At 66.1% G+C, this 56,833-nt stretch carries 45 protein-coding genes and 1 tRNA gene (1 of these 46 running past the window's edge); 14 read left to right on the top strand and 32 right to left on the bottom strand.

Annotated features, from left to right (window positions below; all coding sequences use genetic code 11):
- On the bottom strand, positions 1–5,531 hold a 5,531-nt coding region (locus AU198_RS08985), incomplete at its 3' end, for a non-ribosomal peptide synthetase (protein ID WP_064347705.1).
- 944 nt (positions 5,532–6,475) lie between these two features.
- Here AU198_RS08985 and AU198_RS08975 point away from each other — a divergent pair.
- The 3 genes from AU198_RS08975 (at position 6,476) to AU198_RS08960 (ending at position 10,844) form a co-directional block, all read left to right on the top strand.
- The gene (locus AU198_RS08975; protein WP_231744613.1) at positions 6,476–7,288 is read left to right on the top strand and encodes an ABC transporter ATP-binding protein; all 813 of its coding nucleotides are present in this window, start codon (positions 6,476–6,478) and stop codon (positions 7,286–7,288) included.
- A gap of 56 nt (positions 7,289–7,344) precedes the next feature.
- Positions 7,345–8,910, top strand: coding sequence for an efflux permease Rv1217c-related protein (locus AU198_RS08970; RefSeq protein WP_197416068.1), 1,566 nt, complete (start codon positions 7,345–7,347; stop codon positions 8,908–8,910).
- A 686-nt stretch (positions 8,911–9,596) separates the two neighbouring features.
- Entirely contained in the window at positions 9,597–10,844 is a 1,248-nt protein-coding gene (locus tag AU198_RS08960; RefSeq protein ID WP_064347696.1) for a cytochrome P450, read from the top strand.
- A gap of 56 nt (positions 10,845–10,900) precedes the next feature.
- On the opposite strand, the gene AU198_RS08955 is transcribed toward AU198_RS08960, so the two are convergent.
- The 8 genes from AU198_RS08955 to AU198_RS08920 all read right to left on the bottom strand — a co-directional run bounded on the left by AU198_RS08955 (position 10,901) and on the right by AU198_RS08920 (position 20,953).
- A complete protein-coding gene (locus AU198_RS08955) occupies positions 10,901–12,109 on the bottom strand; it encodes a M48 family metalloprotease (protein WP_156431533.1) in 1,209 nt (402 codons plus the stop codon).
- A 389-nt stretch (positions 12,110–12,498) separates the two neighbouring features.
- Entirely contained in the window at positions 12,499–13,170 is a 672-nt protein-coding gene (locus AU198_RS08950) for a glycine-rich domain-containing protein (RefSeq protein ID WP_064347693.1), read from the bottom strand.
- A gap of 922 nt (positions 13,171–14,092) precedes the next feature.
- A tRNA-Ile gene (locus AU198_RS08945) sits at positions 14,093–14,166 on the bottom strand.
- 121 nt (positions 14,167–14,287) lie between these two features.
- Positions 14,288–15,139: a carboxymuconolactone decarboxylase family protein gene (locus AU198_RS08940; RefSeq protein ID WP_064347692.1), complete on the bottom strand. Its 852-nt coding sequence runs from the start codon at positions 15,137–15,139 to the stop codon at positions 14,288–14,290.
- Between the two features lie 7 nt (positions 15,140–15,146).
- Positions 15,147–16,520 carry a metallopeptidase TldD-related protein gene (locus AU198_RS08935; protein ID WP_064347690.1) on the bottom strand — a complete coding sequence of 458 codons (1,374 nt, stop codon included), beginning with the start codon at positions 16,518–16,520 and terminating at the stop codon, positions 15,147–15,149.
- On the bottom strand, positions 16,517–18,037 hold the full coding sequence (locus AU198_RS08930; RefSeq protein WP_064347688.1) for a TldD/PmbA family protein: 1,521 nt from the start codon (positions 18,035–18,037) through the stop codon (positions 16,517–16,519). The genes AU198_RS08935 and AU198_RS08930 overlap by 4 nt, the downstream gene beginning before the upstream one ends.
- A 34-nt stretch (positions 18,038–18,071) precedes the next feature.
- Positions 18,072–18,917 (bottom strand): CbiQ family ECF transporter T component, encoded by an 846-nt coding sequence (locus AU198_RS08925; RefSeq protein ID WP_064347686.1) that lies wholly within the window; start codon positions 18,915–18,917, stop codon positions 18,072–18,074.
- On the bottom strand, positions 18,914–20,953 hold the full coding sequence (locus AU198_RS08920) for an ABC transporter ATP-binding protein (protein WP_064347735.1): 2,040 nt from the start codon (positions 20,951–20,953) through the stop codon (positions 18,914–18,916). The genes AU198_RS08925 and AU198_RS08920 overlap by 4 nt, the downstream gene beginning before the upstream one ends.
- Positions 20,954–21,045: 92 nt before the next feature.
- Here AU198_RS08920 and AU198_RS08915 point away from each other — a divergent pair, with 92 nt between their 5' ends.
- Positions 21,046–21,483, top strand: a complete 438-nt coding sequence (locus tag AU198_RS08915) for a MarR family winged helix-turn-helix transcriptional regulator (protein WP_064347685.1) — start codon at positions 21,046–21,048, stop codon at positions 21,481–21,483.
- Here the strand turns inward: AU198_RS08915 and AU198_RS08910 are convergent.
- Complete coding sequence (locus AU198_RS08910; protein WP_064347683.1) at positions 21,476–22,669, bottom strand: amidohydrolase family protein; 1,194 nt, start codon at positions 22,667–22,669, stop codon at positions 21,476–21,478. The two genes, AU198_RS08915 and AU198_RS08910, sit on opposite strands and share 8 nt — an antisense overlap.
- A 35-nt stretch (positions 22,670–22,704) precedes the next feature.
- Here AU198_RS08910 and AU198_RS08905 point away from each other — a divergent pair, with 35 nt between their 5' ends.
- The gene (locus AU198_RS08905) at positions 22,705–23,007 is read left to right on the top strand and encodes a hypothetical protein (protein WP_064347681.1); all 303 of its coding nucleotides are present in this window, start codon (positions 22,705–22,707) and stop codon (positions 23,005–23,007) included.
- A gap of 31 nt (positions 23,008–23,038) precedes the next feature.
- Here AU198_RS08905 and AU198_RS08900 read toward each other — a convergent pair whose 3' ends face one another.
- Genes AU198_RS08900 through AU198_RS08880 form a run of 5 tightly spaced genes read right to left on the bottom strand, consistent with a single transcriptional unit; the run spans position 23,039 to position 28,704 of the window.
- Positions 23,039–24,064, bottom strand: coding sequence for a spirocyclase AveC family protein (locus AU198_RS08900; protein ID WP_156431532.1), 1,026 nt, complete (start codon positions 24,062–24,064; stop codon positions 23,039–23,041).
- A complete protein-coding gene (locus AU198_RS08895; RefSeq protein ID WP_064347732.1) occupies positions 24,061–25,065 on the bottom strand; it encodes an LLM class flavin-dependent oxidoreductase in 1,005 nt (334 codons plus the stop codon). Before AU198_RS08895 ends, AU198_RS08900 begins: the two co-directional genes overlap by 4 nt.
- A gap of 20 nt (positions 25,066–25,085) precedes the next feature.
- The gene (locus AU198_RS08890; RefSeq protein ID WP_064347679.1) at positions 25,086–25,940 is read right to left on the bottom strand and encodes a mycofactocin-coupled SDR family oxidoreductase; all 855 of its coding nucleotides are present in this window, start codon (positions 25,938–25,940) and stop codon (positions 25,086–25,088) included.
- 23 nt (positions 25,941–25,963) lie between these two features.
- A complete protein-coding gene (locus AU198_RS08885; protein ID WP_231744612.1) occupies positions 25,964–27,541 on the bottom strand; it encodes a class I adenylate-forming enzyme family protein in 1,578 nt (525 codons plus the stop codon).
- The gene (locus tag AU198_RS08880) at positions 27,535–28,704 is read right to left on the bottom strand and encodes a thiolase family protein (RefSeq protein ID WP_064347676.1); all 1,170 of its coding nucleotides are present in this window, start codon (positions 28,702–28,704) and stop codon (positions 27,535–27,537) included. The genes AU198_RS08885 and AU198_RS08880 overlap by 7 nt, the downstream gene beginning before the upstream one ends.
- A 44-nt stretch (positions 28,705–28,748) precedes the next feature.
- Here AU198_RS08880 and AU198_RS08875 point away from each other — a divergent pair, with 44 nt between their 5' ends.
- Positions 28,749–29,180, top strand: coding sequence for a Zn-ribbon domain-containing OB-fold protein (locus AU198_RS08875; protein ID WP_064347729.1), 432 nt, complete (start codon positions 28,749–28,751; stop codon positions 29,178–29,180).
- Here the strand turns inward: AU198_RS08875 and AU198_RS08870 are convergent.
- The 5 genes from AU198_RS08870 to AU198_RS08850 are packed head-to-tail and all read right to left on the bottom strand — an operon-like array spanning position 29,173 to position 36,094.
- The gene (locus AU198_RS08870) at positions 29,173–31,338 is read right to left on the bottom strand and encodes an acyl-CoA dehydrogenase family protein (RefSeq protein WP_064347675.1); all 2,166 of its coding nucleotides are present in this window, start codon (positions 31,336–31,338) and stop codon (positions 29,173–29,175) included. The genes AU198_RS08875 and AU198_RS08870 overlap by 8 nt on opposite strands.
- Entirely contained in the window at positions 31,302–32,735 is a 1,434-nt protein-coding gene (locus AU198_RS08865) for a phosphotransferase family protein (protein WP_064347673.1), read from the bottom strand. The genes AU198_RS08870 and AU198_RS08865 overlap by 37 nt, the downstream gene beginning before the upstream one ends.
- Positions 32,732–33,583, bottom strand: a complete 852-nt coding sequence (locus tag AU198_RS08860; protein ID WP_082690935.1) for an enoyl-CoA hydratase/isomerase family protein — start codon at positions 33,581–33,583, stop codon at positions 32,732–32,734. The genes AU198_RS08865 and AU198_RS08860 overlap by 4 nt, the downstream gene beginning before the upstream one ends.
- Positions 33,580–34,848, bottom strand: a complete 1,269-nt coding sequence (locus AU198_RS08855) for an FAS1-like dehydratase domain-containing protein (RefSeq protein ID WP_064347670.1) — start codon at positions 34,846–34,848, stop codon at positions 33,580–33,582. The genes AU198_RS08860 and AU198_RS08855 overlap by 4 nt, the downstream gene beginning before the upstream one ends.
- Position 34,849: 1 nt before the next feature.
- On the bottom strand, positions 34,850–36,094 hold the full coding sequence (locus tag AU198_RS08850; protein WP_064347669.1) for a cytochrome P450 family protein: 1,245 nt from the start codon (positions 36,092–36,094) through the stop codon (positions 34,850–34,852).
- 53 nt (positions 36,095–36,147) lie between these two features.
- Here AU198_RS08850 and AU198_RS08845 point away from each other — a divergent pair, with 53 nt between their 5' ends.
- The 6 genes from AU198_RS08845 to AU198_RS08820 all read left to right on the top strand — a co-directional run bounded on the left by AU198_RS08845 (position 36,148) and on the right by AU198_RS08820 (position 43,436).
- Positions 36,148–36,981, top strand: a complete 834-nt coding sequence (locus AU198_RS08845) for an enoyl-CoA hydratase/isomerase family protein (protein ID WP_082690934.1) — start codon at positions 36,148–36,150, stop codon at positions 36,979–36,981.
- A gap of 4 nt (positions 36,982–36,985) precedes the next feature.
- Positions 36,986–38,416, top strand: a complete 1,431-nt coding sequence (locus AU198_RS08840; protein ID WP_064347668.1) for a FadR/GntR family transcriptional regulator — start codon at positions 36,986–36,988, stop codon at positions 38,414–38,416.
- Between the two features lie 82 nt (positions 38,417–38,498).
- Positions 38,499–40,073, top strand: a complete 1,575-nt coding sequence (locus AU198_RS08835) for an AMP-binding protein (RefSeq protein ID WP_064347666.1) — start codon at positions 38,499–38,501, stop codon at positions 40,071–40,073.
- A gap of 22 nt (positions 40,074–40,095) precedes the next feature.
- The gene (locus AU198_RS08830) at positions 40,096–40,956 is read left to right on the top strand and encodes an acyl-CoA thioesterase (protein ID WP_064347665.1); all 861 of its coding nucleotides are present in this window, start codon (positions 40,096–40,098) and stop codon (positions 40,954–40,956) included.
- Between the two features lie 91 nt (positions 40,957–41,047).
- Positions 41,048–42,181 carry a DUF7064 domain-containing protein gene (locus AU198_RS08825; protein WP_064347663.1) on the top strand — a complete coding sequence of 378 codons (1,134 nt, stop codon included), beginning with the start codon at positions 41,048–41,050 and terminating at the stop codon, positions 42,179–42,181.
- Between the two features lie 46 nt (positions 42,182–42,227).
- Positions 42,228–43,436 carry a CaiB/BaiF CoA transferase family protein gene (locus AU198_RS08820; protein ID WP_064347661.1) on the top strand — a complete coding sequence of 403 codons (1,209 nt, stop codon included), beginning with the start codon at positions 42,228–42,230 and terminating at the stop codon, positions 43,434–43,436.
- 4 nt (positions 43,437–43,440) lie between these two features.
- On the opposite strand, the gene AU198_RS08815 is transcribed toward AU198_RS08820, so the two are convergent.
- Complete coding sequence (locus AU198_RS08815; RefSeq protein ID WP_064347660.1) at positions 43,441–44,235, bottom strand: FadR/GntR family transcriptional regulator; 795 nt, start codon at positions 44,233–44,235, stop codon at positions 43,441–43,443.
- Positions 44,236–44,317: 82 nt separating this feature from the next.
- On the opposite strand from AU198_RS08815, the gene AU198_RS08810 reads away from it, so the two are divergent.
- Positions 44,318–45,793 (top strand): aldehyde dehydrogenase family protein, encoded by a 1,476-nt coding sequence (locus AU198_RS08810; RefSeq protein WP_064347657.1) that lies wholly within the window; start codon positions 44,318–44,320, stop codon positions 45,791–45,793.
- Between the two features lie 14 nt (positions 45,794–45,807).
- Entirely contained in the window at positions 45,808–46,245 is a 438-nt protein-coding gene (locus tag AU198_RS08805) for a DUF2599 domain-containing protein (protein WP_231744611.1), read from the top strand.
- Here the strand turns inward: AU198_RS08805 and AU198_RS08800 are convergent.
- The 11 genes in view from AU198_RS08800 to AU198_RS08750 are tightly spaced (at most 57 nt apart) and all read right to left on the bottom strand, a layout consistent with a single transcriptional unit that may run on beyond the window.
- Positions 46,235–46,972: a DUF3298 domain-containing protein gene (locus AU198_RS08800; protein WP_231744610.1), complete on the bottom strand. Its 738-nt coding sequence runs from the start codon at positions 46,970–46,972 to the stop codon at positions 46,235–46,237. The genes AU198_RS08805 and AU198_RS08800 overlap by 11 nt on opposite strands.
- On the bottom strand, positions 46,969–47,619 hold the full coding sequence (locus tag AU198_RS08795) for an Rv1363c family protein (protein WP_064347656.1): 651 nt from the start codon (positions 47,617–47,619) through the stop codon (positions 46,969–46,971). Before AU198_RS08795 ends, AU198_RS08800 begins: the two co-directional genes overlap by 4 nt.
- A gap of 57 nt (positions 47,620–47,676) precedes the next feature.
- Positions 47,677–48,927: an MlaD family protein gene (locus tag AU198_RS08790; RefSeq protein ID WP_064347654.1), complete on the bottom strand. Its 1,251-nt coding sequence runs from the start codon at positions 48,925–48,927 to the stop codon at positions 47,677–47,679.
- Positions 48,924–50,216: an MCE family protein gene (locus AU198_RS08785; protein WP_064347653.1), complete on the bottom strand. Its 1,293-nt coding sequence runs from the start codon at positions 50,214–50,216 to the stop codon at positions 48,924–48,926. Before AU198_RS08785 ends, AU198_RS08790 begins: the two co-directional genes overlap by 4 nt.
- Entirely contained in the window at positions 50,216–51,313 is a 1,098-nt protein-coding gene (locus tag AU198_RS08780) for an MCE family protein (RefSeq protein ID WP_064347651.1), read from the bottom strand. Before AU198_RS08780 ends, AU198_RS08785 begins: the two co-directional genes overlap by 1 nt.
- Positions 51,310–52,365: an MCE family protein gene (locus AU198_RS08775; protein ID WP_064347650.1), complete on the bottom strand. Its 1,056-nt coding sequence runs from the start codon at positions 52,363–52,365 to the stop codon at positions 51,310–51,312. The genes AU198_RS08780 and AU198_RS08775 overlap by 4 nt, the downstream gene beginning before the upstream one ends.
- A 4-nt stretch (positions 52,366–52,369) precedes the next feature.
- A complete protein-coding gene (locus AU198_RS08770) occupies positions 52,370–53,443 on the bottom strand; it encodes an MlaD family protein (protein ID WP_082690933.1) in 1,074 nt (357 codons plus the stop codon).
- Entirely contained in the window at positions 53,440–54,855 is a 1,416-nt protein-coding gene (locus tag AU198_RS08765; protein WP_353612083.1) for an MlaD family protein, read from the bottom strand. The genes AU198_RS08770 and AU198_RS08765 overlap by 4 nt, the downstream gene beginning before the upstream one ends.
- Positions 54,819–55,673, bottom strand: a complete 855-nt coding sequence (locus tag AU198_RS08760) for an ABC transporter permease (protein ID WP_064347644.1) — start codon at positions 55,671–55,673, stop codon at positions 54,819–54,821. The genes AU198_RS08765 and AU198_RS08760 overlap by 37 nt, the downstream gene beginning before the upstream one ends.
- Positions 55,673–56,524, bottom strand: a complete 852-nt coding sequence (locus tag AU198_RS08755; RefSeq protein ID WP_064347642.1) for an MlaE family ABC transporter permease — start codon at positions 56,522–56,524, stop codon at positions 55,673–55,675. Before AU198_RS08755 ends, AU198_RS08760 begins: the two co-directional genes overlap by 1 nt.
- Before the next feature lie 17 nt (positions 56,525–56,541).
- Positions 56,542–56,833, bottom strand: the 3' portion of a protein-coding gene (locus AU198_RS08750) for an acyl-CoA dehydrogenase family protein (protein WP_064347641.1). Its footprint extends 911 nt past the window's final position; the window shows 292 of its 1,203 coding nt (coding positions 912–1,203); the start codon falls outside the window, past its right edge; its stop codon occupies positions 56,542–56,544.

The raw sequence follows: 56,833 nt of genomic DNA, 5'->3' as shown, positions 1-56,833 counted from the left end.
GGCACATACAACTCACCCACCACACCCACCGGCACCAAACCCAACCACCCATCAAGAACAAAAAACGCCGCCCCCACCACCGGCCCACCAATCGGCGGCACCCCCGAACCAGCCCGCAACGGCGCACTTTTGGCCGCCCACATCGTCGTCTCCGTCGGGCCATAAACATTGAGCATCACCCGGCCCGGCGCCCACCGATCAACCACATCCGGCGGACAAGGCTCAGCCCCGATCAACAACGTTGCCGAGCCCAAACCCTCAGGCGAAAGCATCCCCACCGCAGAGGGTGTCTGGGCCAGCACACTGACGTGCTCAGTCACCAACAATGTGTGAAAGTCCTCGGGTGAACGGGCCACCGAGTCGGGCACCACCACGAGCCGACCACCGAACAACAGCGCGGCCCAGATCTCCCACACCGAGAAATCAAAGGAATAGGAGTGGAATTGCGTCCACACCTGATCGGGCGCCAATTCCACACCAATATCCAGAGAGTCGAACAGCTGCAAGACGTTTTGGTGGGTGACCGTCACGCCTTTGGGAGCGCCCGTGGTACCCGAGGTGTAGATGATGTGCGCCAGATCATCTGGCGCTGGAGCTGGTAGAGCGTCAACAGGCTGGTCGTCGATCCGCGGGTCGTCGAATTCGATGATCACCACGTGGCATCGGTCGAACCGTTCGCGCAGAGCTCGCGTCGTGACCGCTGCGATCGGCGCAGCATCAGTCATCATGAACTCAATTCGCGCCGCTGGCAGCGTCGGGTCGATCGGCACGTACGCCGCCCCGGTTTTGAGTACGGACAATATCGACACAATGGCATCGGCCGAATGCGGAAACAGCAGCGCCACAAATTGTCCCGGCCCAGCTCCATGGTTGGCGAGTAGATGCGCCAAGCGGTTCGCCCGCTGATCCAACTCCAGGTAGGTGATCGATCGGTCCTTGAATGTGATGGCAATCGCATCGGGCGCGCGGACCACCTGCTCGGTGAACGATTCCGGAATCGAAACGGGGGTGGTCGACCTGCTCAATGCTTGACGATTACCCATCTCATCGAGCCAGGCGCGCTCCTCTTCGTCGAGCAGATCAATCGATGAGAACCGCCGAGTCGGGTCAGCGGTCAACGCCGTCAACACTCGCCGGAAACGCTCGATCAGCGACTCGATACTGGCCGCGTCGAACACATCCGTACGAAACTCCACCGTTCCACCGATGCCCGCCGGCGAACCGTCCGCGCTGAACGACTCTCCCAGGGCAAACGCCAAATCCATTCGAGCAGTGTGTGTCTCGACGGGCATCGACGTGACCTGCAGGCCCTCCAGCGCCAGCTCCGCGGCGGGGTCGCTGTTACCGGCGAACTGCCAACCCACCATCACTTGAATAAGGGGATGATGCGCCAACGACCTAGTCGGATTCAGCCGTTCTACGAGTACTTCGAACGGCACATCCTGATGCTCAAAGGCCGCCAAGCTGCGCTGACGGATTTGTGCCAACAACTCGGCCACCGTGGGATCGCCGGTCAGATCGACGCGCAGCACCAGGGTGTTGACGAAGAAACCGACCAGCTCGGCCAGTGCGGGATCGCGCCGTCCAGCGATCGGAAACCCGAAGGCGACCTCGGCATTGGCACCCACCTTCGAGAGCAGCACCGCTAGAGCGGCCTGAACCATCATGAAGTTGGTGACATTGTGCTCGCGCGCTGCGCGCGCAACTTCCTCGTGCAACTCGGCAGGCCAATCCACCACCAGGCTCGCGCCGCGCTGATCCGCCACCGGCGGATAGGGCCGATCGGCTGGTAGTTGCAACCGCTCGGGCAAACCGGCCAGCGCCTCCTCCCAATAGGCCACCTGCGCGGTGATCGGACTCTCGGCGTCTTCGAGATCACCCAACAAACTGCGCTGCCACAACGTGTAATCGACATACTGCACCGGTAATGGCTCCCAGTCGGGAGCGACTCCGGCCATCCTGCTGGCATAGGCGATGCCGAGATCCCTGATGAGGGGAACGATCGACCATCCGTCGGCAGCGATATGGTGCACCACGGTCACCAGGACGTGGTCATCATCCGTGAGACGGAAAAGCACCGCCCGCAACGGAATCTCAGACCTCAGGTCAAATCCCTCGCGCACTGTCGCGCCGATGGTCTCGCTGATGCGACGTGCCGGCCAATCACCGGCGTCAACGACTTCCCATCCGAAGTCGGCCCGCTCAGGCGGAAGCACCAACTGCCGAGGAATTCCGTCTGCCGCCGGAAGCAGGGTACGCAGGCTCTCATGTCGCGCTACCACATCGGCCAACGCCTTCCCCAGCGCGCGCGCATTCAGCCGCCCGCGTAGTCGCAGCGCCGCCCCCATGTTGTACATCGGCGAGGGTCCCTGCAGCTGGTCTATGAACCACAACCGTTGCTGGGCATACGAAAGCGGCACGACAGCAGGCCGCTTCATCGGCATCAGGGGTTGAACCCGACGTGATCCCACGCTGATGCTGCCCGCCAGCTGAGCAACCGTGGGCGTGTCGAAGACCATGGGGACAGAGACGTCGGCATCCAGTGCGGTGTTGACCGCCGCGGACAGGCGCATCGCCAGCAACGAGTCCCCGCCCAGATCGAAGAACGAGTCATCGACGCCGACCCGCTCTACGCTCAGCACGTCTGCAAAGATGCCGACCAGGATCTCCTCGACCGCATCGGCCGGGCTCCGATAGCGACCGACATTCTGAGATTCCGGCGCGGGTAAGGCGCGGGAGTCAAGTTTGCCGTTGGCCGTCAGCGGCAAGGCTTCCAACGTCACCACCGCGGCCGGCACCATGTAGGGCGGCAACCGCTCAGCCGATGCGGTACGAATCTCACCCGGGTCCGCGGAGCCGGTTATGTAACCGACAAGGCGTTTGTCGCCGGGGCGATCCTCGCGTGCGATCACCGCCGCCTGCTCGACCCCATCCAATGCCGCCAGAGCCGCCTGGACCTCACCCAGCTCGATGCGATACCCGCGGATCTTGACCTGATCATCGGCACGCCCCAGATAATCCAACTGCCCATCGGGGCGCCATCGCACCAAATCCCCTGTGCGATACATCCTTTCGCCAGGCGCCCGAGCACCGCCAAACGGGCACGGCACAAACCGCGAACCGGTCAACCCCGGACGTCCCAGATAGCCGACCCCCACCCCAGCGCCGGCCACATACAACTCCCCGACCACACCAGTTGGCACCGGGCGCAACCACCCATCGAGAACAAACAACGCCGCACCCGGAACGGGGGAGCCGATCGGGACGGCTGTCAAGCCTGCCTTCAGCGGCGCGCTGATAGCGACACACATCGTGGTCTCGGTCGGACCGTAGGCGTTGATCATGACCCGGCTCGACGCCCACCTATTCAGCACCTCGATCGGGCAGGCCTCGCCCACCGTCACCAAAGCCGCCGACTCCAACCCCTCGGTCGACAAGTTCGCCACCGCTGATGGGGTCTGGGTCAGCACGCTGGCCCGTTCGGTGACCAACACGTGTCGGAAATCTTCGGGTGAGCGCACCACCGCATCGGGCACCACCAACAAACGCCCACCGCCGAGCAGCGCACCGAAGATTTCCCACACCGAAACATCGAACGCCAACGAGTGACTGTGCGCCCACACTCCCCGGGCCGGCAGGCCCTCATCCAGGGAAGCGAGCAACTGGGTCACGTTGTGGTGGGTGATGGCAACCCCTTTGGGCACACCGGTCGTCCCGGAGGTGTATATGAGGTAGGCGATTTCGTCAGCAGCTGGCGGCGACAGCGGAGCGCCGGACTGGACCTCCAGATCGGCAACGTCCAGATCGATCACGCGTAGACCGCTTGCGCCGAGTCTGTCGGCCAGGGATGCCGTGGTGAGCGCGACCATCGGCGCGGCATCGGCCACCAGGAAGTCGATGCGCTCCACCGGCGATGCGGGATCGATCGGCAGATACGCCGCTCCCGTCTTGAGCACACCCATGATCGCCGCGATCGCCTCGGCCGATCGCGGGATGAGCAGCGCTACGCACCGACCCGGGCCAACGCCCTGAGCGACCAATAGATTCGCCAACCGATTCGTGGCCTCGTCGAGCTGCCGGTAGGTCCACGAACGGGTGTTGAAAGTCATTGCGACCGCGTCCGGGCTTTGCCTCACCCGCGAGGCGAACAGCGCGGGGATCGACAGCGGGGCGGTCTCCGGCTGAGCCAAGACCCCACGGTTACCGAATTTGAACAACCGGGCCTCGTCGGGGTCGTTGAGTACACTCACCGAACACAACCGTCGTTCCGGGTCAGCGGCCATCGCCGCCATCACGCGCTCCAAGCGCTCAACTAGATCCCGGACGTCGCAATCCGGAAAGAACTGTCCGGCACCCACCGTGCTGAGGAAAAGCTCATCGTCATCTTTGAAGAAGACCAACCCGAACTCGACCGGGCCGGCGTGAGTCAATGTTCCCGTCGCGGCAACGCCCGCAAGATGCCCCGTGTGTTTGGCGGGAATGTAATTGATGACCACACGATTCGAGGCCTGGCCCGAGCCGCGGAGACTCGCCCGGTAATCGATGGAGTGCACTGGGAATCGCTGATGCTCCAGTGCTTCTTCTATTCTCGTGTGTACTCCAACGCAGAAGTCGGCAAATGACAAGTCGGGCGGAACCTTCAACACCAGCGGCACCGATCCGGAAACCATCCCGGCCACCATCTGCACTTCAGGGCGCACACGCCTACTGACCGGAAAGTCCAGCACCACCTCCGCGCTCTCGGTCTCGAACGCGCGCACCAAAAGCGCGCAGGCCGCAGTGATCACCGAGACGCGCCGCACACCCAGGGCCTCTGACAACGCTTGAATACCGGCGACCACCGAAGGGTCCAGGCGAACGGGGGCGGAAGGCTCATCGCTACGCCCTGCTTCGGCGTGCAGCCGATGACGCGGCCCGTCATCCTTGGGAAGATTTCTCATCCAGTAGGCGTAATCATCGAGGTATTCGGCAGAGGCTTCGTAATTTGTCTCGCAATCAATCAGATCGCTCAACGACCCAAAGAAGGCCGGTGAAATAGGCTCCTCCCAGGCCATCGCCGAATATATGTCCGCGATTCGGTGACATATCAGTGTCAGCCCGATCCCATCGACCACGATGTGGTGGCAGCACGCAAACAGATAGAATTCGTCTACCCGTGTGCGCAGCAACGCGAACTTGAATAATGGTCCGCTGAGGGGCATCAACGTCTGTTGGATCGACGAAGCCAGGCGAAGGGCGTCTTGGGCAGGATCCTGCGAGCTCAAGAGGTTGTAGCGGGCGAGCGGTACGTCGGGGTAGTCAACCAGCTCCTGGAAAACGTGGTCACCCACCTTGAAGAGGCTGGCTCGAAGTGGTTCGGCCTCCTGCACCACTTGAACGATGGCCCGCTCGAGCAGATCGGGATCAATCTCCCCCTCGATGCGGACGAGCTCGCCCAACTGCCACTTAGCCCCGAAAGAGCCTGATTCCTGAGCGAGCCAGATGTCCAACTGTCCCCGCGTTAGCGGATAGGCCCGATTTTCGACTTTCATCCCACTCCCCGCCCGAGAGGGTCGACTGATCAGAAGCTCAGCCGAATGCTTCGTTTCGTGCCGGCGTCGTGGCTGAAGTCAGCCTCTTCTTGATTGAGTGACGCGGAAACGGCATGCGCTCGGCATCGCCGTGAATGAACCGCCACGCGTCCACGAGCATCGACGGCCGACCGCACCTCTGGCCCTGGTTCATCGCCAGGACGGCAGCGTTTCCGCCGCCATCGTCGAGTCGGTCAATGCTCATCGATGCTCCAGACCATCGCAAACATGACTTGTACCAGTCGATACAGACCCTACTGTTCCTCCGGAGGTCGGTCCTCCGTTTAGGCAAAGTTCTCACCTGAGTCCCAGGACGGCGACAGTAACCCCGTATAAAACTCGTTACCGGTCCACCTCCCGGGTTGCGATTACTTGACAACGGTCCTACTTAGCGCGACTAGCATCGGATACGCCCCGTCATCGCGTAGTTTCCGGCAATTGACACCATCGCAATTAAAATCGCTACAGCGAATAGCCGTACCCCGTGCACTGCAGAATCAGCAAAGTGCCACGATGCCAAAAGCACCTAAGCGTGTTGCGAGGTCCGGTGATGCCCACACGTACCGGTACGAGAGCGGAATAGCCTCACGCACGCGACATTCACGGGCAAACGTCCATTCGTATTCGGGGGCGGGCGGGGTTGATAACTCGGCGGCGTTCCGAGAATGGCGGGGGCTTATGCACGCACCGGAAATGGTTGGCAGGAAGTGGAGAACATGAGCCATACCCGCAGAACCGGTCGGTTTCCCGCACTGGGACGCGACATATCGCGACAACAAAATACCGGTGGATCCGTCCACGGCTGGCCTACCCTTTTGGGTGTGGTCTCCGGTCACCACCCTGCTATTAATGTCCACGGCCTGACCAAACGGTTCGGACGTATAGTGGCCGTCGAAGACCTCGAGATGACCGTCCCGCCCGGCGAGGTGTTCGGTTTCCTGGGCCCCAACGGGGCCGGAAAATCGACGACGATCCGCCTGCTGCTCGGGCTGATCCGGCCGACTTCTGGCAGTGCAGAGATATTCGGTTGTGCCGCAACGGATGTCCGTCGATCACATGGCCGCATGGCGTATGTCCCCGCTGATGTCGCTCTATGGCCGAGATTGACGGGCGCCGAGATCCTGGAACTGCTGGGATGCCTGGGCCCCGGCGTCGACGTCGTTTATCGGAAGCAGTTGGTCGAGCGCTTCGACCTGGACCTCCACAAGCAGGCCAAGACGTACTCGACCGGTAACCGGCAGAAGGTAGCCCTTGTGGCGGCATTTGCGACAAGAGCTCCGCTTCTGGTGTTGGACGAGCCAGCGAGTGGCCTGGATCCGTTGATGGAGAGGGCGTTTCGTGGCTGTGTCGCAGAAGCACGCGAGCGGGGGCAAACCGTGTTTCTCAGCTCTCATCAGCTGGCCGAGGTAGATGCCGTTTGTGATCGAGTGGGGATTCTCCGTGCGGGACGCCTCGTCGAAGTCGACACAATCGCCGATCTGCGGCAGCTACGCCGGACCGTCGTCGAAGTGTCATATCGCGGCATCCAACCCTCTTTCGTGGGTGTCGCCGGAGTATCCAATGTCGAGCATCTGAACCGAGGGAGACTGCGGTTCGACTTGACCGGATCACCGGTGGGCGCGCTTCGAGCGCTTGTGGACGCCGATGTGACTGCACTCGCGATGCGGGAACCAACGCTCGAAGAGATCTTCCTCGCATACTACGGACAGGTGCGATGACAACCGGCCCACCCCGTTCGGTGACTGACAAGCTGCAACCGGAACGAAGGCGGGCGATGACTCGTCTCGCCGTCCGGCAGGTTCGCCGCGGCGCATTGATAGTTGCCGCCGCCTGTGCGGCGATGTCGACGTGGGTTGCCAGCCAATATCGACCGATCGGAAATATGCTCGATGAATCTGGACTGCAAGCCCTTGCTGAGAACTCTGCTGTCAGAGTCTTGTCCGGACCACCGGTCGCGCTCGACGATCCCGGTGGTTTCACCGTATGGCGCACCGGGACACCAGTGGCGCTGCTCGCGAGCGTATGGATCATCTTCGCCGCCACACATCTCACTCGAGGTGAAGAAGACGAAGGACGATGGGAACTGCTTCTCGCGGGGCGACTGCGGATGGCCGATATCGTCGTCCGCTGTCTAGCTGCCCTCGCTGCATCCGCGGCCTTGATCGGTATGGCTGTCGCAATGGGCCTCTTGGCAGCACGTGCCGAGGTGACTGGCACTCTTATCTATGCGGGTGGGATAACCTGCACAACTTTGACCTTCGCGGCGGCAGCCGTGCTTGCAGCACAGACGGTGCCTTGGCGATCTGGTGCCATAGGGCTTACCACCGCGGTTCTGGGCTTGGCACTTGCCCTGCGCATGATCGCCGACGGGTCGCATCGGTTCGCCTGGTTCGCATGGGCGACGCCATTCGGGCTGACCACCCGCGCGGCGCCGTACGCCGAGAATCGCATCCTGCCCCTTTTTGTGCTGATCGCATTCCCTTTGGCGCTCGGCGGAGCGGCCGTCGTCGCAGCACACCGCCGCGATCTGGGGGGCGGCATTGTCGCGGCGCCGGTGAGCCGTCCACCGCGAACCCGGTTGTTCGGGTCGGTCGAGGGGTTCGCACTTCAGCGAACAGCGCGGAGCATGCTCTGGTGGACGACAGGCATCGCGGCGTACTTCTTCGTGGCGGGAGCGCTCCTCGCCTCGATACTGGACCTGGTCGAGACTCAACCCCGGTTCAAGGAGCTCGCTGCGGCGACTGGAACCGGCGGGGACAACCTTGCGAACGCGTTCGCGGCCGCCCTGTTCGGAGTGCTCGCGATCGCGACGGGACTCTACGCCACAATGCGCTTCGCCACGATGGTCGGCGACGAGAAGGCCGGTCGATGGGCCTTGGTGCTCGCCCAGCCCATTGCGCGTATACGTCTGTTCTCTGCCGAGACCGCGGTGATAACTGCCGGGGTCGCCGCCCTGCATTGCTCGGCGGCAGTCGCCCTGTGGTGCGGCGCCATGATGACCGGCGCTCCGGTGCAGTTGGCCCACGCACTCGCCGGGTCGACGACCTTCGTTCCCGTGGCGCTGCTCGCTGTCGGTGCCGCTGCTGTAGGCGTCGGGTGGTTTCCATCCGCGGTCGGCACTCTCGGTGCACTTCCCCTCGTTATTGGATACCTGATGAATGTGGCAGTGCAGACTACGAATCCGCCCGGCTGGGTCGCCGATCTGTCGCCCTGGACGCACCTCACCGCAAGCCCAGATAAGCCGGTTGATGGGCTTGCCACCGGGATCTTGCTGCTGATCGGCGTCTGCTTGACCGCGCTCGGCGCGTATGGGTTTGTCGGGCGCGACACAGCCAATTGAGATGACGAATTCCACCGCCACCTCACAACATGCGAAGGGCTGACGCTCTGGCTAGCGATGCTGCGAGTTCTGCGTGTCGACCGCGACCGGGCAACGTCGTCAGCGTCGGCCCCCACTCGACGGGCGCCCTCGCCCCCGCGCCGCCGACCACGGGTCGCGATCCGGCGACGAGGCGATCCAGACCGGCTTATCATGGTCGGAGCAGAAAACGCCTTCAGAAGGTGCCCGAAGTTGCGGCTCGCGCCAGGAGGAATCCACATGGGGTTTATACCGGTCTTCGGAGAAATGAAGGAGACAGTCGAGGACGCCTTCGAACTTCTCAAGCGGGCGGTTACCGCCCTGGAACTGCTTGCAGCAGAACAGAAGCGGGCTAATGACCTATACGTCGAAGTGAATCAGGGCGCGCCGTCCCGCGCCCGAATCGCCCGCAAGGTGCAATAGCCGCCGGCAAGCACCAAAGGACCGCCCGACTTGTCCCGGGCCAGCCGTCAGCAGACGGGTGCCTCTGTGGAATGGACTTCGATGGCTAGCCACCGGAGCCTATGCGCGGCCCGCGCCGTCGGGGTCGCATCGAGCCGCGGTATTCGGTGCTTCGCAGAAACAAGGGTTTATGACCACCCGTCCCACACCACCATTGCGTTCGTTTACCAGGCACTTAACATCGTTGTATCCGTTGAGGGGGTGGCGTGAACGATCTCGAGAACCTCGACTTTTTCATTGACAACTCGCTCGTAGATGATCCCTATGCCTACTACGACGCGCTGCGTCGTTGTCCGGTACAGCGCGAGCCGACGCACGGCGTGGTGCTGGTCTCTGGATACGACGAGGCGGTCGCCGTGCAACGCGACCCCGACCAGAACCTGTCGGTATGCAACATAGTGAGCGGTCCATGGTCGGGAATCCCGGTCAACACCGACATCGATGACATTTCGGAGGTGATCGAACGGCACCGCCACAAGGTGACGTTCGGCGACTACTTCATTACGTTCGACCCGCCGAAGCACACCGCGCACCGCTCGTTGTTGAGCAAGTTGTTCACCCCCAAGCAGCTGAAGCACAACGCCGACTTCCTATGGCGACTTGCCGACGAGCAACTCGACTGCTTCATTGGAAACGGCAGGTGCGAGTTCGTCCTCGACTACAGCTTTCCTTTCACAGTGGTGGCGATCGCCCACTTGCTCGGCGTACCCCAGAACGATCTCGAGCGGTTTCGAAGCGCTGCCGCAGCCAGCAGACTGCGAGGTGAACGCCGCGACTTCGTTGGCGCGAGAGAGGAATGGTTTGTCGACTACATTGAGGATCGGCGTCGCGAACCGCGTCACGATGTCCTCACCGAGCTTGCGTTGGCGAAATTCCCAGACGGCACAACACCAAGCGCGATGGATGTTGCCCGCGTCGCAACATTCATGTTCGCCGCGGGCCATGGCACGTCGGTCGACTTCATGAGCAACGCGATGCTGATGCTGGCGGAGCGCCCGGACCTGCAAGAGCACCTGCGTGCGGACCGTTCAAAGATCCCCGCATTCATCGAAGAATTGCTTCGCTTCGAAAGTCCGATCAAATCGAACTTTCGTATGGCGCGGCGCACCACCAGGATCGGAGACGTCGATGTGCGAGCTGGTACGAGCGTACTCGTGATGAATGGTGCTGCGAATCGCGATCCGCGACGGTTCGATAAGCCCGATGAGTTCCGACTCGATCGTCCGAATATGCTGCAGCACATCGCGTTCGGTCGGGGTATCCACACCTGCCCGGGTGCCCCGATCGCACGTACGGAGGCACGGTTGACCTTGGAGCGAGTCCTCGATCGGATGGCCGAGATTCGGCTCGCAGAGCGCGAGCACGGTCCGGCCGGCGATCGTCGGCTCAAATGGGACCGCACTTTTTTGTTCAGACGCCTCAAAGAGCTGCACCTCGAGTTCACGCCGGTCTGAGCCGGTAGGTCGGCAATTGCGGATGATTCCTGCGGCGCGTGCCGGGGCGCGGAGCGCTATGGACGCTGAGCCTCCGCCATTGCAATCCGCTGCATCGCAGTGGGATGCGTGCCGCGGATTATCAAGGCCCATGTCGGCGGGTCGGGATCGATGAGTCCCGAGAGTGCGAAACCTCGTTGTGTTCCGATGGCACTCGCCACATCGCCCGTCGTGCGCAGCGCGAGCCAATCGGCTTCTGCCTCGTAGTGGCGCGAAATAGCGTTTTGCGCCGGTTGCAGCAAGATGAGAAGCGCGGACGCGCACAATACGGCCAGGGGAACGACTGCGGGATCGCGGAGGCCTCCGCGACGCTCGGTGACCCAGGCGATCGCCGACAAGGCCGGAATCGCGAATAGTGCAAACCAAGCACCGCGCTTCCAAACGTGTCCGCGCGCAGCGTGGGCCAATTCGTGCGCGGATACCCACACGATTTCGCTGTGTGTGAAGCGCCCGTCGAGAAGGGTGTCGTAGAGAACGACATGCCTCGTCGGACCGATCCCCGTCACCTTCGCATTGGCAGTCGTAGAGCGGCGACTTGCATCGGAGACGTCGACGGATGTGATGCTGACGCCGAGACGATCGGCGAGTGTCTCGATCTGAGCAGACAGATTGCGGTCGCCGACCGAGGAATAGCGATTGAACAGCGGGTCAATGAGAAGTGGCTGTGCGATAACTACTAAGACGCCGATGAGAGCGATGACGGGCGTCCCGGCCATCCACCAATGCCGCCCGAACCGGATGGCCAGGTAGACCGCCCCGGTGACTGCCAGCGACACGACCGCTGTCATCAAAAGGCCGGCGAGCGTTCGGTCCACCAGCCACGCTCCGTAATCTTGGGCCCTGAGGCCGAAGCGACGAGACCACCAATGCTCGGCCACCCCGATCGGCAGGATCGCGAGCCACACGGCGAGCGAGCAGCATGCGGCCACTGCGGCACCGCGACGAATCACCGCATTCGGCGCTAGCCGGAGCATGCGGCTGACTTTCGACGCAAGAAGGTGGCGTCGCCATGTGAGCAGTGCGAGTACGCCCAGCCCGGCAAGCGTGGACGCAATCCAGAACCAGCGGGCGACAGAACCGAACTCCTGTATTTGATCGAGTTCCGACGCAGAGAAGTAGCTCGATGGGCTCGGCTTTCGCAGGTCGAGCGCCGGAACCTCCGTGCGGAGGAGCAAAAGGGCGGATGCCCCCCAGAAGCCAGCGCTGAGCATCATCCCAATCAGCATCCGCGTCCGCTTGCGAGCGAGGGCGGAAGATGCCTTGGCCCGCACTACTCGGGGGCGTTGCTTGACACGATCGGCAGGCGTGGGCCTGGAGCGGTCTGGTGTCTTTCCAAGGTTGTCGGCGATGGACGTCAGCCTAACGTCGAACCATCAGCCGAACACTGTCAAGCATCGCCGGAGTCCGAATGACACCCACTCAATGAAGTAATACGCACTCTGACGCGGGTGGGGGCATCATTCGCGAACTTGTGGCACCGCCCAGCCACTGCACCAGCGGATCTCCCCTATGTCCGGCGCGGTCTGCGGGCCGGCTCGGCGAGTCTGCCTTCGATCGTGTAATCGACCAGGTTCGCAGGAGCATCGGCGCGGAATAACGTGTCCGGACGCTACAGCTAGGGCGCCAGACGTAGCACGCCCAAGCGGACGAGCGGCTGGATCACGCCGACTTTCTCGGCCGCGGTGAGGCCGCCCGGGAGCTCGCGGACATAGAACGAGTGCGTGTTGACGATGAAGTCCACTGCTTCGCTTGCCATTTCATCGACCGAGAGCATCGTGTCGCCCGTGCTATTCATTATGTGGATGGTGTGGTTCTCGGCGGCGACCGTCAAAGTCTCTGCCATATCGTTGATGACCCGGGTGCACGGAGCGACGTTGTCGCTGTCGTACCAGATTGCTGGGAGCGGGTGGCCGAACAACTCCTCGTATCGCCGGCAGAAGTCGTCGAAGGAAGCGGTCTCTTGGGGACCGTCCAGTAGCGTCGTTTCGGGCCCGCCGCGCTCACCGGCGGGCGCGTGGTGGACGTAGCTCCCGAAGTACCGCTGACCGTAGTCGGTGTACTCGGTGGTGAACAGCACGAAGGCGTGCCAGGCTTCGTCCACCATCGCCGAACACATGTCGAACGACTTGTCAGGGGTTGCCGCGCACAGCACGAGGTATTTCTTCGCCTCGGTGAAGAGTTGTTCGGCAAACTCCTGGGTCGCGACGACCCGGTCCCTGACGAGTCGATCGATCACATAGGGCGCTTCGAACGCCAACGCCGCTTCAAGTCGACCTTCAAGCGCCACGGCAGATCACCGTCTCCCGGACGAAACACCGGCGCGGGGTTGAATGCACCCGCAATTGGCAGGAGCGGATCGTCCTGCGGGGCTGGTGATGGTGAGCCTGCCGACGGTGACCTTCTCCACGGTGTTCCTCGTCTTGCTCATGTTAGCTACCTTTCTGTTGCCAGGCCCGCTGGTCGAGGCCCGTTCGGTGAACCAACTATCGCCCGCGGCGACAGCTCGAACAGTCCGCAGACCGGAGGATTCGAAGGGGGAACCGCCGTCCACCGATCGGGGGACCCCAGGCGTGAGGTCAGTTTGCGATGAGCTTGCAAGAGTCAGCTGAGAAACGAAAAGCCGTGGCCTTCAACGACTCCTGTGTACGCCGATAATGCATCGACAGCAGCCGGGTAGTTGGTTTCTATCCGCTGACTTCTGTCGATGGTCGCCGCTGAAGAGATCCCGAAGCGATACAGGTTGGGATAAATTTACCGAATGGAGAAATTGACGCTCCCAATAAATAGCCTGGCGATCGGAGTTGCTCTGGCTCCCCTCACGGGCGCCGAGCCGTTACCGCTGGCCCAGAGCGATTGCCATCCGAACTACTCCGGTGCCTGCGTGCCGACCGGCTACAGCGACGTCGACTGTGCCGGCGGTAGCGGGAACGGCCCTGGGTATGTCGACGGTCCTGTGTATCTTGTGCCTGGCAAAAGTGATGTTTACGGGCTTGATCGCGACGGCAACGGAGTTGCGTGCGAAAAGTGACTGGCGGTCGCGGGCGGAAGTCGAAGCGGCCTGAGCGGAGGGCCGGCTGCCACGCTCATCTCCCTCATTTAGGGAGTGTCAAGGATCAGCCGAAGTAACTGTCAACCATCAGCCGAAATACTGTCAGGCATCACCCGAAGACCAAATGTCAGGCATCAACCGCAGTAATACAACGATGCTGTGGGGCGGGCGGGGCTCGAACCCGCGACCAACGGATTATGAGTCCGCGGCTCTAACCGACTGAGCTACCGCCCCCGGCGCGTTGCGCGGCACCATCGTCCCATATCGCGATGTGCCCACCTCGCAGCGACTGATTCGCTCCCAGCGATTTATTCGCTGCAAGGTGGGCACCACAGCACTACCTCCCCGGGAGCCGTCATGCGATATCGGCGTACACCGGCTGCCCGTCGTCGCCGATCGAGTACCGCTCGGTGCCCGAAGCCACCCGCGGCGCATCGGCGCCCAGCGACACCGCGATCTTGTTGCACGCATTACGCATGACATCCAGCGTCAGCTCGAACGCCTGCTTCTCCGAGAAATTCCGCCGCACTACCGCCGCCACCTCCGCGTCGATGTTCGCCGGCGACCAGATCAGCGCATCGACATATCGCAGCGCCGCCTTGTGCGCCTCCGTCAGGCTCTCGGCGGATTCATAGTCCTCGATCTGCCCGTACATCTCCTCCGAGCCGCCCGAATCCAACGCGTCGCCGTCGCGCAACGATTTGCAGAGCCTGCAGTTGTGCTGTGCCGCGCCACGCAACCGAACGATCTCCGTCGTCACGGGATCGAGTTCGTGTAGCCGCGCCACGGCGGGCGCGAACCCGTTGAGCAACGCGTCAGTCGGATCGGTCTCGTGATCCCACGCGGTGACTTCGCCAAGTCGTGGCCTACCGAGGCCCAGGGCCTCAAAACCGCACCAGACCCGCGGCACGAAGTCGGCAATGAAGATCATCGTCGCGGTTCGGAACGCGTTGTCACCCAAGGCATCCATGAACCGGACCCGTTGGTTGTCGCCAATTCCGGTCACGTCCACCGCAAACTGCTCGGCAAAGGCGGTGACGATGCGGTCCGCGTCGGAATGCTCGTCGAAGAGGTCGGCCTCCACAGGCAGCGGCGGCAGCGACCGTGCCCTGCCACAGGTCAACCGGATCAGCGTGTCAAGTCGAGTGTTTCCCGACGACAGCGGCACCAACCCGTTGAGCCTGGCGGCCAGTTCTTCTTCGACCATGAGAGGATTATTGCGCCTGGCTGACCGAAGACATGTGAAAGTCGGGAATCCGCAACGACGGCATCGACGCCCGCGTCGCCCAATCACCCCACTCGCGCGGCAACGTGACCTCGCCGGCGCCCGCCTCCGTCGCACGGCGCAGCAGGTCCAACGGGCTTTCGTTGAACCGGAAGTTGTTGACCCCCGCTGTCACCTCGCCGTCCTCGATCAGATACACGCCGTCCCGGGTCAGTCCCGTCAACAGCAGCACCGCCGGGTCGACCGCCCGCAGGTACCACAGCGTGCTCAGCAGCAGACCGCGCTCGGTCCCGGCGATCATGTCCGCCAGTTCCGACTCCCCACCGGTCATCAGCAGGTTGTCCGCCGGCACCGCCGGGGCCGCGTCGAATTCCGCGGCAGCAGCCCGAGAATAGGCCAATGAGTTGATCCCGCCGTCCCGGATCCAGTCCACCCGATCGATGTCCATCCCGTTGTCGAACACCGAAATCCGTTCCGACGACGTCGACGTCGCGACGAACGGCGTGCACGCCAGTCCCGATGCGAACGGATCGGAGTACAGCGTCAACGGCAGGTCGGTGAGCCGCTCCCCCACCCGCGTGCCACCGCCCGGCGCCGAGAACGCCGTGCGGCCCTCCTGCGCGCCGCGCCCGTCCATCGCCCAGGTCAAAAAGATCATCAGGTCGGCCACCGCGGACGGCGGCAAGATGGTCTCGTAGCGGCCGGCGGGCAACTCCACGGTGCGCGCGGACCACCCCAGGCGCATCGACAACTCGTCGAGCATGGAATCGATTGGCACACCATCGAAGTCGGCAGTGCTGACACCCACCCACGCGCTGGCGCCGTCACGTTTGCCGTTGATCTCCACCGAGCCCGTCGGCTGCGTGTAGCGCCGCCGCAGCCCGCCCGAAGTCGCCAGGAACGTCGTCTCCAGGATGTGCCGCGCATACCCGTACAGCCGGTCGCTGCCGCGGAACCCACGGGCGAGGCCGTCGGCCACCGGCAGGAACACCTCCGCTCCGGTGCTCGGCACCGGCGCATCCCAATCCGGTGGTGCGTCGCCCCCGGCCAGTAACGGCGCGCTGTCGCGGGCCTCCGGCGCAGAGCGCGCCGCCTCCTGCGACGCCGCCACCAGACCGGCGATCGTCGACGGGTCGACCTCGCTGGACCGCACCGAGCCGACATGCGATGCACTGCCTTTGCGCACCACCGAGATCACTGTCGTGTAGCGCGTGGTCGACTCGCCGTTGGTGGTCATCGAGTTGCCCGCCCACCGCAACGACGCGTCGGCCCGATCGGTCACCACCACGACCGTGTCGTCGGCCGCACCCAACCGGGCCGCTTCGGCCAGCGCGATCTCCACCACCTGCTGTGCGCCGATCATGACCGCCCCGCCTCGTCCCGGGTGTTGAGCACGTTCACCCCGCGGAACAACGCCGACGGGCATCCGTGGCTCACCGCGGCGACCTGCCCGGGCTGCGCCTTGCCACAGTTGAACGCCCCGCCGAGCCGCCACGTCGACGGTCCACCGACGGCTTCCAGCGAGCCCCAGAAGTCCGTCGTCGTCGCCTGGTACGCGACGTCGCGAAGTTGGCCGTCGAGCCGGCCGTCGCGGATGCGGAAGAACCGCTGCCCGGTGAACTGGAAGTTGTAGCGCTGCATGTCGATCGACCAGCTTTTATCTCCGACGATGTAGATGCCGTCGTCGACGCGGGCGATCAGGTCCTCGGTGCTTACCTCGTCGGCGCTGGGCTCCAGCGACACGTTGGCCATCCGCTGAATCGGCACGTGGTGCGGCGAGTCGGCGTAGGCGCACCCGTTGGAGCGCTTTACCCCGAGTCGCGGCGCGAAGACCCGGTCCAACTGGTAGCCGACGAAGATGCCGTCGCGCACGAGGTCCCACTTCTGCGCCTGCACCCCCTCGTCGTCGAACCCCACTGTCGCCAAACCGTATTCAACGGTCCGGTCGGCGGTCACGTTCATGACCGGTGAGCCGTAGCGCATGGTGCCCAGCTTGTCGGGCGTGGCGAAGGACGTCCCCGCGTAGGCGGCCTCGTATCCGATCGCCCGGTCGTATTCGGTGGCGTGGCCGACCGATTCGTGGATCGTGAGCCACAGATTCGACGGATCGATGACCAGATCGGTCGGCCCGGCCGTGACGCTGGGCGCCTTGACCTTCTCGGCCAGCCACGCCGGCAGCATGGCCAGTTCCTCGGTCCAGTTCCACACGTCGTCGCCGGCGACGTACTCCCATCCCTGCGCCGTCGGCGGGGCCAGCGTGCGCATCGTCTCGAACGTCCCGGCCGCGGCATCGACGGCGACCGCCTCCAGCGACGGCTGCACCCGCACCCGCTGCTGAGTGATCGTCGAGCCGAACGTATCGGCGTAGAACGTCTGCTCCTTGGCGGTGTGCAAACCGGCCGAGACATGGTCGACTCCGTCAGCCGCCAACAGCCGTCCGGAGTATTCACCGAGCACCGCCAGCTTGTCGGGCGTGCCGACGGTGAACGGGTCGATCCGATAATCCGAAACCCAAGTGGCGTCCGAATACACGGGTTCGGGGGCCAGCTCGATGCGCTCGGCGTTCAGGGCCGCCAGGGTTCGTGCCACCCCCACGGCGCGGCGCGCGGTCTCGGCCGCGACGTCCGCGCTGAGCTCGGCGTGAGACGCGAAGCCCCACGTCCCGTCGACGATCACGCGCACCGCCAGGCCGATCTCCCGGTCGACGACCGCGGTCTGCAGTTCGCCGTCGCGCAACTGCACGTACTCGGAGGTGATCGCGTGGATGCGAAGGTCGGCGTAGCTGGCGCCGGCGGCCACCGCCGCCGACGTCGCCGCGTCGGCCAGCGCATACCGCGGCAGGTCGAGGAAGTCAGCGTCGACTCGTCGGGTAGCCCTCACGCCACCACCGTAGTGGTGGCACCGTGAGCGGTGATCAGCGCGTGACGGCGCTGGTTCCCGCCACCGTCAACTCCAGCGCCAACGCCGTCCCGCACACCGCGGCGACGATGAGGAACGCCCACCAGTCAATGGCTTTGGGTCCCGACGGTGCGGCTGAGATCTGCCCGGCACCGCCGCGTGCGGTGATCGCATCGCCCATCTCGTCGGCGCGACGCAGCGCGACGGTGATGGCCGCGGCCAACAGATCGATCGCTTCGAGCCACCAGCGACGCCACCGTCCGCGGCGGCGAGTGTGCACCTGCTTCGGGCGCAGATTGCGTGCGGCGTAGAGCACGCGAAACTCGTCGATCAGCATCGGGAACGCGCGCAGCGCCAACGCCAGTGCGACCGCCCATTCGTCGACCGGTATCCGGAACACCCGAAGCGGCCTGCCCAGTTTCGCGACGGCAGGTGCGATTTCGGCGACGTTCGTCGTCCAGGAGACCATCGCCCCGAGACCGAGCAGCACGATCGACAGCGCGGTGATGCGCAGGAAATTCAGCAGGCCGCCAAGCCCGACGTCGACCGAACCCATCGAGATGATCGGGCTGCCCCCGGCGAAGGTGGCCGTCAAGCCGCCGAGAAAGAGCAGGAACCACAGCCAGCCGGGTATCGACGGGAGCACGCCGCGCGAGATGTTGGCCAGCCGAGCCGAGATGAGCACCAGAAGCGCGACGGCGCCAATCGGCACCCAGCCCGGGTAGAACGTCATCAAAACGCCGATGGCCGCGACCAACAGAAGCTTCGTACCCGCCCACAGTTGGTGCACCACGCTGTCGCCGGGCACGGGCCGCAGCAGCACGACACCCCTGCGTTGCCGACGCCTCGTCGGCGCCGTCATGACAGTCCCCCCGCCGTCGTCGGTGCGGGCACCAGCACGCCACCTTCCAGATGCAAAGTGCGCGGGCACAATTCCTCCAGCCCGGCGAAGTCGTGCGAGATCACGACGACGGTCAGACCGGCGCGGCGGCGAAGGTCGACCAGCAGCCGCAGCAGGCCCCGCTGACTCGCGGCGTCCAGGCCGGCCAGCGGCTCGTCGAGGATGAGGGCTCGCGGCGAGCGGGCGAGCAGTCCGGCGAGGACGACGCGTCGCATCTGTCCCCCGCTGAGCTGGTCGATGCGCCGCTGCGCCAGCGTGGAATCCAGGCCGACGGTCGAGAGCGCCTGGTTGACCCGGGCGCGATCACGCGGAGAGAACCCGGCCGCGGACGCGATCTCGAGATCGACCCGGCTGCGCATCAGCTGCAGCCGCGCCGCCTGGAACGAAATAGCTGCGGCGCCAACCTGATCCGACGCCGGTTTCCCGTCGAGCAGGCATTGGCCTGCGGTCGGTTCCGTGAGACCCGCCATGATCCAGGCCAGCGTCGACTTGCCCGACCCGTTGAGGCCGTGGATCAACAGGCCGTCACCCTCGTGAACCGTGAAGGTGATGTCGCGCAGTGCCGTCGCGGCCCACGGTGTGCCGCTGCCGTATTCGTGGCTGACGTCGACGAGTTCGAGCACGGGAGCGGTACCCGCGCCCGCAGCGACGTTGCCTGCAGGCGCGTCGGCCGATTCCACCATGTCGGTGTTGTCGGCGCCGGCGCCGTTACCGGACAGGTCGACCGTGCGGTCGGCGGCGTCGGCCTCGTCGTTGTAGTGGGTGATGTGCACGAGCGACATCTGGTGGCGCCGCGTCAACCCGGACAGCACCGACATCAGTCCTTCCCGGCCCTGCTGGTCGACCATGCTGGTGACCTCGTCGGCGATCAACAGCGACGGCTCGCGCGCCAGCGCCGCCGCGACGGCAAGGCGCTGCAGTTCGCCGCCCGACAGCCCGCCGGTGTTGCGTTCGGCCAGCCCGTCGAGGCCCACTTCGGCGAGCAACTGCGCGACGTCGGTGGCCTTGCCGGGTGGCAGCCCCCAGACGACGTCGTCGGCGACGCGGGTGCCGAGCACCTGACTCTCCGGGTGCTGCATGACGACCGCCGTGCCGCCGATGCGGCCCAGTCCGACAGCGCCCGGCCGTTCGATGACCCCGGCCGTCGGCTCGCGCCCGGCCAGCATCAGCATCAGCGTCGTCTTGCCCGAGCCGTTGGCGCCCGTCACCGCGAGGTGCTCACCCGGCTCCACGCGCAGCGACACCGGGCCCAGCGCGTCGTGGTCGGCGCTCGGATAGCGGAACCGGACGTCGCGCAACCGGGCCGGCACCGGGGCGATCGCGCCGACGTCTTTGGAGGACTCCAGTTTGTGGACATCGGGGATGCCGGCCAGCCGCTCCATCACCCTTGACAGGGCCCACCATCCGACGAGGCTGACGAAGGTGATCGACATCACTCCGGCGCTGAAGAACAGCAGCGGCCAATAGTCGAGCGCCGTCGCGAAGTCGCGCTTGAGTCGCTCGGCCGCACCTTCCATATCGGGGAAGCGGGCGATCACCGCGGCCAGGCCGTTGATGTTGGCGGTGACGGACTCGAAGATCAGGTGACGAAGCCGCGACAGGATCGACAGCGCCACCACCACCGCCGTGCCGAACACCGCCCCGGCGATCAGCGCGGCGAACAACACGGTCGGGGTGCCGCGTCCGCGGCGTTTGACGATGCCGGTCAGCCCGCCGATATAGGCGCAGTTGACGACGGTCATGAACCCACCCATGCCCGCGATCAGGAACGCGATGATGCCGCCGGCGATGGTTGCGGTGAGCAGCACACGGAGCCGGTAGCGGTAGGCCAGCAGCCCCATCGGCACCGTACCCAGCAGAGAGAGCCCCGCCGCGAACGGGACGACCACGGAGATGATCGCGGTGGCCGCGCACAGCGCCGCCATGACGGAGGCCTGCGCGAGTTCGACGGGACGCAGACGACCGGTATGGCGAGTTCGGCCCCCGGTCGCGGTCATTGCACGATTCTGCCAGTCGCGGTCGCGGCGGCCACACGGCGCTGTGATCGGTTGGGCCGGAACCGGCGCTTGGAACACATAATGTTGTCGATATGACCCAGACGCTCGGAGCCGATCTGCTGTCCGTGGTCGCCCGGATCAACCGACTGGCCACGCAGCGGGCCCGCCTGCCCCTCGGCTACGCGCAGGCGCGACTGCTGTCCACGATCGAGGATCAGGGCGAGGCCCGCATCTCCGATCTGGCCGCGCTCGACCACTGCTCACAGCCGACGATGACGACCCAGGTCCGCCGCCTCGAGGAGGCCGGCATGGTGTCGCGGACCGTCGACCCCGAGGACGCACGGGCGGTGCTGATCCGCATCACGCCCAAGGGAGTGGACACGCTCCGGCAGGTGCGGTTGGACCGCGGCGCGGCGATCGATCCGTACCTGGAACGGCTCGACGGCGCCGACCGGGAGACGCTCAGCCAAGCGGTACGTGTGTTGCGACGGCTACTCGACGAGGCGTCGGCCTCCAAAGCGGTCAGCTGACCGTCGCGGGTTGCTTTATCTGCACCCGCGGGAAGCGGAGCATGCGCCGGGCGTTGTCTTCCACGATCAGCGCGCACTCTTCGTCGGGTACGTCGGCCAACACCTCCGCGGCACGTTTGCGCGAGTTCGGCCAGTTGGAATCCGAATGCGGGAAGTCGATTTCCAGCGTGATGCGGTCCACGCCGATGGTGTACCGGTTCTCCAGGCCGTGCTCGTCGTCGATGAAGCAACCGTAGAAGTGCGAACGGAACAGATCCGAAGGGCGCGTGTCGAAATCGATCGGCTGGTAGTACCGATGCCGCTCCCACACATAGTCGGCGCGCTCCAGAATGTAGGGCACCCAGCCGATACCGCCCTCGGACAACGAGAACTGCAGATCCGGGAACTTCTGCAGCTTGCCGGAGAACAGCAAGTCGACGGTGGTCCACATCAGGTTGGTCGAGAACAGTGTGATCGCCACCGCGAACGGAGCGTCCGGCAAGGCCGGGGCCGGGGAGTTGGCCAGCGCCGAGTAGGAGAAGCCCGGGACGAACGAGCCGGAGCCGAAGTGCAGCGACACCGGCATTTTCGCGTCGGAGCAGACCTGCCACAGCCCGTCCCAATGGTCGGAGTGGAACGAGGGCAGACCCATCGGCACGGGACTGTCGGGGAACGACACGGTGCGCGCGCCCTTGGTGGCGACGCGTTCAGCCTCGGCGACGGTTTCGTCGATATCCCACACCGGCAGGATCGCCAGCGGGATGTAACGCTCCGGCGCGGTCGCGCACCACTCGTCGATGTAGAAGTCATTCCACGCCTTGACGCACAGCAGCGCGAGTTCCTTGTCCTGTCCGCGGAAGAACGTGCTGCCGCCGAAGCCGGGGAACGACGGGAAGCACAGCGCCGCCTGCACACCGTCGAGGTCCATGTCGGCGATGCGCGCCACCGGGTCATAGCACCCCGGGATCATGTCCTCGTAGCGGACGGGATCCATCCCCCACTCCTCGGGCGGCTTGCCCGCTACTGCATTGAGACCGATGGTCGGCAGGATCTGCCCGTCGTAACTCCACAGGTGCCTGCCCTCGATTTCCACGATGCGCGGGCCGTTCTCGTGAAATTTCGCCGGCAGCCGGTCCTGCCAGACGCGCGGATGTTCGATCAGATGATCGTCGACCGAGACGATCTGATGGTTGTCCTGCAATGGCATGGTGGGCCTCCTAAGCTGTCGGTAACGTGGGCTGCATGAAAGACGCGGAATCGTCTGAGAGTTCGGACACGACGCGCGGGCGGATCGACGAGGACGACCACGATCTGCTGACGTTCGGCGAGGTCGGTGAACGGCTACGCATCGAAATCGCCTCCGCCCGAGCGGCTGTCGAGAAATCGGAAGCCGGCGGCGACACCTCCGCTCTCGAGCAGGCCCGAGCTCGCCTGGCCGCGCTGGAATCGGCCGCCAAGCGCAACAGCGCGGGACGCATCAACGACGCCAACTTCGAGAAGTTCTTCGGATACTCGGGCACCGCGAAACGCAATCTGTCCGGGTAGCCGTTCGTCACGTGCACTGCCGTCGCCGCTCTCATGGCCGCGGCGGGCAGGGCGGATTCGGTCCCACTCCGCACATTCCGTGATGGATGTAGCTGGGCACCTCCGCGGCGGGTGGTTGCACCTCGGCGTGCTGGTTGACCAGGTTGAAGCCCAGATTGAACACCAGCATGATCAGGTTGAACACGGCCGCCAGAGCCAGGATGCGCACTGCGGTGACGGTTCGCCTGTTTTTGAGCTGATCGATGCCGATGTCGGAGATCATCCGGCCGTCGCGGTCCCGCAGACAGTAGATGGCGATGGACGAGACGCTGACCAGCCCGCCGAAAACGATGCCTTCGTACAGCGGGAACTGGTACATGGTGCCACCGAAGATCGACCAGGTGTCGTCCACCCGCAGGTATGTCCACAGTCCGATGCGGTGGAAGTACTGTTCCAACACGATGTCGAGCACGATGAACAGCACCAGCATCGCCGCGAGCACACCCGCGGTGTTGATGCGCGGGTACACCTTTCGCATACGGGCGATCACCTGATCGATGCCCATGATGGCCAGCGGTGTCAGCAGGATGTAGCTGGCGAGGAAGTAGATGATGGGCTGCGGGTTCTCCGCGCCCTTGTGCACCCACCCGGGGATGAACTCACCCCAGGTACCCATGTTGAAGAAGCCCGCGTTGTACCCGAACACCGGCCTGACGGCGTTCACACCCGGGTCCTGCCAAGCCGCGAGTAGCCAGGCCACCACGAAGATGCCGACCGGCGGAAGTTGCTTGTCCCGCCGCGTCTTCCGGATCATCCAGATCAGGAAGATCACCCCGCCGATCATGCATCCGATCTCCCAGAACCGGATCCAGGCGATGCTCGACGCGGGGATGGGGTCAGGTCCGGTCGGCGCGGGTGCGAACTCGTCCGAGAAGATCCAGCGCCCGTAGACGTAGAGCTGGAACACCACGAACAGCGCACCCAGCCGGGCCAGCCAGACGATCGGGGGCGAGTCCCGGTAGGTTTTCGGCATCTCTGGGAGGAACTCGGGGGCTTCGGCGTGCTGATGGGCGGTCATGTGCCTGCTCCTGTCCTGGTGAAGGCCTCCACGACCTTTGTGCCGTACTGTTTGCGCCGCCGCGGACTGACGAGAAAGCCCGGCGGGGAATGGAATCCGAGATCGGGAAGGGCGCTGCGGGCGGCGAGCATCTCCCGCGCCTGCGCCGTGCCGCCGCACGCCGCCATAGCCCACAGCATCTCGTCGGTGACGTGCCTGCCGATTGCGCGAGGATCTTTACCGGCGAATTCCGCCCGGATCGCGGCCACCTGGTCCTGCCAGCCGTGCAGCGCGACCAACGAGTCGTAGGTCTTGACGGTCAGATAGAACGCGATTTGCAGCTTGGCGTCGTCGATCGCGCGTTGGGGATCGTCGTCGTCGATGGCGGTGATCACCCAACCCCAACGCAACAGGCCGGTCGGATCGCGACCGGCGCGTCGCGCGCCCAGCGCCAGGTTCGGCTCGACCACCTCGGCCCACCAGCGGTCGGTGAACAGTCCGTGCCCGAGCACCCCGTCCGCCACACCGCCGACGGCGCGCAGCATGTGAACGTTGAACGCGCCCAGCAGGATCGGTACGTCTATGGGTCCCAGCACCGGCGCCTGGATGCGGGCGTCGATGTGGTAGAAGTCGCCGTCGAAGGCGATCCGCTCACCGTTCTCCGCCTCCAAAAACGCGCGGATGCAGCGCACCAGCTCCGCCATCCGCGGCGCCGGATGCGAGGAGTCCACCCCGAACCAGTCGCGGTTCATCCTTCCCGTTCCCGCGCCCAGCCCGAGGAACACCCGGCCGGGTGCGATCTTGTTCAGATGCCTGGCGGCCGCGGCGTGGACGAACGGCGACCGTGCGAACGCGTACGCGATCCCCGGCCCGATGCGCGCCGTGCTGGTCTGGTGTGCCATCTCCGAGGCCGTGACGTAGGCGCCGGTGTCGGCGAATTCGCCCGCGCAGAACGCCGCTGCTCCAGCGGATTCGGCCTGTCTGGCGAGATCGCCGCCCGGCCACGGCATCGCCCACTGCATCGCCATGGATGTCCGTCCGATCAGAACTTCACGGTGGCGCCGGCGTCGACCTTGAGCTGCAACCCCGTCACGTATCGGGACTCGTCAGAGGCCAGGTAGCAGATCCCGTGTGAGATGTCCTCGGGTTCCACGTAGGGGATCGGCATGCCCTGCATCATCGGGAAGGTCAGCAACGCGTCGTCGAGGGACGGATGCTCGAGGTCGGGCCGGAACATCTTGTACATCGACTCGTTGTGCAGCATCGGGGTGTTGACGTTCGTCGGGTGCACCACATTCACCCGGATCGACTTCGGCGCCAGTTGGTTGGCCAGCGCCATCGTGTACTTGTCGATGAACTGCTTGGCCAGGTTGTAACCCGCTCCGCCGGAGCCGTTGGGCCCCATGCTCGCGGCCGGCCCGGCCTTCTCGGCCAGCAGCCCGGCGACCGATCCCACGGTGATGATCGAGGCTCCGGCCGAAAGATACGGCAGCGCAACGTGAACGGTGTTCACCACGCCGACGAAGTCGACGTCGAACGCGTTGGCGAAGGCATCGATGGGCTGGTCCGACCCCAGCGGGCAGATGCCGGCGTTGGCGACCACCACGTCGAGCTTGCCGAGTTCGTCCACCGCGGACTTCAGCGCATCGGCGAGCGCGGCGCGGTCCCGCACGTCGACGACGGCCGTCACCGCCCGGCGTCCGGTCTTCTCGACCTCTGAGGCCGCCTCTTCGAGGTCGTGCTCGGTGGACAGCGGGTATTCGTTGTGTTCGACGTCGCCGCAGATGTCGAACAGGATGATGTCGGCACCTTCCTCGGCCAGTCGCACGGCATGCGACCGGCCTTGGCCTCGGGCGCCACCGGTGATGAGGACGACCTTGTCCTGCACTCTGCCCACGTTGGTTTCCTTCCGTCGGATATCTATTGGCCGGTCGTGTCGAGTTGTTCTCTGAGGCGGTGCTTTTGCACTTTGCCGCTGATGGTGCGCGGCAGTTCCGGCACCACCACGATGCGTTCGGGTGTCTTCTGCCGGGCCAGCCCGCAGGCGGCGAAATGCGCGGCGGCATCGGCGGTGTCGAATGACCCACCCGCCTGCAGCACGACGAACACGCAGACCCGTTCGCCGTACTTCTCGTCGGGGGCGCCCACGGCGGCGGCTTCGGCCACTGCGGGGTGGCTGCTGACCACGTCTTCGACTTCCTTCGACGAGATGTTCTCGCCGCCCCGCACGATGATGTCCTTCTTGCGGTCGGTGATGGTGAGGAAGCCGTCGGGATCCAACCGCCCGACATCACCGGTGCGGAACCAGCCGTCGATGAAGCCGGCCTCGGTGAATCGAGGATCGGTGTAACCCCGGAACAATTCGGGCCCCTGCGTGAGGATTTCGCCGTCGTGGCCGGCCGGTACGTCGCGCCCGCACTCGTCGACCAGACGGACCCGGGTGCCGGGGGCGATCCGGCCGTCGGTGTCGGCCCGCTTGTCCAGTGGATCCTCCGGGCGGCCGACGCTGATCGTGGGGTGTTCGCTGGATCCGTAGCAGCGGTAGGCACCGATGCCGAACCGGTCGGCGCGACGGATCAGCGCGCCCGCGACACCGGCCGCGCCGGTCGTGTACTCGCGCAGACTCGACACATCGAGTCCGTCGCGTTCGGCGACGTCGAGGATGCCGCCGAGATGGATCGGCGCGCCGGCCGAGACGCTCACGCCGTGCTTGGCGATGAGCCGGGCGGCGGCTTCGGGGTTCCATGCGTCCATGGCGATGGTGTCTCCGGAGCGGCACATCATGCGCAGGATGCCCAGCGTGCCTGCGATGTGTCCGGCCGGAAAGGCCGCCAACGTGGTCTGGTCGGCATCGGTGTTGCGCAGCGCATCCATCGCGCGCAGTTCACCGAGCAGTGAGCCGTGGGTGTGCTGGACCCCCTTGGGTTCCGCCGTCGTCCCGGATGTGTACACCAGCACCGCGCGACCTTCAGGGTCGGGGCGACACGGCGTGAAACCCGTTGCCGCCGTGGAGGTCAGTTCTTCGAGCGGGATGGCCCCCTTGTGTGCACCGCCCAGCACGACTCGGTGCTGCAGGTCGGGCAGATCGGCCAGCGCCGCCACGGTCGCGCCGGTGTCGCGGTTGCGGAGCTCGCGAGCCAACACGATGGCACGGGCCCCCGATTGCCTGGCGATGAAGGCGACCTCGGCAGGCCCGTAGATCGGCACGATGGGCAGCACCACCGCACCGCACAACCAGGCGGCGGCGTGCACGGAGAAGCACTCGCGCCAGTTCGGCAGCTGGACGGCGACGACATCGCCGGGCCGGATACCCAGCCCGGCCAGCCCGGCGGCCAACCGCATGCTCTCGTCGAACAACTCGGCGGCGGTGAACTGATCGGGACGGTCGTCGCTGTGCACCATGACCGCGGTGTCGGGGTGCTCGCCGATGAAACCGGCGATCTCGTCGGGGATGGTGTCCGCGGCTGTCCCTGCGCGGCGGCCGGGTTCGGTCAGCACGACAACAGCACACATCCGGCGATCGGGCCGCCGCCGGCGGAGGCGACGGCGACTTCGGGGCGCTTGGATACCGCCGTGTCGGTGGCCAGCCCGCGCAGCTGCTGGCACGCCTCGTACAGCACCCAGTACCCGTGCATCCGGCCGGCCGAGAGCTGACCGCCGTAGGTGTTCAACGGCAACTCGCCGTCGATGCCGATGCGTGCACCGCCGTCGACGAAGGGGCCACCCTCGCCGTCGCCGCAGAAGCCAAGGGCCTCCAACCACGCCAGCGTGAGATAGCTGAACCCGTCGTACAATTCGGCCAGATCGACGTCGGCGGGTTTCAGGTCGGTCTTGGACCACATGTCGGCCGCGGCGTCGTGCATCGCCATCTTCGGATAGTCGGGGCGGCCGGTCCATCCCCCGGCACCCGACGCGCCGCCTGCCGCTTCGATGGTGACCGCCCCGTTGGGTGCATCGGCCCGGTGCCCGGGATGCGACAGCACCAGCGCGATCGAGCCGTCGACCGGCACGTCACAGTCGAGCAGGCCGAGTGGTGTGGAGATGGGCCTGGCGTTCAGGTACTGCTCCATGGTCATCGGATCGCGGTACACCGCAAGGGGATTGCGCGCGGCGTTGCGTCGGGCGTTCAGCGCGATCCAGCCGAGTTGCTCCTTGGTGGTGCCGTAACGGTCCATGTGGGCGCGGCAGTGCATGGCCAGCCAGTTGGCGGCCGAATACGCGTGCGCCGCAAGTAGATAGCCGACCTCGGTCATGTCCATGCCGCCCTCGGCGCGCTTTCCGCCGGACTCCGGCGCCCGCTCTGCGGCGCGGCGATCCACGGTGCCGCCGATCATCTGCAACGTCCGGTAGACGAGCACATGGCGGGCCTTGCCCTCGGCGATCAGGTCACGCGCCGCGACCACGGGGGTCAACAGCCCGTAGCGACCCAGCATCGGGCCGTCGTCTCCGCCCTCGTGAACCCCCAGCGCGGCGGCCGCTTCGTCGGCCGGGGTGTCACCCATGGTGAGAACCGCGTCGATATCGGCGGGCGCTAGGCCGGCGTCGGCGATGGCGGCCGCGGAGGCCTGCACCGTCATATCCAGCGCCGGGACGCCGGTGCGGCGGCCGATCGCAGAGATTCCGGCGCCCGCGATGACCGGTGCGCTGGGCGGGGCGGACATCCGACCTCCTTCGGAAATGAACTTAATCAGTGTACTTTTATGGCGTGTCTGATACGTCGGTTACCTCGGATTTCTCGCACGCCCCCCGCATCCTGCCGCCCCTCGACGACGCGTCGCGCCCGTATTGGACGGGTGGCGCCGAAGGCCGACTGCTCATCGCCCACTGCTCCCCGTGCGGGTGTTACTTCCATCCCCCACGGGCGGCGTGCCCGACGTGCGGCGCGGATCCGGAGTTCGTCGCGGTGTCCGGCCGCGGCACCGTGTTCACGTTCACCGTGTGTCATCAGCAGTTCAACCCCGGCGTGCCCACACCGTTCGTGGTGGCCCTGATCGAGCTGAACGAACAACCCGGGCTGCGGCTGCCCGCCAATGTCGTCGACTGCGACCCCGACGCGGTGCATTCCGGGATGCCGGTCAAGGTCCGGTTCGAAAGACACGACAACACATGGGTTCCGGTGTTCGCGCCGGTCACTTGATCAGCGGGTCGCGCGGCAACCCCAGGATGCGCTCGGCGATCTGATTGCGCGTGATCTCCGAAGTGCCACCTGCGATGGTCATACCGCGGGAGGCCAGCACCATGAAACCCGGATACTTTCCGGGACCGCTGACGAGCGCGACGTCGGGCCCCACGAGCTCGGCCGCGAGGCTCGCCCGCGCCACCACGTGTTCGGCGATCAGGAGCTTGGTGACGTTTCCCTCGGGGCCGGGTTCGGCGCCGACCACGCTTCGCGCCACCCGGCGCAGGTTGAGCAGTCGCAGCGCGTGATCGTCGGCGAGGAACTCACCTGCCCGTTCAGGCGCGCCCGCCACCCTGTCGCCGTAGCGCTGAGTCAGGTCGACCACCATCCCCGCGGCGCCCTGGCTGCCCGGTAACCCGCCGCCGATGCTGACCCGTTCGTTGCCGAGCGTCGCACGGGCGACGCGCCATCCGTCGTTGGGTTCGCCGACCACGTCGCGGTCGGGGACGAAGACGTCGTTGAAGAACACCTCATTGAACTCCGACCCCCCGGTGATCTGGCGCAACGGCCGCACTTCGACCCCGGGCGCCTTCATGTCGATGATCACCGTGGTGATGCCCGCGTGCTTGGCCGCGGCGGGATCGGTGCGCACGGTCGCCAACCCATAGCGGCAGTACTGCGCGCCGCTGGTCCAGACCTTCTGGCCGTTGATGATCCAGCCGCCGTCGGTACGCGTGGCCTTCGTGCCCACCGCCGCGGCATCCGATCCCGCGCCGGGTTCGGAGAACAGCTGGCACCACACGTGTTCGCCGGCCAGCGCCGGGTGCACCAGTCGCTCGATCTGATCGGCGGTGCCGTGCTGGATCATGGTCAACACCACCCAGCTGGTGATGCCGAACTCCGGTCGCTTGATGCCGGCCTCGGCCATCTCCTGCTCGATGACCAGTTGCTCGACGGCCCCGGCCGCCCGGCCCCACGGCTTCGGCCAGTGCGGCATGACATAGCCGGTCTCGATCATCTTCTCCCGCAGCTGTTTCGGATCCAGCCCCGACCAGCTGCTGAACTCCGTGCGGACCTCGTCGCGCATCTGTTCGGCCTCGGGAGGCAGGTCGATCGAGTTCTCCCGGACGACGCCTTTGGCCGTCAGCTCATAGACCTCCAGCGGCGCGTCGCGGCCCCCGAGCAGCCCGCGCAGCGTGATGGCGCGTCGCAGGTGCAGGTGCGCGTCGTGCTCCCAGGTGTACCCGATCCCGCCGTGTACCTGGATGTTCAATTCGGCGTTGTGAACGTAGGCGGGGAAGGCCAGCGTCGCCGCGCAGGCCGCCATCAACGCGAACTCCTGCTCCCCCGCATCCGCCGCCCGCGCCGCGTCCCATACGGTGGCGCCGGCCGATTCCGCGGCCACCAGCATGTTGGCCAGATGATGCTTGACCGCCTGGAAGGTGCCGATGGTGCGACCGAACTGTTCGCGCACCTTCGCGTACTCGAGCGCCGCGTCCACGCAATCATGGGCTCCGCCAACGGCTTCGGCGGCCGCGATCGTCCTGGCCATCGCACGCGCGATACCGGCGGCGCCCGGCAGTACCTCGGCGCCGCCGATCGCGACATCGGTCAGCGTGACGCGTGCCGCGCGGCGCGTGGGATCGAGGTTGGTCTTCACGTCCACGGTGACGCCGTCGGTGGCGGCCGGCAGCACCAGCGCGTCTTCGCCCACCGTGAGCACCAGCAGGTCGGCCAGCCCGGCGCCGAGCACCACACCCGCGTCCCCCGTACAGCGCGAACCGTCCGAGGACAGCGCGGTGTTGAACCCCACACCCGCGGTCGAGGTGCCGTCGACGAGGGCCGGCAGCCAGCGCGCACGCTGCTCCTCGGTGCCCGCCGCCGAGATCACCGCCGAAGCGATCACCGTCGGGACGAACGGCCCCGGCGCGACAGCACGACCGAATTCCTCTGTCACCGCGACCAGTTCGGGCAGTCCGCACCCCGAGCCGCCGTACTGCTCGGGCACGTGAAGGCCGAGCCACCCGAGACCGGCGAGTTCAGACCAGAACTCGGGCCGCGATTCTGTCTCGGCGTCCAACAGCACCCGGGCTGCCGTGCGCGCACCACGCGCGGCGAGGAAGGACCGTGCGACCTCGGCTAACTCACGGTGGTCTTCGGTGATGGCGATGCCCATCGCTGCACTCCTGTTTCGCTCGAATCATGAAGTTCCGGCCAGGTCCGGTGCCGCAACGCGCCGGACGCCGTCCTGGTCAGGTAGTCGTCGCGCTTGATGCCGCGCCACAACTGGGTGACGTAGTCGCGCTCGCCGAGTTCGCCGCGCGCGACGCGCTCCGCCAGCGCGGCTCGGCCCTGTGGCACCGAAGCCGGGGCGCCGCCGAGCAATTCGGCCAGCTCAGCGAGTTCGGCCGCGTCGACCTGTGCCCCCACCCGGTCCACCTCGGCGAGGTACTTGACCAGTCGGGCGGCGCCCTTGACGTAGCGGGTGGCCAACGCGTCGGTGGAGCGCCCGACCGCGCCGGACAGCGCCGCTGCGGTGGCGGCGTACACGGGGGCCCGCTCGGAATCCTGTTCCTCGTCAGGGAATTCGACCTCGACGTCGGGGATGCCGACCACCCGGGCCAGCGCCTCGACCAGCAGCCGCCGGTGCAGCATGCCGTAGATCAGGCTGTTCCCGGCGTCGGGTGAATTCGCCGGCACCGATGCCCGCGCGTCGACGCCCCCGGGGTTCATCGAAGCCAGCCGCGTCTCGGCGAACAGCCGGTAATACCAGACCCGGTCTTCGTCGACCGGGTGTCCGGACAGCCGTTCGTATTCGGCGATGCGGTCCGGAAAATGGGTGAAGGTGTCCTGGACCGTGCGCAGCGACAACCAGGCGATGTCGTCCATCGGATCCCCGAAGTGCGCCAACTCCCAATCCACGATGGCGGTCACCGTGCCGCCGGCGTACATGAAGTTGCCGGGCCCGGTATCGCCCTGGACCAGCACCGTCGGGCCGTCGTAGTCGGGGATGTTGCGTTCGAGCCAATCGATGCAGAACGACACCAGTGGTGCCGGTTTGCCGTGCACCGCAACGCGTTCGCGCATTCTCGTCAGCTCAGCACGGACGTGGTCCGGTACCGGGCCCGCCGGCCCCAGGCTGGGGATGTCCAACGCACCGGCGTCGATGCGATGCAGGTAGGCCAGTTTGGTGATGAAGTCCTGCGCGGTGCGCACCTGGTCGTCGGGATCCTTGATCAGCCGGAACCACGTGTCACCGCCGATGCGTTCGAGCAGCACCGCCTGCTCGACCGGGTGCGCGGCCAGCACCCGGGGCACCGTCACACCGTGGCGCCACAACTCCGACATGATCTCCGCCTCGACCTGCAACGGGTGAAAGGCGCTGCCGGGCTTGGGTGGATTCGGGTCATATCGCAGGAACAGCTGCTGGTCACCACCCGGGCCGTGGGTGTCGACGAACCAGGCCTGCCTGCTGGCGCCTCCGGCCACCTGCTTGACCTCGACGCGTTCGGCGCCGGTGATCTGGGAGATCCACTGTTTCAACTCATCGGAGATGGCGGGATCGTTGCTCATGTCCGGGCACCCGACTTCGCTGCAGCGGCGGCCAACCACGCCTTGACCGCCGCCCGGTGCTCGGCCGTCATCCCGCTGCGCACCATGCGCTCACTCTCGGCCAGCAACGCCTGCTCCAACGGAAGTCGCTGCGCATCGAGGACATTGGCCTTGGTGCCGGCGAAAGCCGCCGTCGGCCCCGCGGCGATACGCGCGGCCCACTGGATCGCCGACTCCCGCAGGTCGGCGTCCTCGACGACCCGGTTGACCAAGCCGAGGCGCAGCCCGGTCTCCGCGTCGACGGGCTTGTCGCCGATCAGCAGCTCGAGCGCTTTGGCCGGTCCGACCAACCGGGTCAGGAACCAGGCCCCGCCGAAATCACCGGAGAAGGCCAGCGTCGACCAGCCGGGGATGAGACGGGCCGACCGTGCCGCGATGCGCAGGTCCGCGGCGAGCGCGATGCTCACGCCCGCGCCGACGGCCGCGCCGGGCAAGGCCGCGATCGTGACCTTGGGCATGTGATGCAGCAGGGTCACCATCTTGGCGTTGTCGGCCAACTGGGCGGATTGCGCGCGCACCTTGGCCTCGACGTCGACGGTGGCGTCCCGTTCACCGGGTGCCTGCTTTCCCGAATTACCGTCGCGCACATCGCCACCCGCGCAGAACGCGTTACCCGACCCCGTGATCAGCACACAGCCGATCGAGTCGTCCGCGCCGAACTCTTCGAGCAGCCGCGGCACCGCGACGTACATCTCGGCGTGCAGCGCGTTGCGCCGCTCGGGCCGGTTGAGGGTGACGATCCCGACCCCGTCGATGACCTCGGCCAGCACGGTGTCGGTGCCGGTTTCGATCGGGTGAGCCGAAGTCACCGGCGCGATTTTCCGATCAGTTCGTTGTGCCGGTCGAGCATCGCCACGGCCTTGCGGCGCAGCTCTTCGTCCGGCGTGGGCAGCGTCACCGGGCCGTGCTCGCGGCTGGGCAGCGCCACGGTGGCCGTCGCCGGAGCGGTGACCTCGCCGCGCTGGCTCGTGCAGCGGAAATCCAGGTCCACCAACGCGTTTCCGTTCTCCATGCGCTTTCCGACCACCTCACCGGTGATGAACTGCGTGTCCCCGATGAAATTGAACTTGCGCATCTCGTCGTGCTGGCGCACCAACCAACCGTCGTCACCGATCCAGTCGGTGACGAAATGGGTGAGCCAGCACTCGCGCATCACACCGTAGTCGTAGGCCATCGGGTTGCCGATGGACTGCGACCACTCGTTCTCCCAGTGCAGTCGCTGAGCGACGTCGGGGATTCCCGCGGCGTTCTTGATGTAGAACTTGGGCACCCGCTGGCGGTTCTTGTAGCCGATCCGCGCGGCGCCGATCCCGTACGGCCCGAATCCGTAACCGCCCGAGTGGAAGCTGATCACGTCGGTCAGCGTCAGCGGGCCCTTGACCATCTTCGGAAGCGGCTCGCCGACTTCGACGTCCTCCCAGTACCGTGGCTCGGCGCCGCGCGGGCCCTCGGCGGCGTAGATCTCGTCGATCTCGGCGATCTGCTCGTCGGTGTAGGTCGCGGGCTTGATGTCCATGTACTTGCCGCGTTCGCGCGAGCGCTGGCGTTCGGTCGCGATCAGGATGATGCGGGCGACCGCGACGATCTCCGCGCGCTGATTCACCTTGACCTGACGCAGGATGCGGATGATGGATCGGCCCGCGTACTCGCTGTGCTTCTCTTCGATGGACTCCAGGCCACCGAAGCCGTAGAGCGAATCACCCGGCCGCACCGGCTGGTACCACTCGGTGGTCTGGCCCGAAACGAAGACGTGGATGCCGGAGAACAACCCCCTGGTGGCCTTGCGGATGTCGTCGGGGATGGGATCTCCGAGCATCTTCTTCGACATGGCCGAGAAGATCATCGGTGGTGCGATCACCCCGCCCCACCGCGTGTCGGCGGCGTAATCCGGATCGCAGAACAACGGATTGTCGTCGCCTGCTCCGCGAGCGAAGTTGCGGATCCCGTCGACGCTGGCTTCGCGGTAGAACTCGTCGATGCTCGTCGGGGCGTCGATGCCGATCAGCAGCTTCGCGCGCTCGATGTCCTCGTCCTTGATGGCGTGGTCGAATTCCTGCTGTTGCGTCTGTGTCATATCAGTACATCCGTATCGGTAGGTTGGTCAGTCCACGTAGCGACACCGTCGGCCGGTAGTGCAGCCGCTCCGGCGGCGCCTGGAGTTCCCAGTTGGGAAAACGTCGCAGCAGGGTGCTCAACGCCGCACGGCCTTCCAGCCTCGCGAGTTGATGCCCCAGGCAGTAGTGGATGCCGAAGGCAAACCCGAAGTGCCGGTTGGGCTTTCGGGTCAGGTCCAGCGCATCCGGATTGTCGAACACCGCCTCATCCCGGTTGGCCGAGATGATCGCCCCCAGCAGCTGTGATCCTCGCGGGATGTGCACACCGCGAATCTCCATGTCCTCCTTTGCAAGCCGCGCTGCCCCGTAGGCCACCGGGGCCGTGTAGCGCAACAGCTCCTCGATGGCGATGGATTCAAGGAGTTCGGGCTGGCTGCGCAGCAGGTCCAGCTGGTCGGGATGCTGGGTCAGCGCCAGCACGCTGCTGCCGATCAGGCTCGACGTGGTGTCGTGGCCGGCCAGCAGCAACAGGAACACCATGGCGACTGCTTCCTTGTGGCTGAGCTTGTCGCCACCTTCGTTGGCCCGCACCAGTTCTGAGATCAGCCCGTCGTCGGGATTGGCGCGACGATCGGAGATCATCTCTTCGAAGAGCCGGGACAGCTTGATCGAGTGATACGCACTGAAGAGCTGTCCGGCGCGACGTCCCGCGTCATCACCCAGCTTCTCCACCAGATCATGGAACGTGTCGCGGTCCTTGTCGGCGACGCCGAGCATGGTGGCGATGACAGCAAGCGGCAGCTTGACGGCGAAGGCCTGGACCAGGTCGACGTCGCGCTGGGCGGCCACCTCGTCGGCGAGCTGTTCGGCGATCTTGTTGATGTCGGGCGCCAGCGTGGTGACGAACTTCGGCGTGAAGGCCTTGTGCACCAACGTCCGCAGCCGCTTGTGGTCGGGATCGTCGCGGAAGACCATGGTCTCGGTCAGCATCCGGATCGACGACGGCAACATCCAGGCGAACCGGCGCGCCGAGGTGTACTTGATGATGTCGTTGGAGAAGCGATCGTCGCCGAACACGACCCCGACGTCTTCGTGCCGGGTCACCAGGTAGCCGCCCTTGCCCCGCAGCAGCAGCGGAGCCGTGGCCCACGAGATGGGTGCTTGCGCGCGCAGTTCGGCCATCCGCGCGAACGGATCGTCGAGCATCTGCCTGGTGCCGAGGTCGGTGTACGGCAACCCGGCCGGGCCAGGACTGGCTTTGCCCATCTCATTTCCCCGTGTGTCAGTTGCGAATCCAATTTATTAGTACACTGAATACTATGATTTACGCTAGCCCCCACTCGGACATCGACCCCGGCACCTCTGATGGTGCGCTTCAGGCCATCGATTTCGCGGTCGGTTCGGACCATGTGGCCACGGTGACGTTGAATCGGCCGGACGCGATGAACGCCATCTCCGAGCGGATGGCCCGCGAACTGGTGTGGGTCTGGCAGACCGTGCGCGACACCGACGACATCCACGTGGTGGTGCTGCGGGCGGCGGGTGATCGGGCCTTCTGCACCGGTGTGGACGTCAAGGGCGACGGGGGTTGGTTCCTGAAGTCCAACGTGTGGAACAGCTTCGATCCCGGGGTGTGGGTGTCGCCGAAGATCGCGCACCGGTGTTGGAAGCCGGTGATCACCGCCGTCCACGGGCTGGTCGCCGGGGGCGGGCAGTATCTGCTCAACGAGGCCGACATCATCATCTGCTCCGAGGACGCGGCGTTCTTCGACCCTCACGCCAACGCTTCGATCGTCTCCGCGCTCGAACCGATCGGCATGCTGCAGCGCGGTGTTCCGCTAGGCGACGTACTGCGTTGGGCGCTGATGGGCACCGAAGAACGCATCTCCGCCCAGACCGCGCTGCGGCTCGGGCTGGTGACCGAGGTCGTCGACCGCGACCAGCTCTGGGAGCGCGCCCACCAGATCGCGACCACCATCGCCGAGCGAAATACGAAGGCAATCCAGGGAACCATCCGGGCGATATGGGAATCTCTAGACATGACCAGGTCGACCGCGCTGCAGAACGGCATGGCCTACACCCACATCGGCAACCCGCCAGTGGCCGAACGACGCGCGACGCCGCGGCGCAACGGACCACCCACTTTCCGGTGACGCGGTGGATCAAGACCTGATCGCGCCGCGCATCGACTCGCGGCAGGCCAAGCTGGCGGGCCGCGCCGCCGAGCAGATCGTCGCCGACGTCATCGAACTGGGGTGGCCGGTGGGCCATGTGCTCGGTTCGGAGGCCGAACTGCTGGAGCGCTACGGGGTCAGCCGAGCGGTGCTGCGGGAGGCGGTGCGCCTCGTCGAGCATCAGCGCGTGGCCCGGATGCGTCGCGGCACCGGCGGCGGCCTGGTCATCGACGAACCCGACGTCGACGCGGTGATCGGTCCGACGGTGATCTACCTGTTGCGGGCCAACGCCACCCTCGACGAACTCTTCGATACCCGCATCATCCTCGAGGAACTGGTCGCCGAACTGGCCTCGCAGCGCGCCGGCGAGGCCGACATCAGCACTGTGCGCGAAACCTTGGCCGACGAGTCGGCGGGTAACTTCATCGAGTACCGGCGGCTGCACACTCAACTGGCCGCGCTGACCGGCAATCCGGTGTTGCAGCTGTTCGTCGAAACCTTCAGCCGGGTCATCGATTTCCACTTCGCGGACGAGGCCGCGCTGCCCGCCAGCATGAGCAGGGAGGTCCAGCACGCGCATGCCAGCATCGCCAGGGCGATCCTGACCAACAATCCCGGTGTGGCCCGCGAGCGGATGAGCCGGCATCTGCGCGCCGAGGCGGACTTCATCCACCGCCAGCCGGCCACGGTGCAGCACCTGGACCCCACCGCGGCCCTGGCCGGTACCGACGGCGACAAGCGCGGCGAAGCGCTGGCCAGGCAGATCTTCGCGTGGGTCCTCGACACGGGCGCGACGCCGGGCACGTTCATCGGTTCGGAGGCCACGCTGATGGCCAAGTACAAGGCCAGCCGGGCCGTCCTGCGCGAGGCCATCCGAATCCTGGAATACCAGCAGATCGCGCTCACCCGCCGCGGACCGGGCGGCGGGCTCTTCGTCACAGAGCCCGACAGCTCCGCACTGACCGAGATCATCTCGATCTATCTGCGCCGCCACGGGGTCACCGCACAACACATCGCAGAACTGCGCACCGGGCTGGAACTGGCCGTCGCCGAGCGGGCAGCCGCCGCCGTGCGCTCCGGCGCCGTCGACGTCTCGATGATCGAGAAGGCGCTGGCCACCGAGTCCGAACTGGGTGTCACCGCCGCATATGCCAAGCGCGAAGACCTCCACTCCGTACTCGCCCGGTTGGCGGGTAACAAGGCGCTCGAATTGGTACACCGGGTGACCATGCGGCTGGGCTGGAACTTCTTCGCCCAGTACGCCGATGCCGACCCTGCGGCGCTCGAACGCGCCTCGCGGGCCATCGATCCGGCACACCGCAGCATCGCCGACGCGCTGCTGGCCGGAGACAGCGAACTTGCCGTGGTGCGGATGCGCGCACACGTCACGGCGACCATGCCGCAGGGCCGGTGACCTCTCAGCCAGTCTGCTCCGGGGCCTGTTCAGAGCTCGTCGTTGAGTATACTGTTTAAGCTAATTCAAGAGGGGAGCGCACGTGAAGCATCCGTGGGACCAGCGGCTCGGGGTGTGGTGGATCGCCGAAGATCACCCCCACGCACCGGCGATCGCCGAGTCCCCCAGCGGGCGCACCATGAGCTTCGGCGAACTCGCCGCTGCGGCCCACCGGGTGGCCCATGCGCTGCGGGCCCACGGCCTGCGCGACGGTGAAGTGGTGGCCTACGCACTGCCCAACGACGTCGACGCGGTCCTGTGGCAGTTGGCGACCACCGAGATCGGCCTGCGCTACCTGACCCTGAACCCGACGCTCTCGGCCGACGAGTTCGCCTCGATCCTCGAGCACTCCGGCGCCAGCGCGTTGGTGTCCCACGTCGACTACCTCGATCGCTGCGCCGCTGCGGCGGGCGGCGCCGCACTGCGCGTCGTGGTCGGCGCCCCGCCAGACGAAACACTGCCCGCGGGGTTCGTCACCGAAGCCGGGTTCATCGCCGACCAGCCGTACACCCCGCCCGCCGACCGCAGACAGGGTGACTCCATCCGGTACTCGAGCGGCACCACCGGTAAGCCCAAGGGCATCATGCGCGCACTCGACGATCGCGATCCGTCGGAGGCCGCGAACGCCATGGCGGTGTTCGGCCGGGCCTTCGACTTCCGGCCGTTCGACGGTGCGCACCTGGTGTCGACGGGTATGCACCACGCCGGTTGCCAGAGCTTCTACCTCGGGGCCCTCAACGTCGGTCAGGCGCTGGTGATCCTGGGCAAGTTCGACGCCGAGCAGACCCTGGCCGCCATCGACCGGCACCCGGTCACGTCGGCCTACATGGTGCCCACCCAGTTCGTCCGGATGCTCAAGTTGCCGGGCCAGGTCCGCGGCAAGTACGACGTGTCGAGCCTGCGGTCGGTGGTGCACTCGGCGGCACCGTGTCCGCTGCAGGTCAAGAAGGACATGATGGATTGGTGGGGCCCGGTGATCTGGGAGACCTACGGCGGCACCGAGGGTGCGGCCACCATCGCCAAGCCGCATCGCTGGCTGGAGAAGCCGGGCACGGTCGGCAGGCCCGTGCGCGGGATGAGCGTCAAGATCCTCGACGACGAGGGAAATCCGCTGCCCGCCAACGAGATCGGCAACGTCTACATCGAATCGCATAACGGGCGCAGTTTCGAGTACCGCAACGATGCCGAACTCACCGCGTCCGTGCACCGCGGCAACGCCTTCACGCTGGGCGATGTCGGTTATCTCGACGACGACGGCTATCTGTTCATCTGCGACCGCGCCAAGGACATGATCATCAGCGGCGGCGTCAACATCTACCCGGCCGAGGTCGAGGGTGTCCTGTCCAGCCATCCGGCCGTCGCCGACGTGGCGGTGATCGGGATACCCGATCCGGAGTGGGGCGAACAGGTCAAGGCGGTGGTCGAACTCGTCGCCGGCGCGGAGCCGTCCGACGCCCTGGCCGAGGAACTCATCGCGTTCACCCGGTCCCGGCTTGCGGGTTACAAGTGCCCGCGCTCGGTGGAGTTCACCACCCGACTGCCACGCACCGAGACGGGGAAGCTGATGAAACGGTCGATCAGGGACGCTTATTGGGCTGAGGCCGGCAGGCGGGTCTGAGGATGGCCACGACGAGCCGGGGATGGCAATGACCTTGACACGCGAGGTCTTCGACGGCGAGCAGCTCACCCCGACCACCGTCGCCGAGGTGCTGCACATCAAGGCGCTGCCCCACGACCGCTTTCGAGCCGACCCGGTCAGCGTCACCGGCAGGCGAACGATCTATGGCGGGCAGGTGGCCGCCCAGGCGCTACGCGCCGCGAGCCTGACCGTGCCCGAGGATCGCGTCGCGCACTCCATCCACGGTTATTTCCTGCTCGCTGGCGATGCCAGCGCTCCGATCGAGTTGCGGGTGGAACGCGACCGCGACGGTGGGCGCTACTCGGGGCGCCGCGTCACCGCCGTCCAGGGCGACGGGGTGATCTTCTCGATGTCCTGCTCGTTCAGCCGCCCGAAACCCGACGCACCCGAATTCCAGGCCGCCGAACTACCGCGGGTGCAGCGGCCCGACGAGTTGGACACCCACCAACTCAACGCCTCACGCACGTTCGACGTGGAGGCGCGCGTCCCCGACGACACCCGGCCGTGGTACCGCTGGCCGGCGCGAATGTGGCTGCGCATCCGCGAACCGCTGGCCGACGACCCCAACGTGCGGGCCTGCGGAATGGTGTTCCTGTCCGACCTGTGCACGGGATTGTCCCGGGCGCCGCAGATCGAGCAGGTCGGCCTGCTGCCGAGCGTCGATCACGCGGTATGGCTACACCGGAGCGCAGACCCCAACGACTGGTTGTTGATCGATCTGGATCCGATCGCGACCGCGGGCGGGCGCGGAATGTACTCGGGCCACCTCTACGACACACAGGGCACGATCGTGGCCACGCTGGCACAGGAGTCGCTTTTCGATGTCCCTAGGCCTCGCGATGAAAAGCGTTCGGCCACATGAGGATTCATGCGGCTCAGGACGACTGCCGATTTGTCAGGACGGATCTGCGCGGTATCGCCTAAATTAGTATCCTTTACGTTAGGATGACGCCATGCCACGGGCCAGCAGTCCGGACGCAGCGACGCGGACGGATCGCACCGACACCACACACCAGGCGGATCGGACCTCGGTGATCACCGCCGATACGCCGATGCTCCCCGCCGACGACAACTTCCACCCCGCGCCGGAAGGCGACCCCTATTGGGCCGAGACCACCTGGTGGTCCTTCAACATCCCGGAACGAAAGATCGGCTGCTGGCTGCACGCCACGTTCCACACCACCCGGCGCACCGTCACCTGGCGCGTGTACCTGTGGGACCCCCGTGGCGCCGATCCGGACAAGCTGCGCTACTTCCGGATGCAGACCGAGGTGCCGGTGACGGATCCGAACCCCGACCTGCGCGACATCGCCATCCCCGGCGGCGGCTTCTCGGTGCGGATGCTGCGTCCCCTGCGCGAGTATCAGATCGAGTTCGCCGATGCGGCAGCCGACTTCGCCATCAGCCTGCATTTCGAGGGCCTGCACGACCCGCGCCGGTTCACTCCCGGTGAGCCACCCTTCATGAACCACACCCATTTCGACCAGGTCGGTCACGTGACCGGCGTGCTGACGTTGGACGGCGAGCACATCCCGGTCGACTGCTACTCGGTGCGCGACCGGTCCTGGGCACCACGCGGAGCACCTCGGAAACCGGGCAGCGGCAAACGGTCAGGCGACAGCGAGCGGATCCTGCACCCGGGCGGGCCGCTGTGGCGCCAGATCGAACGCGAGCGCGGACGCGGACGCATCCAGTACGTGTTCGCCCACACCGGGCCGGAGGCCGGCTTCCTGGCCTTCGTGCGGGTCGCCGAGGGCGGCGCCGACGGCTGGTCACCGCTCAACCACGGATGGCTGCTGCGCGACGGCGAATTCGCCTCACTCGACAAATCGGCCAGCGTCATGAAGAACTACCGCGACCCGGTCACCGGGTGGAGTTCGCACATGGAGCTGCGGTTGACCGACGTGCTGGGCAGGCACATGGCCACGGAGGGCTTCACGGTCAGCCACATCAGCGAATACGGCGCCGGCAGTACGGCATTGATGCGGTTCGACATGGACGGGCGCATCGGTTGGGGTGAGGACCAGGACATCTGGGAGCCCAAGCACTTCGCTCGGATGCGTGACGCGCTTCAGGCGGTGCGGTGACGCTCCTCTCGGTATTCGGACCTTCGCAGGCAGCAGGAGGATGAGTATGGCTGGACCGTTCGAGGGTGTTCGCGTCGTCGAGGTGGCGGCATGGACGTTCGTGCCGGGGGCCGGCGCCATCATGGCCGACCTCGGCGCCGACGTGATCAAGGTGGAACCCCCGACCGGTGATCCCCAGCGCGCGTTGCGCAATGCGCTCAACGCCGATGACAGCGCGCCCAACCCCTTTCTGCACGTGCCCAATCGGGGTAAGCGCAGCATCACCCTCGACTTGACCACCCCGGCCGGCCTGGACGCGCTGCGCCAACTCGTCAAGACCGCGGATGTCTTCCTCACCAGCTACCTGCCGAAGGTCCGGGCCAAACTCGGGATCGATCCCGACGATCTACGCGCTCACAATCCCCGGCTGGTGTACGTACGGGGATCCGGTTGGGGCAGCACCGGACCCAACGCATCGACCGGCGGATTCGATTCCGCCGCAGCGTGGTCGGCGGCGGGAGTGCAGAACAAGCTGACCGCCCCGGGGGCGACCGACCCCGCGGCGCAACCAGCCGCGTTCTTCGACCTGCAGGGTTCCAGCGCCATCGCCGGTGCGGTGGCGATGGCACTGTTCCGGCGGGAACGGTCGGGTGAGGGCGCGCTGATCGACGTCTCGCTGCTGAACACCGGAATGTGGACGATGGGCCCCGACATCGCCGCGGCGGCGACCGGGTCCGGGGAACTGCCGCGCATCGAACGCAAGGCGGCGCCGAATCCGATCGTCAACTACTACCGCACCTCCGATGACCGATGGCTGAACCTGGTGTGCCTGCAGGCCGACCGGTTCTGGGCCGAACTCTGCACGCTGATCGGGCGTGACGACCTGATCGACGATGAGCGGTTCCGCGACGCCTTTTCGCGCTTCGTCAACAGTGCCGAGTGCGTCGCGGAATTGGACGCCACATTCGGTGGCCGCACGCTCGAGGAGTGGCGCAGCGCGTTGGCCGGTTTCTCCGGCGTGTGGTCGGCGGCCGCGACGTTTGAGGAGGTCTGCGCGAGCCCGCAGGTCGCCGAGAACGGCTATCTGCCCGAGGTCGTCGGCGCCGACGGCAAGCCGTTCCGTCTGGTCGCCCCGCCCTATCAATTCGACGGCGTGCCGACCACTCCGGTCGGTCCGGCACCCGAACTCGGCCAGCACACCGAGGAGATCCTGCTGGACTGCGGCATGGACTGGGACACGATCGCCGGCCTGCGCGAACAGGGAGTGCTGGGCTGACGTGTCAGGAGTACAGGTCGAGGACCGTTTCGTTGGCGAGGTCGCCCCACAGCATCTGGCGGCCCGCGCGATTCATGTGGGCGGTCCAGAGTTCCCTGGCCCCTACCGCATCCCCGTGTTCGATCAGGCCGATGAACTTTTCGAAGGTACGCAGGGTCTGCTTGAACTGCTTTTCGATCACCTCGGGACCGGCCGCGGTGGTGACAGCGCGATCCATGTGCTTGGTGATGACATCGCGCAACACCGCCCCGACCAGGGCCATGGTGTTGTTTCCGGAGCGCTCGAGGATGACGTCGTGAAACCGGAAGACAACCGCCGACCACTCGCCGAAGTCGGCGTTCTCGGTGCCTTCGGCGATCAGAGCCGCCAAAGCCGAACAGGCAGACCGCAATTCGGCGATGTCGTCGGGTTTGGCCCGCTTGGCCAACATCTCGACGGCGGCCGGTTCGAAGACCTTACGCGCCTCGTACACATCGGCCAGCGTGGTTTTCGACATCTGCAGCAGCAGGCCGAAATCCCGGGCGGCCACCGCGGTTTCCGGCGAGGACACCAGCACTCCGCCGCGCGAACCGCGACGCACCACGATCAGCGACTCGCTCTCCAGGATCCGGAAAGCCTCGCGCAACGTGGGTCGCGACACCCCGAACTGCCGGACCAGTTCCACCTCGGTCGGCAATGCGTCACCCTTCTTGAGCACACCACGCACGATGCTGCTGCGCAGGTGGTCGGCGATCAGCTCGGCGGTTTTGGGAGCGCGAACGAGCTTGGACGAGCGGTCACCGCGGCCGTTCAGCTCCATCGCCCTCCTGCCCTACCCGCCGAAGACACCAACCAATCAGCTAATTCAGCTTACTCAATGACGCGCACCTAGGAGGAATTCAGTGACAGCGACGACCGTCTCCGCGCACAAGGGGTTGTTCATCGACGGCGCATGGACGCCGGGCGCCGGCAACGACACCGTCACGGTGGTGAACCCGGCGACCGAAGAACCCATCGCCGAGGTGCCCCAGGCAACCGTCGCCGACGTCGACGCCGCTGTCACCGCCGCCCGCTCCGCGTTCGACGACGGACCGTGGCCGACGATGCGCCCCGCCGAGCGTGGCCGCATCCTGGCCGCCATGGCCGACGAACTCACCCGCCGCCGAGACGAACTCATCGAACTGAACATCGCCGAGGCCGGCTCGACTCGCATGCTCTCCGAGATGCTTCAGGTCGGCACCCCGATCGATCACTTTCGCGACCTGACCGACAGGGTGCTGCCGCAGTTCGACTTCGAGCCGCCGGTGCGCCCGGTGACGGGCCGCGGCATCGGTCAGGGCATGATGCTGCGCGAACCCTACGGCGTCGCCGCCCTGATCACGCCGTTCAACTTCCCGTTCCTGTTGAACCTGGCCAAGATCGGACCCGCATTGGCCGCCGGGTGCACCTCGGTGCTCAAACCGTCGCCCTACACGCCGCTGGAGGCGCTGGTGCTCGGTGAGGTGGCCGAGGCCGCCGGTCTTCCGCCGGGCGTGCTCAACGTGGTCACCGGCGACATCGCCGAAGGCGAGGCGCTGACCACGCATCCCGGAGTGGACCTGGTCAGCTTCACCGGCTCGGACGCGGTGGGCCGCAGGGTCTATACGCAGGCGGCGGATTCGCTGAAGAAGGTCGTTCTCGAACTCGGCGGCAAGTCGGCGAACATCATCCTCGACGACGCCGACCTGGACAAGGTGATGGAGAGTGTGCTCGCGGGCATCGTCACGCACGCCGGCCAGGGCTGTGCGCTGCTGACCCGCATCCTGGTGCACCAGTCGCTGCACGACGAGCTGGTCGCCCGGATCACCGGTGTGCTCGGGTTCATCAGCGTGGGTGACCCGTCGGATCCGGCGACGATGATGGGGCCGCTGATCCGCGAGGTGCAACGCCAGCGGGTCGAGTCGCTGATCGCCACCGGAGTCGACGAGGGGGCGCAGATCGCCTTCGGCGGGAAGCGTCCCGCGCAGTTGGAACGCGGCTACTTCGTGGAGCCGACGCTGTTCGTCGGGGTCGACAACAAGATGCGCATCGCCCAGGACGAGTTCTTCGGCCCGGTCGGTGTGGTCATCCCGTTCGGCGACGACGACGAGGCGGTACGGCTGGCCAACGACAGCCGCTACGGTTTGGCGGGCGGCGTCTGGTCGGCCGACCCGCTGCGGGCGGTGGCGGTGGGACGCCGGTTGCGCGCGGGCACGGTCATCATCAATGGTGGCGGTGGCGGACTGAACCCGAGCGCGCCGTTCGGCGGGTACAAGCACAGCGGCATCGGTCGGGAATTCGGCGAGTACGGGTTGGCGGAGTACTTGCAGCACAAGGCACTTCAATGGCCGGTCGGCTGATGTGAGGTGAGGCCGTGAGGATTGGTCGACTGCTCGCGGTGGCTGCGGGCGCCGTCATGCTGTGTCCCGGCGCGGTGGTTGCGCATGCCCAACCACCGCCCACGCGGCCGCCGGGCTCCCCCGACTACATCGACCACACCGTCTGGGAATATCACGGCGACCGGGCGACTCTGCGGATCTATCCCACACCTTGGGGATGGGCGGGTTCGGGCCCGTTCAGCAACGGCGCGCAGAGTTACGACGCGTGGGCGGAGTTGCTCGAGCATGCGCCCGACGCCAACACGCTGTCGATGCAGAACCAGTTCCTGTGCTACTGGCAGCTGTCGACGTTCACCAATCCGGGCAAGGTCGGCACGTGGAACCTCGAACCGTGGCGACCGGTCGTGTCGAGCATCATCATGCAGAACTCCGGGTGTAACCCCGGCGGACCGGAGGACGTCCTCAACTGGTGATCGGTGCGAACATGGGAGCGATCAGATCCTGTACCCCGGCCCACGGGATCGTGATCGATCGCACCTCCCTGCCGAATTGGCCTTCGGGGAAGTACATCTGGATGCCGGCATCGGTCGGGATCCAGAATCGGAAGTTGCGCTCCACCGGCGCCCATCCGGCGTAGTACTCGCCCCATCCGCCCAGCGGCGGCTCCGGGTAGGTGGCGGGCAGGATCTTTTCGGTCAGCTCGCCCAGCCGGTTCAGTCCGGCCTGTTCGTCGACGAACAGGTTCTTCCACACGATCTGGATTCCGCTGCGTGAGTCGAATACTCGGGTCGCCACGGTGTCGACGGGCATGTTGGGCAGCTCGACGGCGTGGTATCGGCCCTGCCACAGTTCCGAGATGGTCATCGGCCGGAACTGCAACCTGCCCTGGGTGTTGAACGTCCACGGCGAACTCTTGCTGGCGCTGGCGGCGAAGAGCCACACCTGACCGTCGGCCTCGTCGTCGAGGATCCGGTTGATCGCATCGGTGACCGCGGGGTCGCCGCCCGCAAGCTTTTCGTAGTTCACCGTCCACTCACCCGGACCTTGCGGGCTGGTTCCCGCCCGGACGTCGGGTACGACGGTGTAGGTGACGCCGTTGGATGTGGTGTCAGCGTCGGCCGCCGGTGGCGTCCCGACGAGCGCTCCCACGAGCGCGACGCCGAGCAGCGCGCCCGACCACCGCGCCAGCAGCCGGCTCACGGGAGCACGACATCACTGGCCAGCCAGCGGCCGTCGACCTTTTCCATGGTGATGATGATGCGGTTGCGGTCAAGGCGCGGTTCGGGATTCAGTGCGTTGGTGACCGACTGGTCAAGGAAGAGCATCACCTCGACCTTGTCCTTGGTCGCCGACTTGATACCGGCCGCGATCACCTTGCCGTCGGCTCTGGCCTTGTTGTCGATGAGCGCTTGTTTGAGCTGACTGCTGGACTCGCTGTACATCTGCTTGAACTCACCGGTCGCACCGTCCAGAACCGCCGTGAAGTTCTCGTCGAGTTTGGCGGCGTCGACACTGGTCAGGACGACCGCATACTGCTGTGCCGCGGCGAGGGCCTGCTGGCCGGCGTCGCTCACCTCCCGCTCCCGCTTCAGGTCGATCGCCAGCACTGCGCTGATGGCCAGCGACCCGACCACGAGCAGGGCCCCCAGTCCCAGCGCGACGATCTTGCGGTTGGGCCGACGCAGCCACCGGCGCCGGGGGGGATCCGTCTCGGGCTCATCGGCTTTCGCACCGGGCTGCGTCTCGGGTTCGGCAGCGGTGCTCTCCTGGGCGGCCGCCTCGGTCGTGTCTTCGGCGTCGGTGTCGTCGCTGGCGTCCAGTGTCAGCACCTGTTCCCGGGTAGTCATCGTCTGCTCCTTTCAGGCTAGTTGAACGTCGGACCGGGTATCCCGCGTTGGCGCGCATCAGGGACCACTCGGTGGTGGCGGAAGCGGAAGGACGGGGCCGCCGAACGGCGTCGGGATCGTGAGCGGACCGGTGGGAACCGGATCGGCGCGTTGCAACGGATGCGCACCCGGCGGTGGGCCGGCGGTGTCGTCACCGGGCGGCCGCGGTGCGTTACGGGCTCCGCGCACAAGGTATTTGGGGTCGGGGTTCGGGCAGTAGGTGTACAGGAAGGGCTCCGGGAAGTCGGTCAGCGTCGGCGGTGCCTTCGGAAGGTTGTAGTCACACCCGTACCGCGAGTACAGGCTCACCGCTCCCCACACCCCGCCGTCGCGGAAGGTGCTGCCGATCGCTTCGAGCGCCGAACCGGTCCGGTACTGCGGGAAGAAGAACTCCTCCAGAGCCGGCACCCGCTGATACACCAGTTGCGACACGGTGGTCAGATTCCCCAGCAGTTGCACCATCGTCGGTGAGTTGTCGGCGATGACGGCATCGATGCCCGCGAACGCCTCGGGCGCACGGTCCAGCAGGGTCCGGTATCCGCCGTCCATGCGTTCCACGCCGCCGAGGATCGTCGACAGGTCCGCCGATGTCGCGGCCATGCCGGGGCCGACGTCACGCACCGTCGACAGCACCACCTTGCTGTTGCGGATCAGGCTGACCGTCTGGGGCAGAACCGAATCCAGCGTCGACACCAGGAACGCGCCACCGTCGAGAATGGCGGCGAGCTTGTCGGCCCCCTCCGGCCCGACCCGCAGCTCGTCGAGGACCGCCGACAACCGTGCGGTGTCGATCTGTTCCAGGGTGCCGTCGAGGTCCCCGAGCAGCTTGGCCAACGTCACCGGTGTCCGCGTTCGGTCGCTGGCGATTTCGGCACCGTCGGCCAGATACGGCCCGTCGTTGCGGTCGGCGCGAAAGTCCAGATACTGCTCACCGGCCGGGGACAGCGCGGAGACCCTGACCTCGGTGTTGGTGGGGATCCTCGTGCCCGGATGAAGCGCCGCCACCGCAACGGCGCCCGTGTCGGACAGCTCGATCGAGCGCACCCGGCCGACCGGGACGCCCCGCAGCGTCACGTCCTGGCCCGGCAGCAGACCGCCGGTCTGGTCGAGGTGAACGCGAACAATGGATTCGGTGCTCACCGGATCGAGCCGCAGTGTCCCGAATATCAGGTAGGTCACGCCGACGACGAACATCGTCGCCAGTGCGAGCGCCGACAGGCCCAGGCGGCGCAGCTTGGCCCATCGCAACGCATTCAGCACCAGTCTCACGGCGTGCCCTCCAGTGACGCCCCCGGCGGAGCCGTCGGCGGTGGCGGTGGCAGCCCCGGCGGCGGCGGGGCGGGTGTGAGGTTGCCCGGACTGGGTCCGATCAGGTTCGGCGGCGGCACCACTCCCGGCGGCGCTGTGGGTTTACCCCAGAACTTGTTGCGAATCATCAACAGCTCGTAGGAGATGCTGCCGACCATGTTGCGGAAGTCCTCGCGGCCAGGCCCACGGCTTCCCGGGTCCGCGGGGTGATAGGGGTCGGCGAACGCCCCGACGGCCAGGTCGGCGAGGTCGATCTCCACATTGGATGCAGTCGAGTTGGTCGTCTTGAGGATCGGACCGAACATCAGGTTGAAGTTGGCCAGGGACGCGCCGGGAGCCGTCGCCGCGTCGTTGAGCCCCTCGGAGAGCCGGTTGAGGTCGGCCATCATGCTGCGGGACTCCTCCCCGCGCACCGACGGAAACTTCGCCAGTTGCAACGTGATCCGATTGACCTGGGCGATCAGATCGACGATTCGGTCGGTGTTCTCCGCGACGGCGCCCAGCGCCGGCCCGGCCGCCTCGATGGCCGCGTCGATGGATTCCTGGCGGGTCGCCATCGTGGCCGAGAGATCGTCGGTCTGGGCGAGCGCCCGCTTGATGGAATCCGAACGCGCCGAGAGGCTCTGGATCAGCCGGGTGGACTCGGCGACGAACTTGTTCAGATCCTCACCCTTGCCGCCGACGGCGCGGCCCATCCCGTTGATCACCCGGGTCAGGTTGCGGATCGCGCCGCCATTGACCAGCAGCGCCGCGGTGCTCAGCACGTCCTCCACCGAGGCGGCCGATGCGGTGGAATCCAAGGGCAGCACGGCGCCCGGCTGTAACGGTGTGGTCGCCGCGGACGCGCCCGGAGGCGGGGTCAGCGCGACGAAAATGTCACCGAGCGGGGTGGCCGAACGCAGCTCGGCCTTTGTGCCGGAGGGGATCTCGACGTCGGAGGAAATCCGCATCGTGACCACCGCCGTGTAATCGCGCGCAGTCATCGACTGAACCTCACCGACATCGGCACCGGACAACCGGACCTTGGCCTTGGCGGGCAGGTTCAGCGCATTGGCGAACGTCGCGCTGATCTCGTACGAGTCCTGACCGACGGACGGCGCCGGCAGCGGAACCCGGTCCAGGCCCATGGAACAACCACCGACCACGCCCGCCAGGACAACTGAGGCGGTGAGTGCGCCCAGCGCGCGCAACGTTCGGTGCGCCGGTCTCGGCGAAGTAGACGTGGTCAGCTGCATTCTGGGCTGTCTCATCACGGAAGACCGGCCAATCCCTCGAGCATACTGGTGACTCCGAAATCGGGACCGAAGTCCTGAATGGTGCCCGTGGTGCAGCCCAACTGCTTCATGCCCAGCAGGTTGCACACCTCCTTGGTGAACTGACCGTTGAGTTCGACCTTGTCGAGCACCGGGTGGGCCCGGATGGCGTCCTTCTCGTGGTCGATCATGTTGTAGACGTTGTCGAGCAGCATCGGCGCCACGTCCAACGACTCCGCGAGCTCGCGCCGGTACTCGGCGATGGCCTTGGTCGTCGTCTCCATGCCGGCGGCTGTCGTCTTCAGGGCGTCCCGGTTGTCCTCGATCAGATCGGCTGTCTCGGTGAGGATCTGGTTGATCTGCGCGCCGGTCGATCCACTCCCGAGCTGTTGAGCCGCCAGCACATCGCTGAGTTGACGCATCGAAGAGCCGAAGTCGCGGATGGTCTGGTCGTTCTCGGCGGCCGCCGTGGTCAGGCTCTCCAGGTTGGTGACGATCTTGGAGATCGCGTCACCGGTCGGCGCCCCGCGCTCCTTGCTCATCTTCAGCGCCGTTGACAGCTCCCCCAGCGCCGACCGGATCTTGGTGCCGTTGCCCTCGGTCATCGCGGCGCTCACCGAGAGCAGGTCGGCGACCGGTCCGGAGCCGTGACCGTCGCCCTGCAGCTGCACCGCGAGCTTGTCGATCATCGCCAGCACACGGTCGAATTCGACCGGCGTACGGGTGCGATCCAGCCCGAGGGTCTGGCCGTCGGTGAGTGTCGGGCCCTCCTCGTAAACGGGCGTGAACTCGACGTGCCTGTCGGTGAGGATGGAGGTGGAGACGGTCACCGCCTGCGCGTCGGCCGGGATCTTGACGCCGGGCTCGATGCGCATCGTCACCTCGACGTAGGCGCCTTTCGCCTCGATCTTCACGACGGTGCCGACCGGCATACCGAGAATCGACACCGCGTTGCCCTCGTAAAGCCCACTCGCACTGTCGAACAGGCCGATGACCGTCATGTCCCGCTCACCGAACGGATTGCTCGAACACCCGCAGGCGCCGCACACCATCGCCACAATCGCGATCAGTTTCACCAGTGCCCGGGAGGTCATTTGCAGTCCCCGAAGTAGGGCGGCAGGTTGAACTGCTTGGCGCGCCCGCTGATCGCGCACACGAATGTGTCGATCATGGTGCCGCCGGTCGAGGTGAAGTCGAACTCGTTGCCGTTGCCGGTGGCGTTGGCGAAGTTGCGGACCGTGACGGGCATCAGCTGCAGGGTGCTGCGCAGCAGCGCCTCGTTGCGCCCCACCGCGCCGAGCATGCCCTCGAGGTTGTGCAACAGTTCGTCGATGCGCTGCCGGTCACCGATCAGCACCGGCCGCAGCTGGTTCACCAACTTTGTGGTGGCATCGATCAACCGGACCACGAGTTCCTTGCGCGCCGCCAGATCGCCGAGCACCTCGCGGCCCTGGGTCATCAGCAGACCCAGGCTGCGCTGCTGGTTGCCGAGCAACTCGGCCACCTGCTCGGTGCTGCGCAGCAGGTCGTAGATCTGGTCACGGCGCGACGCGATCACCGATGAGAGGTGCTCGATGTTGTGCAGGGCCTGCGGAAGCACCTCGGGCGCACCCTCCAACTGCGTCGACAGCGTCGTCATCGACTGCGCGATCTTCTCGGCGTCGACGGCCTCGAAGGTCGTGGTAGCGTCCTGCAGGGCGGACTGGAGGTCGTAGGGAACCTCGGTGTTGGCCATCGGAATGCGCCTGTCCGACAGTGGCTTCGAACCCGCCGGCTGCACGTCGACGTATCGCGCACCGAGCAGCGTGGTGAGCTTGATCGAGGCGCGGGTGGCCGAGCCGACCGGTATGTCGTCGTCGATCTCGAGGCCGACGGACACATGGTCACGCGAGAGCCGCATGCTCGTCACCCGACCGACGCGCACACCGGCCACGGTCACCTGGTCGCCCACACTCAAACCCGCCGCCTGGGCGAATTCGGCGGTGTAGACGTCCTTGCCCAACCCGAGCCTGCCGAGGCCGAGCGCCCCGCCCAGGGCCAGCGCGATGACCAGAACCGAGATCAGGCCGAGCTGCAACTTGCTGTAGGACCGAACGGACCGAAGCCACAACCGTTTTCCGGTCGGCTTCTCCTGGAGCTCCGTCATGGTGTCACCGACACTTCTGGCTGTAGGTCAAACGGTCTTCGGGCGTACCCTCCCGCACGATCGCGTTGATCAGGCTGTCGATGCGCGGGAACTGGCTGACTGTCAGGTTGCACGCGTACACGTCGAGGTACGCCCCACCCTGACTGAACCTGGCCAGACCCTTGAGCATCAAGGGCGTGTTGAAGGCCATATAGGCGAATCCCTGTTTGTCCTCCATGAAGTGTTTGGCGAAACCCGGCTCGCGGGCCAGCCATTCCCGCATGTCCGGTTGCACGTCGGTGATGACGTTGGCCAACCGTTCGCCCACGATCGACACCTGGTCCATCGAGTTGACGAATTCGGCACGGCGCGCGGCGAATCCGTTGAATGTCGTCTCCGCCGAATCGATGGTGTCGTTCAATGCGCCACCGTGGTCGGCCAGCGAGGCCACGACCTTGTTCAAATGGACCAGCACGCCGTCGAGGATCGCGTCGGTGCCCGAGTACGACTCCGCGAGACGGGTCGTCTCGGAGATCATGGTCGCGATCGCGCCGGTGTCGCCCTGCAGCGACCGGACGATGGCGGTCGTGAGATTGTCGACCTGGTCGGGGTTGAGCAGCGCGAACAGCGGCTCGAACCCGTTGAGCAGCCGCGAGATGTCGAACGAGGGCTCCGTGCGCTCGACGGGGATCACCGCACCGGCGGGCAGCACCCGCGGATCACCGTAGTCGGCCAACGACAGGCCGAGATAGCGCTGGCCGATGATGTTCTGGTAGACGATCGCGGCCTTGGTGTCTCCGTAGAGCACCTGCTCGGACTGCACCTGGAACTGCACCCGCGCATCGGTTCCGTCGAGCGCAATGTCGTCGACCCGGCCCACCTTGACCCCCGCCATCCGCACCTCGTCACCCACCTTGAGCCCGGACACGTCGGTGAAGATCGCGCTGTACGAATGGGTTTGGCCGTCCACCTCACGCTTCAACGTGACGAACACCGTCCAGATCAGGGCCAGGCAGACGACGAGGAAGATGCACAGCCCGGTCAGCGGGCGGATGTGCCTCCTCAACGGGGTCCTGACGGGTGGGCCGGTCGATGTCACGGGCCGTTGCTCCCTTCTGCAGCGGTGGGCCCGGGAAGCGCGGCCTCCGCGGCCAGAGGCGGTCCCGGTGGCGGTGCCGCAGCGTGCGCCGACGGATCCGGGACGATCTGCACGGTGTTGCCCCGAGCAACAGGGCCGAACAGCAACTCCGCGGCGGCATTCGGCTCCGGCCCGAGCAGTTCGCTCAGCTGCGCGCGCTCTTCGGGGCTGCCAACCGAACCCACATTGCCCCCGGGCGGTTGGTAGTTGCGCGGGTCGAGTTGCCGGGGCAGCACCGGCGGGTCGGCGGTCAGTGGAGCGGTGCGACAGCTCGGTCCCTCGAGTGCGCCGTAGCGGGGGCAGTCCTGACGGGTGTACATCCGGTTCGGCGTGAGAACCAGCATGAACTTTCCGACCGCCATGTTCTTGTCCTCATGCCACACGTGGTCGAAGAAGCGGTTGGTGACGTCGTTGATCCGAGTGACGATCGGTGCGAAGGCGCCCGCGCCGTCGGCCATTACGCCCATCACCGGGGACAGCTGGGTGGTGATCACGATCATCCGGTCGGTGTTGTTCTCGAAGGCGGTGCCCACTTCACCGAATGTCGTGTGTCCGGCCGACAAGAAGTGGGCAAGGTCCTGACGCTTCTCGGCGAAGGTGCGCATGGGCACTACCGCACTGTGCACGGCGTCCAGCAGGTCCGGTGAGCTCCTCTGAAGGCCCTGCAGCGCCTCGGACAACACCGAGAGCGTGGCTTCGGTGCCGTCGTCGGCCATCACGCGGTTGAGTTCGTCGACGATGCGGTTGGCCCCGCTGCCCGCCCGTTCGAGTTCGTCACCCCGACCGCTGGTGGCCTCGGCGACGGCGGCCAGCACGCCGACGGTGTCGCTGGACCCCGGCCGGCCCGCGGCGGCGAGCACCTCACGCAGCTTCGACAGCGCGGTCTGGAACTGGACGGTGGCCAGGCTGTCGTCCTGGTGGATCTGCGCTCCAGATCGCAATGCAGGACCGGATCCGTTGTCCACCAGCTGGATCGACGACACCGCGAACACGTTGCCGGGAACGACACGCGCGGTGACCGTGGCGGGAATCGCGTGCGCGAAGTGGGGGTCCAGGCTCAGGTCGACCTCGTTGTCGCCACCGTCGATGCTCGGTGTGACGCCTTCGACGGTGCCGACCAGGGCACCGCGGAACTTGACGTCGGAGCCCTTCGGCAGCCCGTCTCCGACGTTGGCCAGCAAGGCGACCACTTCGACGCGGTTCGAGAACATCCCTTCGGACTTGGCGATCGCCGCGGCCGCCAACAGGACCGTGCCGAGCAGCAGCGCGACCCCACGCAGCAGCAGCCGGGCGTCGGATACGGGTTTGGCCGCCGATTCGAAGCTCTGCGCCATCGTCAGCCACCGAGCCTTGCGCCGGAGCCGATTCCCCACAACCCGATGGTGAGAAGGAGATTGGCGATGATCATGACCGAGATGCTCGCCCGCATCGCGCGGCCGGCGGCGATGCCGACCCCTTGTGGCCCACCGGCGGCGAAATAGCCGTAGTAGCACTGGATTGTGGATGTGATGATCACGAAGACGATCGCCTTGATGACCGAGTACACGATGTCCTGGCCGGTGAGTACCAGCCGGAAGTAGTGCTCGAAGGACCCCGCCGACAATCCGCCCGCGAAAGTGACGATGCTCTGCACCGCCGCGTAGTTCACGACCAGGCACAGGATGTAGAGCGGGATGATCGCCACCACCGAAGCAAGAAGCCGGGTGCTGACCAGGTACGGCAGCGGACGGATCGCCAGCGACTCGATGGCGTCGATCTCCTCGGAGATCCGCATCGAGCCCAACTGCGCGGTGAACCGGCAGCCGGCCTGCGCGGCGAACGCCAACGCGGCCATCACCGGCGCGAGCTCCCGGGTGGACACCGTCGAAGACAGCAGTCCCGCAGCGGGTTCCATGCCCAGCAGGTGCAGAGCCTGGTACCCCTCGATACCCACGATCGCGCCCGCCGTTGCCCCGAGAAGGATGATCACCCATGCGGTGCCGCCGCCGACGACGATCGATCCGTTTCCCCACGTGACGTCGGACAGAATGGTCAGGAACGCCTTGCGGTATCGGGTGACCGCCAGCGGGAAACCGGCGACCGCGCGGCTGAAGAAGGTCAACATGTGGCCCAGTCGGACACCGAGGCCGGCCACCGACGTCGACGCGGTGAGGATCGGGCGGACACCCTTGGGGTAGTAGGGCGCCGCCATCAGAGCGCTGCCTTGGGGAAGAGCAGCACGTACATCTGGGTGAACACCACGTTGGTGATCATCAGCAGGAGGATAGACGCCACCACGGTCGCGTTGACCGAGTTCGCCACGCCCGCCGGCCCACCCTTGGTGGTAAGTCCCTTGTCGCACGCGACGATTGCCACGATGGCGGCGAACACGACCGCCTTGATCAGGGTGAGGATGAGGTCGCCGACCGTCGCGAACGAGGCGAAGGTCATCACGAAGCTACCCGGAGCACCGTTCTGGGCGAAGGTGTTGAACAGATAGCCGGCCAGGAACCCGATGAAACACACCAGTCCGGTCAGTGCGACACCGACGACGATGGCCGCCGCCAGCCGGGGGACGACGAGCCTGCGTACCGCCGAGATACCGAGCACCTCAAGGGCGTCCACCTCTTCCCGGATGGTGCGCGACCCGAGGTCCGCGCAGATCGCCGAGCCCACCGCGGACGCCATCAGCAGGGCGGCCACCAGCGGCGCGCCCTGACGGATCACCGCGAGCCCGCTGGCGGCACCGGCCAGCGAGGTGGCGCCGACCTGGCCGGCCAACAGGGCGAACTGGATTTGCAGCGTCACCCCGATCGGGATCGCCACGCACATGGTGGGCAACATCGCCGTCGACGCCATGAACGCGGCCTGCTCGACGAACTCCCAGAACGGGAACCGCCACCTGACGATGTCGACGATCAGGTACCGGATTGCCTGCAGGCCAAGGATGCACTGACTACCAACGGTATTCAGCGCCGCGACGGGGTGGCGCTGGACGTAGCCGCGCCCCCAGTCGCCCACCTCGCCCAGCGGGCTCGGGTACACCTGTCGCGGTGCGGTCATCCCGCACTCACCGGCCGTCAGCCACGTGGAAGCCCAAGCGCACGCTCTGCAATGACGTTACGCAAAACCTCGTTGGTCCCTCCGGCGATGGTGAAAGCCCGTCCGTAAAGAAACGCATCCTGCCACCAACCACCGTCGTGCACATGTGAATCCGCCTCGATGCGAACGCCGTCGTGGCCTTGAAGCTGCAGACCGTATTCGTGCAGCGCAAGATTGATCTGACTGAACAGGATCTTCGACACCGGCGCGTCAGCGAGGTCGGCGCCGCCGTGCAGCGCCCTGCTCTCGTTGTATGCCGCGACCAACGAG

It is taken from the genome of Mycobacterium sp. GA-1199 (genome assembly GCF_001500045.1).
Classification (GTDB): Bacteria; Actinomycetota; Actinomycetes; order Mycobacteriales; family Mycobacteriaceae; genus Mycobacterium.
Note: the sequence above shows the minus strand (reverse complement) of the source record. Positions and strands in the feature narration are given on the sequence as shown.

What these genes read in the sequence shown, in the direction of transcription:
- AU198_RS08975 (WP_231744613.1), top strand. Translation starts at nt 6,476, where the DNA reads ATGACCGTCCCGCCCGGCGAGGTGTTCGGTTTCCTGGGCCCCAACGGG.
- AU198_RS08970 (WP_197416068.1), top strand. Translation starts at nt 7,345, where the DNA reads ATGACTCGTCTCGCCGTCCGGCAGGTTCGCCGCGGCGCATTGATAGTT.
- AU198_RS08955 (WP_156431533.1), bottom strand. Translation starts at nt 12,109, where the DNA reads ATGCTGATTGGGATGATGCTCAGCGCTGGCTTCTGGGGGGCATCCGCC.
- AU198_RS08940 (WP_064347692.1), bottom strand. Translation starts at nt 15,139, where the DNA reads ATGGTCGAAGAAGAACTGGCCGCCAGGCTCAACGGGTTGGTGCCGCTG.
- AU198_RS08935 (WP_064347690.1), bottom strand. Translation starts at nt 16,520, where the DNA reads ATGATCGGCGCACAGCAGGTGGTGGAGATCGCGCTGGCCGAAGCGGCC.
- AU198_RS08925 (WP_064347686.1), bottom strand. Translation starts at nt 18,917, where the DNA reads ATGACGGCGCCGACGAGGCGTCGGCAACGCAGGGGTGTCGTGCTGCTG.
- AU198_RS08920 (WP_064347735.1), bottom strand. Translation starts at nt 20,953, where the DNA reads ATGACCGCGACCGGGGGCCGAACTCGCCATACCGGTCGTCTGCGTCCC.
- AU198_RS08915 (WP_064347685.1), top strand. Translation starts at nt 21,046, where the DNA reads ATGACCCAGACGCTCGGAGCCGATCTGCTGTCCGTGGTCGCCCGGATC.
- AU198_RS08910 (WP_064347683.1), bottom strand. Translation starts at nt 22,669, where the DNA reads ATGCCATTGCAGGACAACCATCAGATCGTCTCGGTCGACGATCATCTG.
- AU198_RS08905 (WP_064347681.1), top strand. Translation starts at nt 22,705, where the DNA reads ATGAAAGACGCGGAATCGTCTGAGAGTTCGGACACGACGCGCGGGCGG.
- AU198_RS08900 (WP_156431532.1), bottom strand. Translation starts at nt 24,064, where the DNA reads ATGACCGCCCATCAGCACGCCGAAGCCCCCGAGTTCCTCCCAGAGATG.
- AU198_RS08895 (WP_064347732.1), bottom strand. Translation starts at nt 25,065, where the DNA reads ATGCAGTGGGCGATGCCGTGGCCGGGCGGCGATCTCGCCAGACAGGCC.
- AU198_RS08880 (WP_064347676.1), bottom strand. Translation starts at nt 28,704, where the DNA reads ATGTCCGCCCCGCCCAGCGCACCGGTCATCGCGGGCGCCGGAATCTCT.
- AU198_RS08870 (WP_064347675.1), bottom strand. Translation starts at nt 31,338, where the DNA reads ATGGGCATCGCCATCACCGAAGACCACCGTGAGTTAGCCGAGGTCGCA.
- AU198_RS08865 (WP_064347673.1), bottom strand. Translation starts at nt 32,735, where the DNA reads ATGAGCAACGATCCCGCCATCTCCGATGAGTTGAAACAGTGGATCTCC.
- AU198_RS08855 (WP_064347670.1), bottom strand. Translation starts at nt 34,848, where the DNA reads ATGACACAGACGCAACAGCAGGAATTCGACCACGCCATCAAGGACGAG.
- AU198_RS08850 (WP_064347669.1), bottom strand. Translation starts at nt 36,094, where the DNA reads ATGGGCAAAGCCAGTCCTGGCCCGGCCGGGTTGCCGTACACCGACCTC.
- AU198_RS08845 (WP_082690934.1), top strand. Translation starts at nt 36,148, where the DNA reads ATGATTTACGCTAGCCCCCACTCGGACATCGACCCCGGCACCTCTGAT.
- AU198_RS08830 (WP_064347665.1), top strand. Translation starts at nt 40,096, where the DNA reads ATGGCAATGACCTTGACACGCGAGGTCTTCGACGGCGAGCAGCTCACC.
- AU198_RS08825 (WP_064347663.1), top strand. Translation starts at nt 41,048, where the DNA reads ATGCCACGGGCCAGCAGTCCGGACGCAGCGACGCGGACGGATCGCACC.
- AU198_RS08820 (WP_064347661.1), top strand. Translation starts at nt 42,228, where the DNA reads ATGGCTGGACCGTTCGAGGGTGTTCGCGTCGTCGAGGTGGCGGCATGG.
- AU198_RS08815 (WP_064347660.1), bottom strand. Translation starts at nt 44,235, where the DNA reads ATGGAGCTGAACGGCCGCGGTGACCGCTCGTCCAAGCTCGTTCGCGCT.
- AU198_RS08795 (WP_064347656.1), bottom strand. Translation starts at nt 47,619, where the DNA reads ATGACTACCCGGGAACAGGTGCTGACACTGGACGCCAGCGACGACACC.
- AU198_RS08785 (WP_064347653.1), bottom strand. Translation starts at nt 50,216, where the DNA reads ATGAGACAGCCCAGAATGCAGCTGACCACGTCTACTTCGCCGAGACCG.
- AU198_RS08780 (WP_064347651.1), bottom strand. Translation starts at nt 51,313, where the DNA reads ATGACCTCCCGGGCACTGGTGAAACTGATCGCGATTGTGGCGATGGTG.
- AU198_RS08775 (WP_064347650.1), bottom strand. Translation starts at nt 52,365, where the DNA reads ATGACGGAGCTCCAGGAGAAGCCGACCGGAAAACGGTTGTGGCTTCGG.
- AU198_RS08760 (WP_064347644.1), bottom strand. Translation starts at nt 55,673, where the DNA reads ATGGCGGCGCCCTACTACCCCAAGGGTGTCCGCCCGATCCTCACCGCG.
- AU198_RS08755 (WP_064347642.1), bottom strand. Translation starts at nt 56,524, where the DNA reads ATGACCGCACCGCGACAGGTGTACCCGAGCCCGCTGGGCGAGGTGGGC.